A 53,187-nucleotide genomic window follows, 5' to 3' on the forward strand; every position below is an offset into this window, starting at 1 on the left:
CCCTGATCTTTTTCTTACACCCACTTGATCTTTTTCTTACAGCGTTTTAAAAATCAGGTGCGTTAGCCCTGGATATTCGTTCAGGACAAAAGCATTCTACGGACCAATTCAAATTATCCACTTTTCGCACTTTAGCGCGGAATCCAAATTATTTTGATTCGAATTAATGCTGTATATTAGGCTCAGCACGAGGTCTAAAGATTATTTATCAGGCCATATAGGCTAATTGTTGTGTCAGTAACAGTATAAGGATGACGATAATGAGTTCCCCCTGCCCCTTTGGTCCCAAACTTCAACTCTACTGGGACAGGCGATATGATTTTTTTCATCGCTTCGATGAGGGTATTCAGCTTGATGCCGAAGGCTTGCATACAGTCATGCCCGAAGAGGCCGCTCTCGCCCAGGCGCGCATCATTCACGCAGCAGATTGTGTCCTCGATGGATTTTGTGGTGTGGGTGGGGCGGCGATTGCATTAGCACGCCTGGGCAAGAAAGTCATCGCCATTGAATTGAATGCCCAGCGACTCGCTATGGCGAGGCATAATGCTCGTATTTATGGGGTTGAGGAAGCCATTACTTTTGTACACGGTGATTTTTTTAAAGTGGCCCCCGCATACAGCGCGGATGCTCTGTTGGTTGATCCACCCTGGGGGTGGCCGCGATACCGGTCCCTGGATCGTTTTTTGTTAGAGCATTTTGAGCCGCATGGCAAAAAAATACTCGATTTTGCCTTGTCCTATTCGAATCAGGTTATTTTGCGGGTGCCCACTCATTTTGATACGTCCGAATTAGAGCCCTTTGGCGTTAATTACCAGTCGTACGATAACAAATTACACGACCGCATCATTTCAAAATCCATCCTGCTTTACCAAAAGCCATTGAAAAGATGAACGAGTCAGAATGGCCTCGCCGAAAGGAAGGCCCTGTTAATCTGCGTTGCTGCGGTTGAACAGGGGGCACTGCTGGGTCCGTTCAGCCCAGGCCTTGATAGCGCTGGGGCTTAAAAACATGAGATCGCCATCGATGTCCTGTTGGTTTTCAAAAAGCAATTGATCAAAAATGGTTTCCTGAAGCGGCATGAATCCCAGCTTGAAATAAAATCGTCCCGACTTGCGCGCCGAATAAAGACAAATGCGCCCTTCGCAGCCTAATGCCTGGCTTTGCTCAAAAATGGCCTGAATCAGGATAGTGCCAAGCGAATAATGCCCTTGCATCCGGGATTCAATGACATTTAAGGCAATGACAGGCGCGTCTCCATAAGCAGACACCAGACAGTCTGCCTGATCAAGAACGGTAAAATGCGCGTATGCGGCCACGGTTTGTTCGGGAGTGATAAGGAAATAGTAATGCATGTCAGAAAATTGCTGGCAACGGACATGATACAGGTTGAGATCAAGGAGGCTCGCCGTTGAATGGTTTTTAGGGCGGATAGTGAGACGGCTGATGGGGGCATAATAAAAAGAGTTCCGGTTAGCCGGAAGGTTATCATGATGTTTGAGCGGGTGCAGAATGACTTCATGGATGTTTTCTGCGAGGGGTTCGCACCCATCCAGTAATCTTGGCGTGTCAGACGCAGGCATATAGGTTTGAATGTTTTGGGGTAATTGTTTGACCTGACAAGCCAAGTGCCGTTCTTTCACATGCAAAAAATTCATCCTGGTCAACGCATGACGCACTTTTTTTCCCTAACTACCCAGGCCGGACATTTTAAGTATAGCATTTGCCACGTCAGGGCTTTACAAGAAAGCCTGTGCTTTGCTAGCCTGTTTTTTCATTCGCTATGGCTGCTATCCTGTCTATGAAAATAACCGTGCCGCTCCATGCTGCTCTCCTGCTGCTTTGTACCCAGGCATTTGCCTTTTCCTGTCATGAACTTAAGCCCATTATTCAAAAGCCCATCCAGTTTGATAACGAGCGCAAGGCGTTGACGCGCGATTATCAACGAAGCCATTACGGCATTGATTCCGATTCCATCCTGATTGAGCCTAAAATGATCGTACTGCATTGGACGATGCTGCCGACCATGGACATTGTTTTTCGCCTGTTTAACCCGTCTGCCTTACCCAAAAACTCACCCCGGCGGGAGGAGTTACCCGGTGATTTAAACGTGTCCAGTCATTTTTTGGTGGACAAAGACGGCCGTATTTATCAATTGATGCCTGAAAACTGGATGGCCCGACACACGATTGGTTTAAACCATTATGCCATCGGCATTGAAAATGTCGGCGGAGTCGACGGGAAAGACGATTTAACCGAAGAGCAGGTTCGTGCCAATGCCTTTCTTGTTTGTTACCTGAAAGACAAATACCCTGAAATCAAGCATGTGATTGGCCACAATGAGTATTTGAATTATAAAAATACTGCCTTGTGGCTGGAAAAAGATCCCAACTATCAAACCGATAAAACTGATCCCGGCCCAAGCTTTGTCAGCCGGGTGAAACAACGGATTGCCGCGTCTTAAAAATAGCGATAATGCAACAGGTATTGTGGTTGCCATTGCAGCCCGTTATCGTGGGCGTTGACCCTGAGCGATTTAACCCGCTTTGACGACAAAGCGGTGCCCTCACCAAAGAGCAAAGCAAATTCCTTGCTGTTTTCAATAAGGGGAGACAGCAGAAATCCGGATTTTGCCATGCCAGCAATCAGGCGATAATGTTTTCTTTGCCCATCCGTTAACGTCACTTCAATGCCTAGCGCGGATGGTTTGTACAGCCAAGTAAGTAAATGCCCGAGCCAATTGGTTTTGATTTCCATAGCCACAAATACACGGGATTTACTCGGCGGCAGGGTGATGGTTTCTCCCAGCGTATGAGTTTCCGTGACTGTGAACGGTTGTGGTTTTGCAGGCTGTCGCTGTTTTTTTAAAATTAAAAAATCCTTCACCAAATCAACAGGATAATAGGCCGTGAGCAAGGCAGGCCAGGAGGCACCGTCTTCTAGGGAAGGCAGCCGTTCATCAATGGGTTCTATTTTAAACACAATCATGTCCGGTGCTTTTTCTGCCAGATGAATGGCATTTCGAATGGCCATGGCGTTAGAAAAAACCGAATAACTTTGAAAAACTGGCCGCGGTGCCCAATGGGCTTTGGAAGCAATCAAGAGGTTCTGTTCGAACGAATAAATATCACTTCGTCCCGGCAGGGGTGGAAATTTGACAAGATTAGCCAGGTAATCCTTTAACAAATAAAAATCTGTCTCTCGCCAGTGCCGGTCGTTCATGTCCATTTTTAGGGCTGTGAGGACATTGCTGCCAGTGACCTTTAAATAGGTCAGGGGAGAGTACGGAATAAAACCGGTCAAAATATAGTACCAGACTAATATGGCCAACAGCATCATGGGGAAGAGGCGTGAGGATTTTATCACGGTAGGCAGAAAAAAAGCCGCCATCAGGATAGCTGTGGCGGCGATGATGGAATGGCCGAAATGCCGGACGAAGCCAGCCTTAAATGCGCAAAATAAAAACAAGGCCAATACCGTGGTTAAAAAAAACTTGTCGATACCTTGCAAGTCAGAGTGTTTGACCATGAGGATCAATAACAGCATGGAGCTGACTAAAAAGGCCAGGACTTCCCAACCATTTCCACTGGACGCCATGGCCTCGCTGTAGTTCAGGGCCATATCGATGGAACTCCCTAGATAAGGCGGTAAGACGGTCAGTGACTGATTGGCCAGGAGCCAACACAGGCATAAGGCCAGAAGAAAGGCAAGCCAAAGGATTAGAAGGGATTGTTTTTGTTTTTTTAAAAACAAATACAGACTGGCGGTGAACAGGATAAGCAGGGTTAACAGCAACAGGGTGCCCTTGACAAGAACCAGTAAACCCAAGGGGGCGGTTGTCAGCACCAGCAGCGTGCGCGAAGGATGAGGCAGATGACACTTGAATAGAGATAAACCCAGAAGCAGGGGGTAAGACAGCAGTAAGGCATCACGGGAATAAATCATGACCAGAAACAACACAATCAATGCCCACCGCCATCGCCAGGCGGTATCCTTCATTAACCCGATCAGTAACAGGCCGTAACTTAACGCCAGGCAAAGGCACCCGCCATACATGAGATAAGCCGTATCGGGATGATAGGCTTTGGTATAAATGGCTGAATAAGGGCCTAAGGTAAATACAATGTCTCGGCCAAAAGCTAAACCCTGCGACACCGCCTGATTAAGCGCCAAGGCCCAGGACGCATCGATGGTTAATCCCGGCATGATGGGTGTGAACGGGATAAAAAGCGGTAAAAGAACAGCCAGCATCAGGGCGTTAAATCCCCAAACAAGTCCTGATTTTTGCAACGCGGTTAAATCCATGTCCTGTCCTGAAATAGCCTCGCAGGCGTCATTATGCCAGAGATTGGCAGAATTCTGCTGTTGTTTTAACGTGTTTACAAATTGAATATAAATTACTGCTCAGGCTAAACTAATGCTCCTGTAAACGGCTAGGGATTGTTATCATGCCAACATTTACTGCCGCCCTGTTGGCGGCAACCTATAAGAATGGAAAGCCCAGCGGCGCCCTGACAGAGGTGCATGCCCGGGCGGAGCATCACCGCTTTAAAAAGGACTATCTTTTTAAAGACAAAGCGATACCCAAAGCGGTCTATGCTTCTCGCTTGATTCAACATTATCTGATTATTGACGCGTTGGAAAAGCAATTAGCAACGCTGCCCGAGGAAAAGGCGCAATCAATCAGTGCGTTTTTTTCTTTATCCTACCTCGGGGAGCTTTGGCGTACCTCGGGCATAGAAAAAGATTTGCGGCAATTAGGTATCAATCCAGAAGAAATCATGGCGAGTGAAGTCGCCCCTGCAACGGTGAAGTATCTTGGAAAAATTGAAAACGCGTCGCCACTGGCATTGCTAACCCATTTCATGGTCCATGTCGCGGGTTTTATGCATGGTGGGAATATCATTCTTAGCAAATACATTAAGCCTAGTAATGAATTGACCACCTATCAGATTTCAACGCACCAATATGATTTCTCAGCCGCATTTCCCTTATTGCCGGAAAAGAAAGGTTCCTTGATGGGGCTGTACGAGGATATGGTAGTGCATCTGGATGCCAATCTGTTGCTTTCACCCGTTGACTATGACGAGGTTTTAAACGAGGCACGGGATGTGTATGAGGCCATGACGACTATTTATGATGATTTATGTACCATGCAAATCCGTAAACCTCTTGTATCGCCCGCTTCCATCGTCACGATAGGAGTAAGCCTTATCGCCGTGGCCTGGATTTTAAAATGGCTGTTTGATTGGATGAACCCTGTCGTCAATTCCCTGCCAGCGGCTAATCCTTAAGCCTTGTTTTTCTGGTGCGGCGGTGTTTGGAACTGCCGCGCTGATTTGCCCTGTTACAACTTGTCTTTTTAAAAGGGTAATTGTTACTCGTTTACTAAATGTCGAATGTCTCCCATCATATCGCCACCTGAGAGTAATCAAGGCAGGCAGGGCTCATGAGGAGCGTTGCAGACTAACACTTAATCTCGGGTATCAACTGCCTGGCAGCAATGGAATAGTGCCAGGCTTCTTCAACAATTAGGAGTAATTTTATGGAAAAAAACAACGAGCGAGTCCTGGCTTATTCAATGGCAAAGCCATTATCAGAAAAAGAAATGATGGAAGTGGCTGGAGGTGGGGCTAACTACACCACAAGACACACAATTCGTGTGACCGGGGGGACAGGGCCGTCAGCCGATGTGGCTTATGACGTAAGCGTTGATTGGTAATCTAACAGGACTGGGGTTTTGTAAGAGACCCCAGTGCGAAAGCGACAGGGATTTTACATGAAGTGTTTAATTGTGACGGAGCCTGACGACAGTCATGCGCTGTGTGTTAGATTGGCATTGGAAAAAACGGGGCATGAAGTCCGCTTGCTCTTTACGGCGGATTTACCGACCAAACAGAAAAACTCGGTTTACATTGATAATGTCAGTTACGAGTGGAAAAGTACGGATGCCGAACAATGCCTGCGCGACAATTATTATGATGTGGTCTGGTGGCGTCGCGCCCGCAAGCCGTTTGTACCTAGGGAGGCTGTCCATCCTGACGATTATCCGTTTGTTTTGCGTGAGAATATTCTTTTCCATGAATCCATCACCAACAACCTGGCACCCAAAGCCTGGTGGATTAACAGCAAAGAGTCGGCTCTGAGAGCCAATTCTAAACTGTTACAATTGAAATTGGCTGTGCAGTGTGGTCTGACTATCCCGTCCACGCTTTGCTCAAACGATCCGAAAGATATCAGGTATTTCCTGTTAAAACATGAAGATCAGGGGGTAGTCTACAAGCCGCTCTGTTCCAATGTCTGGTTTGAGGAACGGGCGCTTAAAATTGCGTACACCACCAAAGTGGCTTTCCTGGATTTACCCACGAATAAATTGCTGCAGTTGGCACCGGGGCTTTTCCAGAAAGAAATCAAAAAGAAATACGAGTTGCGTGTTACTTGTTTTGGAGATTACCTGGTTGCGGCCAGATTAAACTCTCAGCAACATGAGGACGGACGTATCGACTGGCGTGCCATACCTGATGGTCAATTGACGGTTGAGCCTTATGCATTGCCGGCTGAAATGGAAAACAAGCTCAGGCATTTTATGAAAAAAATGGGGCTGGTATTTGGCTGCATTGATTTAATTGTTTCGACGGATGATCAGTATGTTTTTCTCGAAGTGAATGAGCAGGGGCAATTTTTATGGATTGAAGATTTAAACCCCGCATTCCCCATGCTGGATCGATTTGTTCAGTTCCTCACGAATCGATCCCCTCATTTTCATCCGCTTGGTCAGGAGCCCAGGCATTGGGTTAGCGACTATGAAGCTGAGGCCAACGAATGGATGGGGAGAAACATGAAGCAGCATGTCGAGCTCAACACGTTTAAAACTAACCAAGGACAAAGACAACATGCGTAAATTATTTTGTGTTTTTTGTGTTATTTTTCCCATGGTTCTATCAGCTAAAACGACAATCGATCTGTTTGGCGATGAAGGGCGACGCGCGGATCATGTTCTTAAAAAATACAGTGGGCCGATACTGGCCCTGGAGGCATCATTACATCAGTTTTTATTAAATGATGAATTACAAGACCACCCTGAAAAACTCAAAGAAGCGGGTGAGCGGAAAAGGGCGCTGATTAATAAAATAAAAAAAGACTACGGTTATGCCTATGTCGATTTATCGACCGTCAACTATTCGAGCGACTCAGTCTATATCACAATTGAAGTGATTCGTAACGATGAGACTTATCGCCTTAAATTTATTGATGATCATAAGCCTGTAGTGCACAGTAATAAAAATGATCTCATCCATGAGATGGAGCGGTATAACCGACTCGGCATTCAATTATTTTTGAATGATCAACTGGATCCTGAAAAACTGAATTGCCCCTTATATCACTGTACCTGGGGTTTTGAACATCCAAAATTAAAACCGTTTTATAAGCAATTTAAAGAGGGCGTTGCTGCCCAGAAACCCTTGATTATCGATACCCTGAATACCGATCCGGATCCGGAAAGACGAGCCGCGGCTGTGTTTTTAGTCGGGCATTTTGATAATCCGCAGGAAATAATTGATGTATTGGTTCCGCATGTGTTGGATAACGACAGTGAAATGCGAAATAATGCCGTGCGTGTCATCGGGACAACGCTGATGAAATACAAGCCCGCTCATTTCAACATCAACCCCTTCCTTCACTTGCTGTCATCGCCTTATGACACGGATAGAAACAAATCCTTGTTGGTTCTGCTGCAGGTTTGTGATGGTAATCAACAAGAGATAATTAAAAAGGGGAAAGAATCCTTGTTGGCGCTTTTAGCATTAAAACAACCCAATAATCATGAGCCAGCCTATCAGATTTTGAAAAAAGTCAGCGGTAAAACCTACAGCGATACCGATCTTGAAGCATGGCGAGCATGGGCTGACTCCGTTTAGGCCATGATAAGAACGTCGATTTGGATATGCCCATGAGTCAATTATTCAGGCAGGAAGTCCTCGATTTCAGAAAAACTAAAAATCTTGGTCCGGTGTCTATTAATATCCCCTTTCATTATTATGCTCAGTCCTTTGGCCTGGTAATTATTTCTAGCCTGATTATCCTGTTCATGACTTTCGCAGAATACTCAGAGAAATACCGGGTTAATGGGTATTTGGATTACTCCAGGGGTATTATTCAGATTCACCCTGATAAAAGCGGGCTGATTGTGGAAAGTCGGGTAAGAAATCATCACCACGTCAGACAAGGGGATGTGTTATTTAAGATAGACACCTCCCAGTCTAACGCATCCCGCCAACATCAAATTTTTAGTCGCTTAAACCATCAAAAACACCGGCTTAATCAAGACATCGATCGTCTAAAAAATGAGTTATCTGTTCTTAAGCCATTGCTTGCCGATAAATTTATCTCAGCCGAAGTGTACAACAATAAAAAAGACCACCTCCATGAATTAATGAATAAACGAAACCAACTGGAAATTGAACGAATTCAGCATCAAAAAATGAATGCCTACACCATTCGGGCGCCGATTAATGGCATGCTGACGTCTATTCATTACCAGGTCGGTCAGCAGGTGGACCCTTCTGCCGAGCTGGTAAAAATTATCCCGGATGATGCGGATTTAATTGCTGAAATTCAGGTCCCTGTTAAGGACGCAGGGTTTATGACCAGGAATGAGCCGATTAGGCTTCATTACGATGCATACCCGTATGAGCGGTTTGGCACTTATTCGGCCGTCATCAAAGACATCGAGCCAGTGATTAGCTTTGCCCACGCCGATACCAACCCATGGACAACACGTAAACCGTATTACAGGGTTAGGGCTAAATTGGCGAGCCAGGTTGTGATGATTTATGGTCGGCAAAAGGCCTTACAGCAGGGGATGACTTTTTCGGCCGTGATGACAGGGACCCGCAGGAAAGTCTGGCAATGGATTTGGGAACCGATTGACCGTTTTATGGAAAGTTAAATTCATGAGTGCAACGCAAATCAATTTTAAATGGCGGGGACGCCAAAGTCTTCCGGTTATTCTCCAGAATGAAACCGCTGAATGCGGTCATGCCTGTGTGGCGATGGTCAGTAATTATCACGGCCATGACTTGAATCTGCCTGCATTAAGGGCGCTATCCAACCCCTCCAGTCGGGGGATAACCTTATTGGATATGAATCGATTACTGACAGATCTTGGGTTTAGAGCCCGAGCGTTGCGCGTGTCGCTTCAGGAACTCCATTTGGTTCAGTGTCCTGCTATTTTGCATTGGGACTTAAACCATTTCGTCGTATTAAAACAGGTTAAAAAAGGGGATGTGCTTATCCATGACCCGGCGAGTGGTATGAGGAAGTGCACAATGGAAGAGGTGTCGAGATACTTTACCGGGATCGCGTTGGAAATTGAAAAAGCAGATGATTTTAAGGCAATCAGAAATAATCAATCGCTGACGCTGACCCACCTTGCCTCGTCAGTCCGCGGCGTAAAAAAATTCATTACCTTACTCATTCTGTTTTCAGCGCTCATCGAACTATTCAGTCTGATTAATCCCTTGTTTATGCAATGTGTGACGGACCATATTATCAGTACCCATAATGCTTATAATTTATACTTTATTGCGCTTGGGTTTGCTCTTTTGGTTCTTATCCAGACGTTTATCGAATACATCCGCGGCCATGTGGTGATTTATGTCAGTAATCACCTGACCGAACAGTTCTCGTCGAATATTGTACAGCATATTCTCAAATTGCCGTTGGAATTTTTTGAGAAAAGGCATAAGGGCGATGTTCAATCAAGGTTTCAATCCATTGATGAAATCCAAAAAAAGATCAGTACCGATTTTATCAGTACTCTTTTTGACGGTCTGATGATTGCCGTTAATCTGACGGTCATGGCGCTTTACAGTATTCAGTTAACCTGCATTGTGCTGATGGCTTTATCGCTGTACGTGCTCATTCGCCAGGCCAGTTATCATTTTTTAAAAAAGCAAACCGATACATCCATTGCCCAGCACGCAAAAGCGTCATCGGCTTTTCTTGAAACCCTGCATGGCATTTTACCGATTAAAGCGTTTTTAAAAGAACAAACCCAATTTAATACCTGGAGAAACGCATTCATTGCTTCGCTGAACGCGGATATTCGCATTGCACGCATGAATGTCATGTACCGTGTTGTCAATCAATTCCTCTTCCATATTGAACAGATCATTGTCGTATGCGTGGGTGCATCGCTGGTGTTGGCTAACCAGTTTTCACTGGGGATGCTCATAGCCTTTCTGGCTTACCGCTTGTCGTTGGTCAATAAAGCGTCCAGCTTTATTCAGAGCTTATTTGATTACAGACTCATCACCATCCAACTCCATCGCTTGAGCGATATTGTGTTTCAGGAACCAGAAGAACTAAACCTTGGCAGTGGAGAACATAAACAACCCATTCAGGGGGCATTGCGTATGCAAGCGGTTAGTTTTCGGTATAACCCGCAAGGGGAGGATGTGATAAGCCGGCTTAGCTTTGACATTAAAGCGGGAGAAAAGGTAGTCATTACCGGTGCATCCGGATGCGGCAAATCGACACTGCTGAAGGTGGCCATGGGGCTTTTAAACAAAACGGAAGGCGAAATCTTCATTGACGGGAAACCCTTGCAGGCGTTTGGTATCCACAACTTAAGGCGAATCTCTGCATCCGTCATGCAGGATGATGTATTACTCAGTGGATCCATTCTCAATAATATTGCTTTTTTCGATGAGGAAATTGATTTGGCGCGCGTACATGAATCGGCCAAACTGGCCTGTATCCATGACGAAATTGAGCAATTTCCCATGGGTTATGAGACCTTGGTCGGCGATATGGGGTCTACGCTTTCCGGTGGGCAAAAGCAACGCATTCTTCTGGCCAGAGCCTTGTACAAACAACCCAAAATTCTATTTCTCGATGAAGCAACCAGTCATCTGGACATTGAAAACGAACAAAAGATAAACCAGTCGCTTAAACACCTGGCGATGACCCAGGTGGTGATCGCTCACCGGCCGGAAACCATAAAAATGGCTGACAGGGTCATTCATTTGGAGGGCAGGAAACCCTCATAGCCACTTTTTCCGTTTGAAATAAAAGAAGGGCAGCCAGGCTGAAAAGACCATCAACAGAATGGCTAACGGATAACCGATATACCAGTCCAGTTCTGGAATATGTCTGAAGTTCATGCCGTAAATGCTCGCGATAAGTGTTGGGGGAAGAAAAAGGACAGCCGCCACAGTAAAACTCTTAATGATGTTATTTTGTTCAAGCGTAATCATGCCCAGGGTGGCATCGTGCAGGAAATTAAATTTGGTTGAGAGAAAGGCGGAATAATCGCTTAACGAGTTCACGTCTTTTCCGATAGTCGCCAGGATCGATTTCATGTCGCCTGATAGTTTGATGTTTTCGGCCTGACTTAAAAAAGAAATCAGTCGGGTAAACGACATCAGACTTTCCCGGACTTTGGTGCCTAAATCCCCATGGGCGCCAATCATGGCGATGATCTGTTTATACGTGATTTCTTCGCCGCTGCCTATCCGCTCGGTTTGACGGAAAATCAGGGCGGATGTTTTATCAAACGCATGGCTGATTTTTTCAAGAATATCAGCGAGGCGGTCAACAGCTGCTTCAAAAAGGCCAATCAGTAAAACGGGGGCTGTGGGTTTGTTGTATTGCGGCAACCGTGATTTGAATAAACTGAATGCATACAATTCGCCATAGCGCAGGGTCATCAGAATCCGCTCGTTTAAAATAAACGTCACCACATCGGTTTGCACTTCCGGTGATTCAGATTTGGCAACCATCGTGGCTGTCATAAACAAGGTACCGTTTTCTGCATAAAGGCGACTCGATAACTCTATTTCTTCGACTTCGGTTTTGGTAGGGATATTAATTTGGAAAAAATCTTCGAGAAGCCGCTCTTCTTCGACGGTTAAATTCATTAAATCAAGCCATACTGCTTGCTGAAGGAGATGATGATTACTTGACGTTAATGGTTCAGTTTGTAGTCCTGATTCGTTATTAAAATGGATAATGACCATATCTGCTCTTTTTAAGGAGAATGGAATTAGCATACGTTTATCAGGGACTGGACACAAATTTTTTGAATAGACTCGCGTGGTTAATGACCGTATACCATTCTGTTAGCCGGGAGCTGGGGCATTGGCATTGTTTTTTAAGTGGTTGTCCATGGCGCTCTTCTTCGTATGCAAGTAGGGTGGACTGTCCATAAAGACTTCAATCGCAACGTATTTAAGATGAGGGTTACCCATTACGGCATCCATAATGGCTTCTGTGCCGGCCAGTGTTAAACGACAGCCTAATAAACTCAAGCTCTCAAGATGGGTATTATGCTTAATAACCTTAATCAACCGTGCCTCATCCGCAGCCGTAAACGGAAATAAGTCGAAAATAGCGTCGGTCACGCGAGGATTGTTTTTTTCTAATTCCAAAAGGATTCTGTCTTTCCCAGCATGTGGATTATTTACATTAAACATGGGTTCTCCTAGGAATTACTCATTGAGTTACGTTGAATATATTGGGCTTCATCGATTAAGCCTTCAATGTTATGAAGACAACGACCCAAGCCGCTTTTGGTAAAGCAGCCATACGTTTTACCCCGGCGCTTCTCGGCCATCTGATTTTCATTGAAGGCCTTTGAAATTTTCTCCTGAAGGTCAGGATACGATGTTACATGATTTAAATCGTTAAGTAATGTAGTCGCAATTTTTACTTTTTCATTCGTCAGGGCTTGGTCTCGGAAATTCCTGCTAATGAAATTCAATTCATACCCCTCTTTTTTCTTATTGGCGCGTGAATCGATATAGTTTTTAAGCAAGCCTTGAGTGGAGGCAATTAATTCGGATGAGACCGGATTAGATTTATTCTGGCCTGACAAAAGCGGTGTTTTTTCATCCGGTTCAATCTCCTCGAGTGTTGGTTTAATTTCCTCGGGTTTCGGTTTAACCTGGTGGGATGTTGCTTTAATCTCCTGGAGTACCGTCTTGTCCGCGGTTACCTCCATTTTGCCGTTATCCGATTGATCTTTCACACCCTGCTTCGGCCATTGTACAGGCTTATAATCGGGCAGATGTTTTGGAGCATAGGTGGTATTAAAGTAACGAAGGTATTGTTCCCATGCTTGATCATGAAGGGCATTAAAATCAGGGTCAATGCTGGCCTGTTGATCAAAAAATTGTTGAAAATTAGGCGCTTTACTGATTTTATGCGGTTCAGGAGGGCAAACCTGATAACCTGGAACCAGTTCCAGGGCGTATTGAGCGGGACCGATCACTTCATGCAGGCTGTGGAATCCGCCGCCGACAATATAGGCTACCACTGCAGCCAGATAATTCTTTTTAAGATCAACATCATTCAGATTTGCCAGAAATTCCATTTGCCCGAGAAGCAAACTGGTCATTCCAGAGGGACCAGCCACATAAATGGCATCGTTTTCAATGAGATCAAGGACATATGGGGAATGAAGGTCTGGCCGCTGTTCTTTGCAATCCGGAATCCAGCTACCCTGTTCGGTTGGGAATCCTGAAGCATGTTCCTCTTGGCCATTTAGCATCAGGCCCAATTGGTTGTGGGTTCTTGTATTGATTGGTCCTGAGCGGCCACGATTCCCTTTAGCCGTATAAAGAGGACTTCCATAAAACAAATCATCGGCAATATAACCACGATACCGTCTTCCTTCCCAGGTCCCCCGGATCCCTTCCGTAAAAAATTTAATCAATCGTGCGTCCTCGGCGCTCCTGCTTTCTTGATCTAGCGGTTTTTCGTAGAGATCGCTGACAATGTTTCTTAATTTACCTACAGGTACCCGAGCAGGGGCCGTGGTAATGGAAACGCCGCGGGTAATGCACTGAGCATATTTAAAATGAATAAACATAATGCGGAGAAAATCTTCTGGTTTATTATCAGCCAGTATTTTTATAATCTTTTCAGGCGTGAGTTCTTCATTATTGGGGAAGGCGCCAAGCGCAATAGCAATATTGTTACCCTGACGTAATACATCGAGATCGTCGAGCTCCTTTTCACGCTCCTTAATCAGTTTTATCAGCTCGGCTGATACGCGACCCACGGCGTTCCTAATCGCAGGGGTTGGGCTTTTCAGGAGGAGCACGGGTACTTCGGACTCCAGGCGACGCCCAAGGGGATTTTCAAATTTTTCTTGCGGGCTTTGCTGAAAAGTGGCCGCCTTAATATCTATAATTAACGCCGCAATGTTCGGGACGTCTGCGAATTTCTCTAAGATTGCTATGACTTGTTGAGGATTTTGTTCATGATTTGCAATGGCGCTTTTAATTTGAGCAATGGCACGATCAATACGATCAGTTAACTTTTTATTATCCGCGATTCCATTTTTTAAACGCATCAATTCCATGATGGCAACGGTGTAGGCTTCGGTTTTGGATTTAAATAGCATAATTAACGATTAATATGATGAATTCATATGGCAATTATAGGGGAGAAATATTATGCCAAGCTTAGCAGACTTCCCCTTTTTATGTAAAAAAAATATAATTGTTGCTTTTAATGCGCCCAATTTATCATGACTTTCTTCGACGACCTGAAAAAACTTCCGTATCCTGACCGTAGCAACGTCTATGCTTTGTTAGTGAGTAAATTAGCCGGCTATGCTGCTAATTCCATTCCGATTAATGATAAGATTGCTTGCAATGGTCTAATCAAAGAGGTTAGGGAATTATTCTTCAATCATGAACAGGAATTTGCTGTTTTAAAATTTATTCTGCAACAGTATTTAGCCTCGTACGCAGAAAAGCTTTCAGTGACGTTATTTAGCTTTCTTAATGAGGTACTGGGGCATCTGGATTCAAAGGAATTTCAGAATTATTTCAGTAACAGGGAAATCAGTGAAAAGGCTCTGGATTGTCGTTTACAACGCCTTTTTGAGTCCCATCTGGCAGTCAATCTGCTGGAAAAGCCTAATCAGAAAGTTTGGGCCAGTGTGAATAAAGTTAGCCAATTCATCGTGTCTCTCCTCAGCAAATATGGAAAAGATGAAGATTACACCCAATTTTTAACTGATTTGGGTCCTGATCCAGAGGATAGCGACATCCCTAATCTGGCATTAGCCTTCGCACGTTTTAAGACGCGTCCCTCGCTTGAACAAGTCATCAAAGTCTTATTAAGGCAAGACGACCTGGCGCAGGTTTTATTAATACAGTTTATGTTTATGCGTGATGCGTTTGTGCAATTTAAAATGAAAACTTACCCGGGGAGCTACCTGACTTATGGGGGGGATTTCAAAAATTATTTGAATGATGCCTCTGAAGCAGTGGACCCACGTCTATTTTTCTGGAATTACACCCAAAATGCTCCCCATTTATACACTGATCGAGGCCGTGGAGAGTTTCATCCGATTAACTCAACCAGGATGGGAATATGTATAGACACGGACGATAGAAAAATATTTCCCGTGCGGGATGCGTCATGGATGCCTGATTGTATTTGTCAGGACGCTGATTTGGATTCCAAATATGTTCAATCGTTAATAGAACAGGGTATTCCTTATGTGGCAGGGCCTTCCGGGATGACGTCGTTGCTCTGCGGCGCGATGATTTTTCTGGGCAATTTAACGGATGAGTCGCAGCGTCATTATTATTTGCTCGCCATTGCGGCTTTTATTACCGGCGGTGGATTGCATAGTATTCATGAAGTTTTAACGATACCCCATGTGCGTCTTGGATTATTACCTCAATACAAAGCCTTTGGTAGCAAGGCTGGCAATTACAGCAGTTTTTTTAAGCTTTTTGCTGATGATGCTCTTGTTCAGGAATGTATTAATAATGCCTGGGATTCAACGATGAATTGGCTGAAAAATAAGTACCCGGGTATTGCTTTGATATCGAACCCAAAACAGGAAATCGATGATCTTGCAATGGTTAAAGTTGACCCATGTCGCTTTCTTTAGGGAAAGAATGGGTTGTTAATGGCTCTGTTTTTTTCTAAAAAACAGTTTAAACTCTGAATTTTGCAAGGATCGCCGATGATGTATGCAAGGATTCTGGGCTTATGGCTGTTCATGCATATGGCTCTGGCTGGCCCCTGGATGACAGGCCCGCTTTTGGCGCCTTCAGGGAAAACCATTCCCCCAGGCCATTTTAATATTGAACCCTACGGTTTTTACACGGTTTATCCTCAGGACTTCAAAAACATTGAAGCCATGCCCATTATCAGTGCCGGGATTAACGAGTTTATGGATTTGCAGACATCCTTGCCGATTGACTACAGTTGGGCGCGTGGACAACACGGCAGCGGGATCGGGGATTATAGCCTCGGTTTAGGCATTCAATTATTGAGGCAGCAGGACAATTCATGGCGGCCCGATGCGCGTCTAATCATCCAGGAAGTGTTTCCCACTGGCCGCTTTGAGAATCTTCATCCTGAAAAACGCGGCACGGATCAAACCGGCTCAGGCTCCTATCAAACCTCGCTTGCCTTAACCCTGCAACGCTTATCCCGTTTACCCAACGAGCATTATCTGCGTACGCGCCTTAACTTGACAGTGACCATGCCAAGCGATGTCACTGTGGAGGGCCTCAATGTCTTTGGCGGCAGTGTTGGCACGTCGGGTTCGGTGAAGCCAGGAGATAATTATGCCGCTGATCTTGCCTTTGAATACACACTGACCCAACATTGGGTGGCGGTGTTTGAAACCCTGTATAACAATAGCTCTTCGTCCAGTTTCAATGGCAACCCGGGCTTCACCCCGGGTGCGTCAGTCGGTGGGCCAGGCGGTAATAACGCCTCTTTGGCTCCGGCGCTCGAGTACAATTTTAACGCGAATGTTGGCATTATTGGCGGCGTTTGGTTTTCAGTAACGGGTCCGCATGCGGCTAAATTTACTGCCTACACGGTAGCCGTTAACTGGTTCATTTAATGAAGATGGAGGTTGGTATGATAAAATTAACGGGTTTTCTTTTTTTACTGATCACTGCAGCTGCATTCGCGGCTCCCTGCGAAACCCGGCGTGAAATGTTGCTTGAAAACGGTGAAACCAAAGTATGGCGGTCAACCATTTGTCCCAATCAACGATTGCCTTTTCATACGCATGAGCATGCAAGAGTTGCAATCCCCGCAGAAAATGGTGTGCTTAAAGTGATTTATCAATCCGGCAAAACCGAGATCATTGAGTTTAAGAAGAACCAACCGGTTTTTCTCAATAAAGCCCAGGGAAAGGCGCCGCACCAGGATGTGAATACGTCTAAAAACAGGCTGCACATAACAGTGATTGAATTCAGCAACGATTAGCCCCTCGTCATCCGCATCAGGTAAGCCTGATGCGGGTTGTGATATAGATAGACACCGGTTACCCTTGCGGTATTTGCAGAGCATTCGGACGATGAGCTATAATTCAAATGTGTTTATATTTTAGTCAATTGTGAGGCTAAAATGGACATCTATCAAAAGACAGCCCTGGTGAGCCGCTATTTTCAATTGCAGCAGAAATTTCACAGTTATTTTATTCTCGAAAATACCCATCCGGGGGATGAAGAAAACATTGAAGTCAGTTTAAAAGAAACAATTGATGATATTAAACAGTACATTAAGCCGCAGGAAATTCATTCGTTGATTAATTTAACCTTTGACAAACTGTTTTTAGCCAATCCCATCGAGAAATCGCGCTTTCTGGAATTTGAAGCCAACGCGGAGCAATTGATTACCCTGCTGGCAAACCAGGAAAAAGAAAAAACCCGCTCAAAAGCCTTCTGGGCTACTTTGTTTTGCTGTCTGCCCATCGTGACTTTACTGTTTATGCGTTCAATTCACACTGCCTGGTTTAAGCATTTTTCTCAAAAACAGGTTTTGCAGCCCGGGAGTTTAGCCCGCAAACCCCCCACGCCGTTTAAACCCAAGAGTCAGACTGCTGCCAAAGCTAATGAAAAAAAGACAGCGGCAGCCTCATCCGATGCAGAATGGCAAACCCTGCAGCAAGTGCAGCAATTGCATTTAAAAGTCATGATTCACAACATGATGAAGGCCCGGAATATTTTCCTGCATCAGGATCCTTTCCAACTCGATGATGAGGAACTGGATTTCACCTATAAATCCCACGAAGAGGCCTGCAAAGTGTTGAGCAAAACACCCCCAAACCGGTACACGTTTGAAAGTTTACCGGGCGGCAGTTTGATTGACGATTTTGAAAAAGCCATTGATAAATTAAACAAGGATAATTTGACATCCCTTTCGAAGAACGTGATGCCCATTTCTTCCCATGTGAAACATTAACATCTGCGTGGTAACGTATTATAGTGGATGTTTTTTCAGAGAGGATCAGGTTTGAAATTGGGCAAATTACTGCATCATGCTGTCAGAATAATCAGTGGCCTGGCTCTGGGTTTGCTGGCCGGGCAGGTACCGGCGGCTCTCCCCACTCAGGACATGCAGGTGTGGACTAATGTAACCCTTAATGGCCCGCTCAGTTCAAAAACGCCAAAAATAAAATACTGGCTTGAAGCGCAACCGCGTTTTGGCGAGGATGTGTCACGGCTATCGCAAGTCTTGCTGCGGCCTGGTCTAGGCTATGCATTAACGCCAACCACCAGTATCTGGGGAGGCTATGCCTGGATTTACACCACGCTGCCATTCGCTAGCCCCTCATTTGATGAAAACCGTATCTGGCAGCAATTATTATGGAGCCGAAAATTCAATACAGTGCGTTTAGTCAGCCGTACACGGCTGGAGCAACGATTCATCCAGCAGAATATTCATGTCGCCTGGCGCCTCAGGCAGTTTTTTAAAGCGGAAATCCCGTTGCCGATTCAGCCCGCATTCAGTGCAATTGTCAGCAATGAAGTGTTCGTTCACTTAAATGATTTTAATCGAAACAACAACCAGGGGTTTGATCAAAACCGATTTTTTATAGGGATAGGTAAAGAACTGGCTCCACACATTAAAGCGGAGGCAGGTTACCTCAATCAGACGATACGGCGCATCAATGCCGCCGATTACAGCGCTAATTACCTGTCGTTGAATGTATTATGTAATTTCTAGATGGGGCCGTAAGTCCAGGCAGCAGGGTGTATTGTATGAGCAACAACTATTTTGAAAGCCCATTTAAGGGCATTCCTTTAAGTGAACAGGTTACCAATCCCAATATCCTGGTCGGTCAGCACAGTTATTATTCAGGCTATTATCATGGACATTCGTTTGATGACTGTGCCCGTTATTTAATGCCGGATGAGCCCCATGTCGACAAGCTCATCATCGGCAGTTTTTGCTCTATCGGCACGGGTGTCTCGTTTATGATGGCAGGTAATCAGGGTCATCGCATGGACTGGATCAGCACATTTCCTTTTTTCTATACGGGTGAGGCTATGTTTGCCGACGCTCTCGATGGCTATCTTCCTGCCGGCGATACGGTAGTTGGCCATGATGTGTGGATCGGCGCGGAAGCCATGATTATGCCCGGAATTCACATTGGTCATGGCGCTATAATAGGCAGCCGTGCTGTCGTTACCCGTTCTGTTGAACCGTACAGCATCGTTGCTGGTAATCCAGCGCGTCTTATCCGCAAGCGCTTTAATGAGCACGACATTCATCGCTTGCTGGAAATGGCCTGGTGGGATTGGCCACCACCGCGGTTGTCAGAAGCAATGAAATGGTTATGTGCCAGCGATATTGAGGCGCTTTATACTTACTGGCAAACGTGGCGGACTTGAAAAGGAAAGGGAATAGTGTTAAAAAACTGACCGTGACATTTGATGCGTTTTTGGTGAATTTTTTATCAAAATGCGGTAGAATGGCATCCCTTTCCACTGGATGTCCAGGACAATGACTTTAAACGGTTTAGTGTTTCTCTTTATGGTTATTAATGGCTTAATACATACCGAAGTGCACACGGTTAAACTCGGGGATACGCCGGTTAAAATCGTAAAACAGCAAGGTAAAGGAAAAACCTTTGTTCATTTGCACGAAAATGAAACCACCGCGCTCATGGCCGCTCAGTATTATGTTAATAAAGAAGGCGGGACCCTCATCACCTTAAAGCATTCTGGCCAGCGCAATATTGTTTTTCATCTGCACAAGGTTAAATATGAATTTGACCCGAATCGGATTTTTACTGAACAGGGCATTAAAAAAACCTTGCAGCAATACGGGCATTACTCACTGGCTGCTCATCAGGAAGTCAGCCGTTTTGCTTCAACGATTAAACACCTTATTCCGTCGGGGAAAGTGATTGCCGTCCATAACAACAGGGACTATTCGATTCGGGAATATTTTCCAAGGCATCCTCTGGCCGGGGATGCCAAAGCCATTAATTATCATCCGAACAGCAATTACCGCAATTTTTATTTTGTGACGCAGCCTAAAGAATTTGAGCGTCTTAAACATCTTAAATTCAATGTGGCTCTGCAGTCACCAAAAGCCCAGGACGATGGCTCGTTGTCTTATTACCTGGGTGCTAAAAATTACATTAATATTGAATCCGGTTATGGTCAGTTAAGCGCACAGCTTAAAATGCTTTATCATGCCTGACGGCTTGGCATAACCTGCTTTTCAAGATAGGATTAAGCTTTTGCACAGGGTAGGACGAATGGAGCAGCTTGACGAGAAAGTGACATCATCACAGACAACAATCCAACAGCAAATAGTGCAGCTCAGTTCGCATTTAAATGAGCGCATTCTCGGGCAGAAGGCACTGGTCTCACGGTTGCTGATTGCGCTGCTGGCCGATGGTCATCTGTTGGTTGAAGGGGCTCCCGGACTGGCCAAAACCCGGGCCGTCAAAGAGCTATCTGCCTTGATTGAAGGCAGTTTCCATCGTATCCAGTTTACACCCGATTTATTGCCAGGCGATTTAACCGGTACGGATGTCTTCCATCCGGAAGACGGTTCGTTTGTGTTTCAGCCCGGCCCTATTTTCCATCATTTAATTCTCGCGGATGAGATTAACCGGGCTCCGGCAAAAGTGCAGTCGGCCCTGCTGGAAGCGATGGCGGAGCGCCAGGCCACCATTGGCGGTAAGACTTATCCCTTACCGGAATTGTTTTTGGTGATGGCAACTCAGAACCCCATTGAGCAGGAAGGGACTTATCCGTTACCGGAAGCGCAGTTAGACCGGTTTTTGATGTACGTCAAAATCGGCTATCCAGACGCAGCAGTTGAACATGATATTTTGTCGTTAGCCAGAAAAGAAGCCTTGGGTGTGGAAGGCAGCCAATTTAAATCGATAGAGCCTTTAACCCAGCGCGCCTTATTCGAAGCCCGCAAACAAGTGTTAAAAGTGCATACCAGCAGTGCCCTTGAGCATTATCTGGTGCAATTGGTGGTCGCTACCCGCAATCCCGCCGCTTACAGTGACGAGTTGACCCGTTGGCTGCGCTTTGGTGCGAGTCCCAGGGCGACGATTGCACTTGATCGCTGCGCCAAGGCCCATGCATGGCTTGCCGGCCGCGATTACGTCACACCGGAGGATATCCATGTAATCGCGCATGACGTGTTACGTCATCGTATTCTCCTTAGTTTTGAGGCGGAAGCGGAAGGGGTAAACAGTGATGATTTCATCGATGTTTTATTACGCTTGGTAGCAGTCCCCTAGGAGGTTGAATGACCGACGGCGTTATCGCTCCCCTTAATGAATTGATTGATTTGAGGCGGTATGCACGTAAAATCCATTATAAACCCGGCAACAGCTCGGTGAGTGCGGGCAACCATTTGTCTAAACTGCGCGGGCGGGGTATGGATTTTTCCGAGGTAAGAAATTACCAGGCGGGGGATGAAATTCGTCATATGGAATGGCGGGTTACTGCCCGCACCGGCCGCCCTCATATTAAAATTTACCAGGAAGAACGTGAGCGTCCGGTGGTTATCCTGTCAGACTTCAATCCCTCTATGTATTTTGGTACCCGGGTGGCATTTAAATCGGTACTGGCTGCTCGACTGGCGGCTTTGATTGCCTGGACTGCGGTCAGGCAGGGTGATCGCGTCGGAGGGCTGGTTTATTCGGCAAGCCGACATGATGAATTCATGCCCCGAAGCCGCGAGGCCGGTATTTTACCCTGGCTTGCCTCCTTGAGCGACTACACCAATCAAGGGATTAATCCTGCGCAAGCGGAGCCGCGCCTGTTGAGTGATGCCTTGTTGCGCTTGCGCCGTGTGACCCGACCTGGCAGTATTTTAGTATTAATCAGTGATTTTTATCAGCTGGATGCCGACAGTGAAAAGCATTTAAGCCGTCTGCGTGCCCACAATGACATTCTGGTTTATCACATTTGCGATGCCCTGGAGTTAAATCCCCCACGACCTGATGTGTATGCCATCACCAATGGCGGCGAGGAAATTCTCGTTGATACCCGCATCCATCGCGTCAGCGATGATTACCGTCATTATTGCCAGCAGCGGTTATTGAACCTGCAATCCCTGTGTAAACGCTTGCAGATTCAGTATGTGACGGTGACGGCTGAGCAGGATCTGGTGCAATTGGTGAGACAGACTTTCCCACGGAGGTCACGTGACTGATCTGCAACCACTTGCACAATTACGCGACATCCATCTGCCCGCGCCTGTCGGCTGGTGGCCTTTAGCGCCTGGCTGGTATCTGTTGGCAGCGATTGCCCTGCTCGGGTTTTTGCTGTTGACCGGGGTGGTTTACCGATACTATACCAACGGCCGGGCGAAGCGACAGGCTTTAAAATTGCTCGCGGTTTACCAACAGGATTATCTGCGCGAAGGCGACAGTCAGGCGGCCAGCGCCAAGGTGTCGGAATTATTACGCCGCGTGGCGCTGGTTTATTTTCCGCGCGAGAAGGTAGCCAGTCTGCAAGGGGAAGAATGGCTGGCTTTCTTGAATCAAACCGGGAAAAACATCAATTTCAATGCCGTGCGTGAATGTTTGTTGGAATTACCCTATCAACGCGAAGCGGAGGTGAATGTGAAGCCCTTGCTTGCGCGTGCAAAAGCCTGGATTCAGCAAAGGGGAGTGCCATGTTCCAATTAGCCCAACCCTGGATTCTGCTGTTTCTGCCGGTGCCGGTTCTGATTTGGTTTCTCGTGCCGCGGGCTGTTTTAGCGCTGCCTGCGGCCCTCTGCGTGCCGTTTTATGATGCGATGTATGCCATTATGCAGCAGGAAAAACGCATGTTAGCCAGCCAGGTGCGTTCCGGACTGTTTTTAGCCATTTGGATCCTGCTGGTTGTTGCGGCCGCGGGGCCGCGATGGGTCGGAAACCCTCTCCCTCTGGAAAGGGAGGGGCGTGACATCATGTTGGTCCTTGATATTTCCGGTAGTATGGAATTAATGGATATGATGCTGGATGGCCGACCGGTGAATCGCTTAACCGTGGTGAAACGCAGCGCCGAGCAATTCATCAGTGAACGGGCTGGCGACAAAATCGGCCTGATTCTGTTTGGTACCAGGGCTTACCTGCAGACGCCGCTAACCTATGATCGTCACAGTGTACTGATGCGCATTGAAGATGCCACCATCGGCCTGGCAGGAAAAACCACTTCCATAGGCGATGCGTTGGGGTTAGCGGTAAAACGACTACAAAATGTGCCGCCAGAGGGCCGGGTGATTATCCTGTTAACTGATGGCGCCAATACTTCTGGCATGCTTCAGCCTTTAAAAGCCGCCGAATTAGCCGCTACCGATCACATCAAGGTCTACACGATTGGTCTTGGTTCCGAGAGCAATGTCCAGTCATTGAATGATGTGTTTTTAGGCATGGGAACCGGATCGGATTTAGACGAGGAGACCCTTAAAAAAATTGCCGAGGTTACCGGGGGACATTATTTCCGTGCCACGGATCCTCAATCACTGGCGGCTATTTATGAAAAAATAAACCAGTTGGAAACCGTTTCACGGGATGAGGTGAGCATAACGCCTGAGCAGGATTATTATCCCTGGTTGCTCGCTATCGCCCTGGCGTTGTTTTTATACTGGTTTGCTGAGCGGGCGGGATGGTTAAGGACCTTCAGCAACCTGCGCTTTAAGGAGACGCGCCATGCTGGCTAATCTGCATTTTTTGCGGCCCTGGTGGTTGCTCGCTCTCCTGCCGCTGGCTATATTGACCGTTCAATTGTGGCGCAGTAATGCCCGACTCGATGCCTGGGCTTTTGTGTGTGATCGCCATTTATTATCTCATTTAGTCTTGTCGACAGGTGAAAATAAACGCCATGTTGCCCTCCTGTCTCTTGTCGTAAGTGCCCTGTGCCTTGTCATCAGCCTGGCTGGTCCTGCTTTCCAAAAACTGCCTGTGCCTTCCTATCATCGCATCCAGCCTCGTATTCTGGTTCTTGATATGTCTGATTCCATGCTGGAGCGGGATTTGGTCCCGGACCGGTTAACGCGGGCTAAATTCAAATTGCATGATTTGTTTTCACGCACGGATATCGGCCAAACCGGCTTGGTGGTGTATACTGGTGAGCCGTTTATTGTTTCCCCCCTGACTGAAGATGCTCAAACCATCGATGCGCTCCTGTCTTCATTAACGCCGGACATTATGCCAGTGGGTGGTCAAAAACTGGATACTGCCTTAAAGCAGGCTGGGCAGTTAATTACCCAGGCAGGATTTAACCAGGGGCAGATTCTGGTGCTCACGGCGGAATCGCCAAGCAGCGAAGCCATTAAAGAAGCAGCTATCCTGGCCAAGCAGTCTATTCTCACTTCCGTCATGCCGGTTGTTGGCGGCAATACATCGATTAATCCCCTTTTTCAGGAGCTGGCAAAAGCTGGCGATGGGCTGGTTATTCCATTCAGAGACAATGCCAGTGATTTGGAACAATGGCTAAATGCGTCGGCAGCGAGCCGGCAATACAATCTCGATGAACAGAATTTAATCCCGGTTTGGCGTGATGAAGGGCGCTGGTTTTTAATTCCGGCTTTGATTTTTTTATTGCCGGTATTTCGCCGGGGATGGTTACAAAGGATAGAAACATGAGATTTGTCCTATTTTTCATCCTGTGGCTAAGCAGCGCCATGGCCCATGCGTTTGGTTGGCAGGATTTGTGGGCAACGGATGATCAACAGGCCCAGGCGCTGATGAATAAAGGCCAATACAAAAAGGCTCAGGAACGTTTTCAGCAACCAGACTGGCAGGCTGCTGCGGCTTATCGGGCTGGCGATTATGAGCAGGCAGCTAACCATTTCGGCGCCCTGGAAACACAACAGGGCTATTACAATCAAGGCAATGCTCTGGCGCACATGGGGCGATACGAAGACGCGATCAAGGCTTACGATGAAGCGCTTAGAATCAACCCCAATGACAAGGATGCTCTGCATAATCGTCAGTTAGTCGAAAACTTGCTGAAAAAAGATGAGAATAAACAGCAAAACCAGGATCAAAACAACCAAAATCAGCAACAGAATCAAGGGCAACAGGGTAATAATCAACAGGATCAGCAGCAGAATCAGGGGCAACAGGGCAACAATCAACAGGATCAGCAACATAATCAGGGGCAACAGGGCAACAATCAACAGGATCAGCAGCAGAATCAGGGGCAACAGGGCAACAATCAACAGGATCAGCAGCAGAATCAGGGGCAACAGGGCAATAATCAGCAGGATCAGCAGCAGAATAACAATCAACAGGGTGATAATCAACAGACCAGGCAGGGTAAGGCCTCAAAGCAGAACTCAGCCACGCAAGCACAACAGAATAAAAATAAGCGAATGGATGAGTCACCTGGACAATCAGAGGTACAAAATCAACAGTCAGCAGAAAACCGTGAGAAACAGCAGGCGAAAGAGCAAATGTTAAATTTGATTCCTGATGATCCGGGCGGGTTAATGCGAGAAAAATTCCTGCGCGATCATCTAAAGCGCAAACGAGGGTGGTATCAATGAAACGATGTTTGATTCTTATCGGTTTAACCTTATGGCTGGGGCTTGCACAGGCTGCAGTAACCCTGCAGGTGGACTCTCAAAAAGTGCAGATGGGGCAGCCCTTTCGGTTAACCTTAACCCTGGATGATGAAGCCGGGTTGCCTGATCTGACGCCCTTACGGAAGGATTTTACGGTGGTCGGTACCGAGCGCAGCATTAACTACACTGTGATCAATGGTCAGGCGCGCTCAGTGAACCAATGGATAATTATGCTGATGCCGAAGCGCACGGGCATGCTGACTATCCCTGCAATCCGCATTGGGCAAGAGCAGACAGCAGCAACAACCGTGGAGGTGATGGAGGACCAACCCGACGAGACGCAATCCATGGATGAGCCTAAGGACATCATGTTGCTGACGGAAGTAAGCGATGAACACCCTTACGTTAATCAGCAGGTGATTTATACTGTCAAATTGTATTATAACCGCCGGTTACTGGATGCGGATTACCAAACCCCGGAAATCAATGACGGGTTATTGGTCCCATTAGGTGAGGGCAGACGCTATCAAAAGTCCATTAATGGCATCGCCTATGCTGTGGAAGAGCAGCAGTATGCACTCTTCCCGCAAAAAAGTGGCCCCTTGAAAATCAAGTCGCCGGTCTATAATGCCCTGGTGGCTGATGTCATACCGAGACGTGCCAGCGTTAAAGCGAAAACAACGACGTTAATGGTAAAACCGGCTCCGGCCAACGCCGGAACCAACTGGTTTCCGGCCAAGCAGGTTCAATTGACGGAATCCTATGATGAACCCTCCCTTCGTTTAAAGCAGGGCGATACGTTGACCCGCACCATCACGGTGCAGGCTACAGGTGCCGCTGCGCAACTGATGCCACGTCTTAACCTGCAAAAGAGTGATGAATACAGTATTTATCCTGAAAAACCGGTTGAAAAAACCACATTGCAAGCCGACAATCTGGTCGGAACGACCACGCTTAAGGTGACTTACCTGCTCAATAAATCAGGAAAAATCGTTATCCCCGAATTAAAGCTTCCCTGGTTTAACACCGTGACACACCGTGCCGTTGTCGCCACGTTGCCGGCACGTACCCTCAACGTTGCATCCTTGGGTGACAGTACCCAGTCTGCACCGACGGCATCAGGTCCGTTGCTAAAATCATCGCAGTCCCCGGCTACTGGTCAGTCGGCTCAGGTTGCAAGCTCAGCTGAGCCCGAAAAAAATAACCTGCTGGCCTGGATCCTTGCCGCCCTGTTTGCGTTAGCCTGGATGATCACGCTGCTCCTTTGGTGGTTAAAGCAAAAACGGCCTTCCCCACATCGTCACTTTGCGGCCAGTCGAAAAAAGCTACGGGAGGCATGCCTCGCTAATGATCCTTCAGCGGCGAAAGATGCCTTGCTTGCATGGGCGAATTTACAATGGCCTGAGGCTGGCATCCTCCAGATCAACGACATAACACGTGTGGTACGTGATGCCGGGCTTAAAAGGCAATTGGCGCTGTTATCGGAGGCGGTGTATCAATCCGGCCAGCACACCTGGTCAGGAGAGCCCCTCTGGCGGTGTGTTGTTACGTTGAAAAACAGTCAAGGCACACCAATGAAGGCTGACCCCTTACCGCCTATTAACCCATTGTGACCCAATCATGGACGTGAAGGACTACTGCCGGCTGGATGCTCACGGCCTGGCCGCAAAAATAAAGGCAAGTGAAACCACGCCCAATGAAGCAATGGATTGTGCGCTGACCCGCCTTAAGCAAGTCAATCCGTTCCTGAACGCCATTGTGCACGATTGCAGCGGCTGGGCCTTTGACCGGCTAAAAGCCATGAGTGGCAACGAGCCATTTTATGGTGTGCCCGTGGTGGTGAAAGATTTGGGTTTTACTCTGGACGGGGTGCCTTTTACGGCAGGTTCGCGCTTTTTTGCAGGGACTGTGGCCAATGCCAATAGTGATTACATTAATAATTTACTGTCACTTGGCATGCTGCCATTTGCAACCACCAATACCCCGGAGCTGGGCTTGTCTTTTGTGACTGAGGCCGCTTTACATGGCCCGGCGAAAAATCCCTATGATCTATCCTTAACGCCCGGCGGCTCTTCAGGCGGTTCCGCGGCTGCTGTGGCGGCGGGTATTGCCCCGGTCGCCACCGCCAGTGATGGCGGGGGATCCATCCGCATTCCGGCCGCTTGTTGCGGCTTGTTTGGGTTTAAGCCTACGCAAGGGTTAATTTCTCTGGGGCCATGGGTGGATGAGTCCTGGTCGGGTTTAAGCGGGCAGCATGTGATTACCCGCACAGTACGCGATTCGGCCAGTGTGTTTGCCCATCAGATACAGCATCAACGCCCCCTAACGCCTGTAACACCTTCAAGGTCTAAAACGGTGGCTTTAGTGCCCAAGGCGTTTACGCCGGTTGCGGTCGATAAACCCTGTCTTTTGGCGGTAGACATCATGCGTCAGCATCTGGAAGCGCTGGGTTATCATGTCATTGAACAGGATTTGTCGCTCGATCTGGAGTTGATTAATCATTGCGCTCGGATGTTAATTACAGCCAATACAGCGGCCGTTATTGAGAGCCAGCAGCAGGTGCTGGGAAGAAAAGCGAGAAAGCACGAACTGGAGCCGGCAACCTGGGAATTTTATCGTGAAGGGAAGGCAATGACCGCGAGTCAGCTTATCCGGGCACGCACACAGCTTTACCGTTGCCTTCGCCCTCTGCACGCGTTGCTGAATGACACGGCGTTTCTGTTGACCCCGGCATTAGCGCAATTGCCGCTTAAAATCGGCAGCCTCGTCTTTAATCACGATCTTGAAGCCTACCTTGAGGAAGGCCGCGCATTCTCACCCTTCACCCCCTTATTTAATCAGGCGAACTTACCTGCAATGACCATGCCTGTTATGCAGCATGGAGGTTTGCCTGTCTCGGTCCAGATTGCTTCGGGAAGATGGCGTGATTGGTCATTACTCGCTTTGGCTGAACAATTGGAGCCAACCTTGCCAACATTCTGGCCGCCGTTGCCCTGATGGCTGGGTTATCAGGAAAGCTAATTCAGCAATGCGCCTATTAACTGGCAGCATTGAAGAAATATTTTCTAGGCGGCTCGCTATTTATTTCCTGCTGGAGTATAATAACAAGACTTGGTTGTTTTCTATATCTCAGCGGAAAATGTTACTCTCGTGAAAATCCCTCTTTGAATATCAAGTGACGAATTATCGCGTAAAGTCCCATTCTGATGGCTCTGATTAGATAACTCCAAGTGTGTGTTTAATTTTATTTGGAAAATATAAATGTCCGCTATAGTAGAAACTGGCCACGTCAAGTGGTTTAATGATGATAAAGGTTATGGCTTCATTAGCCGCGATAATGGTCAAGACGATGTTTTCGTCCACTTCCGCTCCATCAAAAGCGAAAGTTCCGGGCGCAGAACATTAGTTGAAGGTCAACGTGTACAGTTCACCGTCAGTAAAGGCCCTAAAGGATTGCAAGCAGAAGAAGTATCTGCCATCTAATCCTGTTGTTTCTACCCATTTTTTCTCTTTACCAGCAGCATCGCTGCTGGTAAAAGAGAATAGTCGCTATGAAAAATCCAGATGTTATAATCATTGGCGCTGGCGCTGCCGGTTTGATGTGTGCTATCGAAGCGGGTTTTCGTGGCCGTCAGGTATTGGTTATTGACCACGCTAACAAAGCGGGCAAAAAGATACTGATGTCCGGGGGTGGGCGTTGTAATTTTACCAATTATCACATCGAAGCTCATCATTATCGCTCTGCCAATCCTCATTTTTGTAAATCCGCATTAAAACGCTACACAGCGTATGATTTTATTGATCTGGTCAGAAAATTCCGTATTCCTTTTCATGAAAAATCGCACGGACAGCTGTTTTGTGACAATAAATCATCCGATATTGTCAACATGCTGCTTGCCTGTTGCGAAGATGCTGGCGTAACTATCGCATTAAATACCTCGATTCAAGCGGTTAAGCGTGAGGAAACCGGTTATCTTTTGCATTTGGCTTGTGGCACACGCCTTAAAAGTAAATCATTGGTTATAGCAACCGGCGGCTTATCCATCCCAACCATGGGGGCATCGCCTTTCGGTTATCAATTGGCAACGCAATTCGGCTTGCATGTGCTCCCTACGCGGGCAGGATTGGTTCCTTTTACCCTGCAGCCGCATGATAAGGAACGGTATGGCGCTTTATCCGGTATTTCCGTCCCTTGCCGTGTGGTCTGCAATAACCAGGACTTCACTCTGGACATGTTGTTTACCCATCGGGGATTAAGCGGCCCGGCCATGTTGCAGATTTCTTCCTTCTGGCAACCGGGCGATGAGTTAGTCATCGATCTGGCGCCAGGTGAAGATCTGGTTGCTGAAATCCTGGCTGCGAAACGCAACAACCCAAAAATGCGGCTGAAAACCTGGCTTGAACAGAAATGGCCAAAACGGGTTGTGGCGACCTGGCAGGAGGATGCTGTGCTTGAGAAAGAGCTGACCACCTTTTCCGATCAACGCTTGCAGGACGTGGCCTTCAGTTTTAGTCAATGGCACATCAAACCCAATGGCACAGAGGGCTATCGCACAGCTGAAGTCACTCTGGGCGGTGTGGATACCGAGGCTATTTCTTCGCAAACGATGGAAGTTAAGGCAATTCCTGGTCTGTATTTTATCGGCGAGGTCCTGGATGTGACCGGCTGGCTGGGCGGGTATAATTTTCAATGGGCCTGGTCTTCTGGTTGGGCGGCAGGACAAGTGGTTTAACTCGGCAAAATCCCTCGTAAGTTAACGAAAGTTCTGTATAATCAGTGTGCCTTGGATTGACAGGATGCTCACGTGATCAGAATAATTGTATCGTTATTGTCCATATATGCGGTATTAGCCCAGGCTTCGGTGCCAGTGGAAGGTACGTTTATTGCCGGTAAATCGTGTCCAGCCTATCTTTCCAAAAATAAAAAGACGAATCCCGCCAATGTTTCTGTTGAGGCGGGACGGCGTTATCCTTTAATCGAGATCAACAAACCTTACAAACCGGTTTGGCTGCGCATTGCCATAGCCGATGGACGCTGGGTGGCCAGCGAATGCGGCGAAGCCGATTACCAGGCCAAACCAGCTCAGTGCGATCAAAGTCCCGGTATGGCTGATTCATACGTGCTGGCGCTAAGCTGGCAGCCGGCTTTTTGCCAGACTTATGGTTATGAAGCAGGTAAACCCGAGTGCATGAAATTGAAACCGGCCTCTTATGCAGCCTCTCATTTGGCCTTGCACGGCATGTGGCCAAACCAGAATCAATGCGGGCAGAATTACGGTTTTTGCGGCGTCGAACCGCAAGCCAATCATTGCGATTACCCGATCGTGAATTTAAGTGATGACGTAGCAGATTCGTTACGCGTATTAATGCCCAGTTATGCCTTTGGCAGTTGCCTTGAGCGGCATGAGTGGTACAAGCATGGCAGTTGCCAGATTTTAAGTGCGGATGCCTATTTTTCGTTGGCCATGCGCTTGACCAGGGAAGCGGATCGCTCGCCATTAGGGAATTATTTGCATGAGCATCTCGGTAAAACAGTGACCCGGAATGAATTGGAAGATCAGGTACGTCTTGCTTTTGGCAGCGAGGCCGCGAAAAAGGTCTATCTGGGTTGCAAAAACGGTTTATTAGTCGATATCTATATTCAGTTGCCGGCCTTGATACCCTATTCGGAATCCCTTAAATCCTTAGTCCAGCAAGCGCCGGAATTAAAACGCCACTCGGGTTGCCCGGCCTCGGTAGGCATTTCTGATTTCACCAAAGACGCCTGGTTTTAGGCAGTTAAAGGCCATAAGTCAAGCCTGGACTAGTCTTCAACAGGATGAGCTTGCGCATTGCTTTAACTTCCTCTAATGTAGGGAGTAAACGTTTATTTGGAAACGAAGCTTATGTTGACCCGCTTTTTGGCATTGATTTTTATAGCGTTTCTGCTTGCTGGTTGCCACCGTCAGGCGATAGCAACCAGAGAGCAGCCCGTGGCGGTGGCCAAAGTTCGGACCACACAGGTACGTACGGTGCCCCGTTTCAATCAGGTCATTGCCAGAGGGCGTCTCAATGTCGATTTGCACACGGGTTACTCCAAACCACAGGTCATTCTGCGTGGCGCAGCCAGCGATCTGCAGCAAGTGGTAACCAAAGTCCAGAATGGTCAGTTACTTATTCAGATTGGTGAAGGTTATCCTCGCTGTGGGTCGGTTTCAGTGGAGGTGCGCGGGCATTATTTAAATTCATTCACCTATCAGGGAGGCGGCGTCATTACCGGGTCGCGTCTTCATTCCGGGTTACTGGATTTAAGTATTGATAATCCAGGTAATACAACCTTGGGCGGTGATATTTTTCTGCGTAAGCTAGACGTTCGGGGCAGCGGTAATGTTCAGATTAACGGCGTTCACGCGCATTATTTACAATTGTCCATGCACGGCAAACCGCATGTGCAATTGACGGGCATGGCCAATTTGTCGATGGTCGAACTGGCGGGTGAAGGCTGGTTCAGTATGTATTGGATAAAGAGTGATAAATTAAAAATTCGTGCTAAAAACAAAGCCTTTATGCAGTTAGCTGGTATTGCCAATGTCATTGATGTGGAATTATGGGGAAATGCCCAATTTAAAGGACGTTACTTACGGGCCAACCGCGCTTTTGTTAAGACCCATGATCACGCCGTGGCTGAGCTATCAGCGGTAAAGCGGCAGCATACGCTGGCGACGGATGCCAGTGACATCTATTTTTACAACATCCCGGAGATGCGAACCGACTTCATGGCCTATAATGGCGCGGTGCTTGACATGCGTGACTGGGGTTTTTATTCCCTGCAGGAATACACCCGGTATAATAAGAGTTTAAATAATTAACAGCCCCTACGGGCTGTTGTTATTTTCCAAAGCTGAAGGATGTCGCTGAAAAGTCCAGGTCATCATCAAAGAAATCGAAATCAAGCCCATGGATCATCAGGGCTGGATCGATCTCGGCTGTATTTGGCTCATCCCCCATGTCCTGCTGCAATCCCTCGTTCACAAGATAAGCCACGGAAAAAACAGCGGCCATCCAGGCACCTACATTGCCCAGCGTTTTAATCACTTCTTTTTCTCTTTTAGAAAACATGACGACTCCCTTTATTTGCTGAATAAAGGGATTGAGTGTACATGATTAAATCAGACTTAACCAGTCGTCAGATTCTGATTAATGCACTGAATGATTTCGTCAATATCACCATCCAGCGGCAATACATGGGCGGATTTGGCAAGCCAGTGAATGGTGGTATGGTCGCAGTTGGCAAAGCGGGCGGCAACCTGGCGCGAAGCCACCACTTCATCATAACAGCCAAGAAACACATCAGTCGGGCAGGTGGGCGGGGTAAATTCAAACTGCTTGACCAGAGTCAGAATTTCAATAATAGTCGTCAGGGGAAGTTGGCGGTATGCAATTTCACAATGATTCGCGGTGAATAGATTACCGGCTGCACTCCGCAGTTGACGAAATCCCAGTTGGTAGAGGATTCTCGCGAGTTTAAGGGAACCCGGTAAAGCCAATTGCAAATCAAGAGCCGGTGCCAGTAAATACAGGTGGTGCAGAGGAAAGCGGCTGCTTAAGTGACAAGCTAAAAGCCCGCCCAATGACAAACCCATGACATCAACGTATTGAAATTCCGCCACCAGCGCTGCACAAACATCTTCGACATAGGCAAGCCAATCCGAAGCTTTAACTTCGGCAAAGGCATTCAGATTTTCACTATGGCCAGGCAGCACCGGGGCAACCACGGCATCGTAACCTGTCAAGGCGCCTAGCAGGTTGCGAAAAACGGCGGGTGAAGAAGAAAAGCCATGCAATAACAGTAAAACACGGTTTTTTTCCTGACCTTCACGCTTAAAAGGCCGTAGCAAATCAGCATCTTTTCTTCGCAACGTGGAAACTTGTACCCCCCGTCTCATACAGCGAAAATCATTTAAATTCATTCAATTCCCTTCTGGATAAGCATGTCGTTGGCCATAATAACAAACCCACGCGCAGGTGAAAATGCCATTCATTATTGCCCCTTAGTGTGTCCAGGTGAAAAAAAACTGTAAATACAGGCTGTCTGTGGCGAAAATCAGCGGTATTCATCATATTATATGCTAAATACCCGTGAAGCCTATTGTCGTGTAATGGGTATGCTATTCTTTAAAGAGTAAATGAAATTTTTGACAGGTGATTTATATGTCTGGAACGGAATTATCAGGGTCCATACCTAACCCCACGTCGACAACGCCCACTCCTGGTGCTGGCAGTAGCAGTAAAGATGACAATGATTTACTCAATCAGAATCAGACCAGCAACAATGCCAATCAGGACAAGGATGAATTAGATTCCCGAATGAAGCAGCTTGAGGAATTAATGAAATTTGTCGATGAGATAAATGATCAACTCACAGGTGCGATTAATCAAGCCATATCGCCAATGATGGGGGCGGCCGGTAATGCCATTAGTCAAGGGTTTAATTCGGTCCAGGGGATGTTTTCCAGCGGCAGTAGCAACGGGAGTAGTAATGATGCCCCAGAGATGGATAACGATCAGGATGATTCCATGGGCATGGGAGCTGGCATGGAAATGTCCATGATGAGTTCTGACACCATGACGAACCCCATGGATGAAATTGAGAACATGCCGGAGCTGGATCAGTTTCAAAGCATCGTCAGCGGTCCAAGTCAGGGTCAAAGTCAGGACATGGGTATAGAGGAAGAAGTGACTCAGGGCGTTTCAATGGTGATGTGATCGAATGCGTAAGCGGCAGACACGTCCTCAAAAGGTTTTTTACCTCCGTGCTGTGCTGCATAGCACCCATTTAATCCTGACTTGCGAAGAAACCAGGTTCCGCGATAAGCACGGAACTTGGTTATTTAACTCAGTACAGGCTGTTTAGTCCCACATGAGCGGCATCTAAACGAGCGTTATGATTCCATTAATTTATGCGGCAAACTTTCAAGACGACCAGCTTGAGTAATCACCACATAATTTAATTTGCGTTGCAGTTCGGAAATAGTGTCTGAGCCTGCATAGGTTAGGCCCGAACGCAATCCACCAACGATGTCAGCAATAATGGCATCCTGATTGGTTTTGTAGGGAACCTCAGTCGCTACGCCCTCGGCTGTTTTCCATTCATGCATTTGCCCGAGAAAATCTTCCTGCGCTTCACGCGACGCCATGCCGCGGTAGCGTTTAACCAGGCGGCCATCGTCTTTTTTAATGGCCTCACCTGGTGTGGGCTCCGTGCCCGCTAACATGCCGCCGATCATGACGAAGTCAGCACCAAACGCCAGGGCTTTAACAATGTCACCGGAAGTACGGATGCCGCCGTCAGCTACGATGGACCGATCGGTGCGGGCGCAATCGTGAATGCAGGTGAGCATGGGAATGCCAAAACCGGTTTTGATGCGGGTACTGCAGACCGAACCGCCGCCGATACCGGCCTTGATAATGTCTGCGCCGCAGGAGGCTAAGTAATCAGCGCCGGCATAAGTCGCGACGTTACCGGCCATGATGCAGCGGCTGCCCAAAAGTTTACGCAGGCTTTTTAAGGTTTTGCCGACGTATTTGGCATGCGCATGGGCCACATCCACGCAGAAAAAATCAGCACCGGCATCGCGCAGGGCTTCCGCACGCTGCAGTTCTGTTTCGGTGCAACCGACGGATACGAAGACTTGTCCCTGGCATTGCTTGAATTCACGAATATTGTCTTCGATGCTTAAAAAGCGGTGCATCACGCCGATGCCACCTTTGCTGTGCATGAAGTTAGCCATTTTACTTTCGGTAATGGTATCCATGTTCGAGCTCATCACAGGCAATTTAAGGCTTAATTTGCCGAGCCGATCCGTCATGCCGAGATTCACAACCCGGCGAGACTCATGATGATTGTAGGCAGGAACCAACAATACATCATCGAAAGTAATGGCTTGCATACTCATGCTTATTCTCTCCTAAAACGCGTACTATAAATGTTCCGCTGCATAATAAGCAAGCCTTGAGCGTTCGCCGCGTGTCAGGGTCATGTGGGCGCTATGCTGCCAATGTTTGAAACGATCCACGGCAAAGGTAAGGCCCGAGGTTGTTTCGGTGAGATAGGGCGTATCAATCTGTTTGATATCGCCGAGGCAGATGATTTTACTGCCAGGGCCTGCCCGGGTAACCAGGGTTTTAATTTGCTTGGAGGTGAGGTTCTGCGCTTCGTCAATGATGATAAACCGATTTAAAAACGTGCGGCCGCGCATAAAATTCAGTGAACGGATTTTAATTTTGTTCTGCAATAAATCCTGCGTGGCATTGCGGCCAAAGGTGCCGCCTTCCTGAGAACTGTGCAGTACCTCGAGGTTATCCATCAAAGCACCCATCCACGGCGTCATTTTTTCTTCTTCAGTACCGGGTAAAAAACCAATGTCCTCACCCACGGGGATGGTGACGCGCGTCATTAAAATTTCATTGTAGCGGTTCTGATCAAGCACCTGGGTCAAACCAGCGGCAATAGTCAGCAAGGTCTTGCCTGTGCCCGCTGAGCCTTGCAGGGTGACAAAATCAATGTCTGGGTCAAGAAGCATATTTAAAGCAAAATTCTGTTCGCGATTACGCGCATTGATGCCCCAGACGGAATGCTTGGGTTGGGTAAAATCACGGGCGACCTGTACCACAACGCCGTTGGATTCAATGGTTTTAACCATGGCCTGGAACTGGTTGTCTTCCGTACTTAAACAATCGTTGTAATTCCATTGATTGGTTAATGGGCCAGTAATGCGGTAAAACGTGCGGCCGTTTTCCTGCCAGGCCTCCATGTTTTTGGAGTGGCTATCCCAGAAATTGTTTTCAAGGATGTGCAAGCCGCTGTGCAGGAGGTTGACGTCATCCAGCACCTGATCATTGTAATAATCTTCGGCAGGAATACCGAGAATACCGGCTTTAATCCTGAGATTAATGTCTTTGGAAATAATGACCACCGCCCGATCGGGGTGTTTTTTCTGTAGACCCAGGGCCGTGGCGAGCAGGGTATTGTCTGCTTTATGACCCGGTAAAGACGTGGGTCGCAATTGTTCAAATTCATCGGTCTGGAAAAATAGCCGCCCGCTGCTTTTGACATGTTCAGAAGTCAGGAAACTCGGAATGGGCAGGCCGGCTACGATTTGAGTGTGGCTGGCATTGCTCATCAGCTCCACTAACATGCGGTTGGTTTGCCGGACGTTGCGTGCGACTTCTGAGAGACCGGTTTTGTGGCTGTCGAGTTCCTCGAGCACCACCATCGGTAAATAAATATCATGCTCCTCAAACCGGTATATGGCGGTGGGATCATGCATGAGGATGTTGGTATCCAATACGAACAATTTTCGGCTTTCAGATTTGTTTTCCATGAGAATCCCTGTCTACTAAGTCAATTTATTGTGATAAGGGTGAGGGGTACAGTCAAGTGAATTCATGAAGGTGGCGAAGATTAGGTTGCTTGAGGTTTGAATTCATGAGGTACTTGGTGAGCTCGCGTAACCCATCGTTTGCTGTGGCTTTTGAGCCAGGAACCCACGGTATAAATAGACTCGTGACTTAGAAGGATCGCAGATTTCCAAAACCGGCCATTTTTTGAGACAGCAATACCCATTGCAAAATCTGCGATGGGTTGCGTTTTTTATAATAACTTACAATGACTCGCTCCCTTACTCTGTTATTGCTGGAGTGATTTAAGCACGGCCAGCACCTCATCAACATGCCCGGGTACGCTGACCTTGCGCCATTGCTGCCGCAGAACGCCCTGCGGGTCGATAAGGAAAGTGCTGCGCTCGATGCCGCGTACTTCTTTGCCATACAGTGATTTCATTTTAATGACATCAAAAAGCCGACAGATGGCTTCGTCGTTGTCGCTGATTAAGTCGAAGGGAAATTGCTGATTGCATTTAAAGTTGTCATGGGATTTCAGTGAATCACGGGAAATACCAAAGATTTCAGCATTTAATGCCTGGAAATCAGGATAAGCGTCGCGAAAATTTTGTCCTTCCACCGTACAGCCCGGCGTAGAATCCTTGGGGTAAAAATAAAGCACAACCCATTTCCCCTGATAGTCATTTAAGTTCGCTGCAAGACCATTGGTTGCAGTAAACGAAAAAGCAGGGATTTTTTCACCAATATTCATTGTATATCTTATCCTTACGTAGCGTGGTATTTATTCTAAAATACACGAGAACAGCCAAGCCTGCAAAGCCGCTCAAGTTATGCACGTCATGCGGACAGAATTGCTTTCTGGTGTATAATCTCCCTCTTTGTTAAATAATGATAAGCAGATTATGACTACTCACAAGGCGTCGGACGGCTCCATTGCCGTCAATAAAAAGGCGCGGTTTGATTATTTTATCGAGGATGAATTCGAGGCGGGCATGGTGCTTGAAGGGTGGGAGGTCAAAAGCCTTCGCGCCGGGAAGATTAACCTGTCCGATGCCCACGTGATTATTAAATACGGCGAAGCGTTTTTACTCGGCGCCCAAATTCAGCCCTTACCGACAGCCTCTGCCCACACACTGCCCGACGCAACCCGCACGCGTAAGCTATTATTAAATAGGCGTGAATTGAATAGGCTGATTGGCAGTGTTGAGCGGCAAGGTTACACCATTGTTCCGTTGTCGCTTTACTGGAACAGCAAAAACCGCGTCAAAATCAAAATCGCGCTGGCGAAGGGTAAAAAAACCCATGACAAGCGGGATACGATTAAAGATCGCGATTGGCAACGTGACCGCGCCCGATTGCTCAAAAAGAAATAACTGACCCCATGCGTTGACAAGCGTATACTGTCAGGGATAATGGGGGTAAGTTGCTAGAAATTTGCTGCAAGTTTTTTTCACGCGTGAACCTGACTGAGTAATTTCTATCGCATTGCAGGGATTCAATGGATTAATGATTCTAAGGAGAGATCATGTCTAATTTTGCCAGACTCTGTAAATGGTTATGCCTTGCGCTCGTCTGTGTGCCTCTTTCGCTTCACGCTGGTAAAACCATCCAGGCCATGGTGGTTTTTGGCGACAGCCTGTCTGATACGGGCAATACCACCCATCTGCTTAAAAGTTTAAGGCAGGAAGAAAGCCCTGCCTATCTGGTACGCCCCTTAAAAGTCTTTGTCATCAATAAAATGACCGAATTTGCCTATGATTATTATGTTCCGCAAATGGTTCTTGATGCCGGCATTGAGATAGTCAATAACTATTTCGATACGGAATTCGGGCCATTTTTAGCGTCAGTAATCAGTAAAGTGAGGAAGGTCCCAGTTCTACCCGGTGACCCCTATTGGCAAAATCATTTCTCCAATGGCCGCGTCTGGAATGAATACTTGGCCCCCATGCTGGCCCTTGACCGTGAAGATCAGGATGATTTCAGCAATCAGGCGTTCGGCGGCAGCTGGGCTGTGACGTATGATTATCAACTGACCGTATGGAACCTTATCCGCCATCCGTTAAATACATTAAAGACATTGATTGTCGGTAAATTGATTCCACCCAGTCTGGGCTTAACCGTACAGGCTTATCTGTTAATGAATGAAGTCCTGGATGATCGCACAGCCTATTTCGTCTTCACTGGCGCCAATGATTACCTGAATGTGCTGGTGTTTGAAGACAATTATAACCCAGCGGTGATGAGCGCCTACATTGATAATGTCCTTGACGGCATTATGTCTGGCGTGCATAAATTGACCAAAGCCGGGGCGCGGCATGTCATCATCATGGGTTTGCCAGACGTTGGCCTGACGCCGAAATTTGTTCACACCACGGACAGACCGGTCTTGAGCGCGGCCATTAAGCTGCATAATGAGCGCTTGGCGGCCCGTGTCGAAACCCTGCGTCAGGCCCAACCCGAGGTTAATTTTCTCTACATCGACATTAACCCGTTTTTACAAAAAGCGTTGGATCATCCAGAGGATTATGGATTGACTAATATCACGGATGCCTGTATTGATGTCAAATTGCCTATGTTTGGTGCATTTGCCGCATCGCCTTATGCACGCAACTACGTGCTGCTGTATGCTCAGGTTCTGCAATACCGTGATGCAAGCTTTAAGCGCGGTGAACGTAATTATCATGTTTGTGATACGCCGGATAACTACCTGTTCTGGGATGAAATTCACCCGACAACACGCGCTCATCGTTACCTGGCTTATGAAATTTGCGAGGTGATGAAAGCCAATGGTTATAAAACTAATTGCCAATAACCGTCTACTATTTAGTATATCCTCGGTATTGTGGCATACTTGGCCATTTTTTAAATGATTGAGGCACCGGCATGCAAGGGCATGCCGGTGAACTGCCAAAAAGAATTTGGGTAAGGAGTGAATTATGTGCGGGATCATGGGGGCAACCTCTCAACGTGATATCAGCAAAGTATTACTGGAAGGCTTAAGGCGTCTGGAATACCGCGGTTATGATTCTGCCGGCATTGCAGTCATTGATAAGTCAGGCCGATTGAAGCGCGTTCGAATCCAGGGCAAAGTCCAGGCATTGGCTGACGCCATGCAGGAAGTATCCGTTCATGGCACAACCGGTATCGCGCATACCCGCTGGGCAACCCATGGCAAACCCTGCGAAGAAAATGCCCATCCTCACCTGTCCCATGATGAGATTGCCGTAGTGCACAATGGCATCATTGAAAACTATGAATCCCTGCGTAAAAAATTGCAAAACGCCGGCTATCAGTTTAATTCCGAAACCGATTCGGAAGTGGCTGCTCATTTGATCCATTTCCATTATCAACAGCATGAAAACCTGTTGACTGCGGTCCAGGATGCCGCGGCGGAGATGCATGGCGCCTTTGCTTTGGGTGTTATCCACCAGAAGCGGCCGCAGGAGCTGGTTGCGGTACGCAAAGGCAGTCCGCTGGTTGTCGGAATGGGCATCGGCGAACAATTTATTGCCTCGGATCCGCTGGCGCTGCGATCGTTTGCGCAATCGGTCATTTTTCTTGATGAAGGCGATAGTGCCTTGCTAACCGCTAATGAAATCCATGTCTTTGACATCAATAAAAAATCAGTGCAACGGCAGCAGCATCCGCTTGATGATGATAATCAAACGGCCACCAAGGGCAATTATCGCCACTTTATGCTCAAAGAAATTCACGAGCAGAGCAAAGTGCTTGCCGATACGCTGGAAGGACGGATTGTCAGTCTGGATGTACTGAAGGCCAGTTTTGGTGAACATGCCGCCGCGATTTTTCCGCACGTCAGGCAGATTCACATTGTCGCCTGCGGTACCAGTTATCATGCCGGTCTGACGGCGCGCTATTGGCTGGAATCCTTAACGGGCCTGCCCACCCAGGTTGAAATTGCCAGCGAATACCGCTACCGGGATGTGGTCGTTGGTGATAAAACGCTGTTTATTGCCATTTCACAATCCGGTGAAACAGCCGATACGCTCGCCGCGCTGTATAAAGCAAAATCTTTAAATTATTTATCCACTTTAGCCATTTGTAATGTGGCCACCAGCACGCTGGTGCGGGAAGCCGAATGCGTTTTCCTGACGCGCGCCGGCATCGAAATCGGGGTGGCCTCTACCAAAGCCTTTACGACCCAATTGGCGGCTTTGCTGATGCTGTCAGCCGCGTTATGCCGCGATGAACGGGCAAAGACGGTATTGGCGCAGTTGCAGGAACTGCCCGCCTGTTGCGAACGGGCATTGAAAATGAACAAAACCATTGAGTCTCTGTCTGCTCTCTTTGTCAATAAATCGCACACCTTGTTTTTGGGACGAGGCGTACAGTATCCTGTCGCGCTGGAAGGGGCCTTGAAGCTCAAGGAAATTTCCTATATCCACGCGGAAGCGTATCCAGCCGGTGAGTTGAAGCACGGTCCATTAGCATTGGTAGATAATGAAATGCCGGTTATTGCGGTGGCACCCAATGATGAATTGTTGGATAAACTGAAATCCAATCTTCATGAAGTGAGCGCCCGCGGCGGCCAATTGGTGGTTTTTGTGGATGATTCCCAGGTTTGGGAGCCCAACGGCGCCCGCCTGATTCCCGTGCCTTCCTGCGGCCAGTGGGTGGCACCCATTGTGTATACCATTCCGCTGCAGTTATTAGCCTATCATGTGGCAGTGGCGAAAGGGACTGATGTGGATCAGCCGCGTAATCTCGCCAAATCGGTGACGGTGGAGTGAATAAGGGAAAACAATTCTGGCATGAGCTGTGGGAAAGCGGCAATCTGCCGTTCCACCGCCTCGCAGTCAATGAGGACTTAATTGAATTCTGGTCGTTCCTGCAGACCGCCGCTAAACCCACGATTCTGGTTCCCTTATGCGGCAAGAGCCTGGATTTGCTGTGGTTGGTTGAGCAGGGGGCTGCGGTGACCGGCATTGAATTAAGCGAGCTGGCCGTTCAGCAACTGGCCGCTGAAAGCCGGATCCCGCTAAAGCCGCAAAGGATTGAGCATGGTTTGTGTTATTCATCGCCTGCGCTATCCATATGGGTCCATGACATTTTTACACTGCCCAAGCACTGCATAGAACCGGTTGACGGCGTTTATGATCGCGGCGCGCTTGTTGCTTTGCCCGCGTCTTTGCGTCCTGCTTATGCTCAACGCTGCCTTAACTGGCTAAAGGCAGGCGGTCGTATTCTGCTTAAAACCTTAACCTATGATGAGGCGCTGATGGCCGGGCCGCCTTACCATGTCGGCGCCGATGAATTGATGGACCTGTACCCCGGCTGCACGCTTAAGTTACTGAAGAAAAGCCAACGCCGCATGGAAGACTCGGACTCCCTGTTTCTACGAGGCTTAAGGGATGTTGTCGATTATGTCTGGTTAATAGAACAGGGCAAACGCCGCTAGCGTGTGTCACCTAATCAAATGGCCTGCTTTGCGCACGTTATGTGCGCACCATTCACCTGATAGCGATTCAGGATCGCGCGGATTCTGTGCATAAGGTACAGCAGACAGGCAAAAAAGACCTTTTTAGTGTTCAAAATCCAGGCGCTATTACCCGGGTTAATTGAAAGGATTTAACCAAAGGCGGCAAAGTAGTATATAATGCCTTCGTTTTTTTTATCATCATGTTTTCGGGGAACTGAATGAGTCAAGAGATGTTGTCTACGGCAGCGACAATTGCCCAGGAACTTAAAGTAAAGGTGTCGCAGGTAGAAACTGCCATTCGCCTGTTGGATGAAGGCGCAACCGTACCTTTTATTGCCCGCTATCGTAAAGAAGCGACCGAAGGTCTCGATGACACCCAATTAAGACAACTGGCTGAGCGCCTGCTTTATCTGCGTGAACTGGATGAGCGCCGTGCTGTTATTCTGCAGTCCATCCGCGACCAGGAGAAATTGACGCCGGAACTTGAGCAGGCCATTCTGGCAGCGGATACCAAAACCCGGCTTGAAGATCTTTACCTCCCGCATCGCCCCAAACGACGCACCAAGGCGCAACTGGCTCGAGAAGCCGGCCTTGAGCCGCTGGCGATGACTCTCTGGCAGGAGCCCAGCCATGATCCCGAAACGCATGCGCAGCAATTTCTAAATGCCGAGGCTGGCATTGCCGACACAAAAGCCGCTCTGGAAGGCGCAAGACAGATTTTAATGGAGCAGTTTGCCGAAGATCCGGAATTACTCAACGAACTAAGAGAATACCTGTGGCAACACGCTGTGCTTAAATCCACTGGAGAAGCCAAGGATAAAAAAGACGCGGCCAATAAATTTTCCGACTATTTTGATTACGCCGAACCAATTAAAAAAATCCCCTCGCACCGCGCGCTGGCATTATTCCGCGGCCGTCGCGAAAGCGTTTTGCAAATCAGCCTGCACCTGGTGGACGATCCGGAGTACGGCGAGAAAAAGGTGGCTGGTTATTTCAATATCACGCAGCAGGGGCGCGCAGCAGACAGCTGGTTGCTTGATACGGTGCGTATGACCTGGAAAATTAAATTATTCACCAAACTGGAGCTGGAGTTACTCGCTCGTTTACGTGAGTCAGCCGATGAAGAGGCGATTCAGGTGTTCGCCCGTAATCTCCGCGGACTGCTACTGGCCGCCCCAGCGGGTCCCCGCATCACCATTGGCCTTGATCCCGGTATACGCACGGGCGTGAAGGTGGTGGTCGTGGATATGACCGGCAAGGTGCTGGACTATACTACGGTTTTCCCTTTTGCTCCGCAAAATGAATGGCATCAAGCCATTGCTGAACTGGCTAAACTGGCTGCCAAATATAATGTAAACCTAATCAGTATTGGCAATGGCACCGGTTCTCGTGAAACCGAACGGCTGGTTGCGGATATGATTAAAATGTATCCCGATTTGAAATTAACCAAGGTACTGGTCAGCGAAGCCGGTGCGTCAGTTTATTCCGCCTCCGAACTGGCGGCGAATGAATTTCCTGATTTGGATGTCAGTTTGCGAGGTGCTGTGTCCATTGCCAGGCGGTTGCAGGATCCCTTAGCCGAATTGGTAAAAATTGAACCAAAGGCCATTGGCGTTGGCCAATACCAGCATGACGTCAATCAGACCCGTTTAGCCCGTAGCCTGGATGGGGTGGTCGAGGATTGCGTGAATGCGGTTGGGGTCGACGTAAATACCGCGTCGGTCGCCTTGCTGACCCGTGTTTCTGGCTTAAACGAAACTCTGGCAAAAAATTTGGTCGAATACCGCGATCAGCATGGCGTCTTTGTTGACCGTAACCAGTTGAAGCAGGTGCCGCGTATGGGCGAAAAGACCTTCCAGCAGGCAGCAGGCTTTCTACGCATCATGAATGGCAGCAACCCGCTGGATGCTTCCGCTGTTCACCCGGAGGCCTATGCTTTGGTTGAGCGAATTCTTGCGGATAAAAACATGACGATCGCGCGCGTGATTGGCAATCATGATCTGCTAACCAGCGTCAATGCGGCTGACTACGTCGATGAGCAATTTGGATTACCAACTGTGCGTGACGTGCTGCGCGAATTGGAAAAACCCGGTCGCGATCCACGCCCTGAATTCAAGACTGTTAACTTTAAAGAAGGCGTTGAAGACATCAGCCACCTGGAAGAAGGCATGATTCTGGAAGGGGTGATCAGTAACGTCACCAATTTCGGTGCATTTGTGGATATCGGCGTTCATCAGGATGGGTTAGTGCATATTTCCGCCATGACCAATCGGTTCATTACCGATCCACACACGGTGGTCAAAGCCGGTGATATCGTGACAGTCAAAGTGGTTGAAGTGGATAAGGAGCGTCGTCGTATTGGTTTGAGCATGAAACTGGATGAGGCGAGACCCGCTGTTGTGCAGAAGAAAACCAGCAAGCCGCAGGCTAAAAAAGCGCCGGTGGTAAAAAAAGACCATGCGCGCAAAAAAGAAGACAAGCGGCAGGTGCAACCCGCCAAAAAGGGTGTTTTTAACACCGCGATGGCGGATGCCCTGGCTAAACTGAAACAAGGATCATAACATGGCACCTCGCGGCGAAATCACCATTCAAACGCTCGCCATGCCGGCAGATACCAATGCGAATGGCGATATTTTTGGCGGATGGATTGTTTCGCAAATGGATTTGGCCGCCGGTGTTTTGGCTAAAAAATTGGCCCGTGGACGGGTGGCGACAGTGGCCATTCATTCCATGACCTTCCTAAAGCCGGTGCACGTGGGCGATGTGGTCAGTTGCCATGTGGAATTGATTAAGCGGGGCACTACCTCGATGACTATCGCTGTTGAAGTCTGGGCAGAACCTGCCGCTGGCCTGGGACGCTACCAGGTCACCGAAGGAACCTTTGTTTTTGTAGCCATTGACGAGGAAGGGAAATCAAGAAAGGTGCCTGATCCGGAATGACTATTGAACTGGAACATTTAAAAAAATGGATTGCCAGCATGGCAGCCCTGATTGAGAAAGATGGCGATCCGGAACCCCAGCATTACACCCCCTTTTTGCAGGAACCTGAATTAGCGTTGCGTCTTGTCGATTTAATTGAGGAATTGGAAGAATCGTCCTACGAGGAAGAGCGCCCTTATTATTCCGCCTGCGTGTTTGCCTTGGATATTTGTGTTGCCCAATTACAGGCGGCCTATGAAAACGGCAACAAGGCCGGTGCTAAAATCCTTCATCAATTGATGGATTACATGGCTGCGACCATCAATAAAACAAAACATACCTTAAGCTTTTGGCTGCCTATCCTGAATGCCTTTTACGAAGTGCACGTCGAATTGTCAGTACCTTTGAAAGAGGCCTATTTAAATCTTGCCGGCGAAGAAGAGGAGTTAACACCCGAGGAGGAAGCGAATCATTTAAGCGCCATTAAGGACATGATTCAGGAGCTTTCCGATTTGTCTGTGTTTGATATCGCCGAGAATTTTTTTGCGCAAAGCTATGCCATGCCGGATGACTTTTTCTCCGATCTGGTTATCGATCTTTACAGCATTGAGGAAGGCCAGGATATTGCCTTGCTCCTGCTGTTGCATCCCAAGGCCCATGTACGCCAGGTGGTGGTGGATACCATAGCCCAGATTATTGATACCATTGTACTCTCTTCCATCTCCTTGTCGCGTCTGCAGGTTATCAAGAGCTGGTACCCTGCCTCCTACCATGATCAGTTTAATTCCTGGATAAAGATCCAGCGGAAAAAGGGCGTTATCTTCCATCCACCAGGCACTCCGCCGGTATTTCGTGTAAAAGCCAGCGAAGTCGATGGCAGCGGTGCACAGGGAGTATTTGTGCATTTAAAAAAATACCGTGGCAATCGTCTGGCCGGGTTATTGCTGAAACAGGAAATCGGCGTTAAGGATGCCTGGGTGACGCCAATCATTGCAGCGAAGGAAGTGACCAACTATTACGATGAAGCATTCGATGAAACAGTGACCTTACGGGAAGTCGACAGCGATTATTTTGTCTTAATTACCAATCATTTTCTGGCGCTTACGATCGCGCACGGTGCAATGCCGGATTTGCATTTATTTGAAATCCAGGAACTGTTAGGTTTGCATTTTGTACCGGAATTCCTTGATATCGCCGCGCTAATGGAAGAAATCAGTATTCAGATTGCCCCCTTTACCCCGACGGCCATGGACGAATCATTCAAACGGTCGCGCGGTTGGCTGACCCGCAAGAAATTCACCGAATCCTGGTATATCGAAAATGCCACTATTGATAAGCTGGTGAATCGCTCAAGCAGTTTTGTAGAAGGGGTAAGGGTTTGTGATATCGAGACAGCCATGCAAGCTGTTTTTGAGCATGAAATGGAAAAGAACCGCGATAAATGGTTGTTTCATTTCTTATGGATAACCCTCTGGATGAAAGCGAAAGCCCGTAAAACGGAAAAATTGTGGCAGGACAGTTTTTTTATTGCCTACGCTATCCAGCAAGGAACGCCGCTGCATACCATTCCGGTGATGCAGGAGATTTGCCGTCAAACCGTGATCAACAGCGCGGAGACGATGAATGAGCGGCGGACTCATCTGAATAAAGAATAACCCCCGCCTGTTTTATGCCTTATAGTAGTAATTGAGATCAAAGCCATGACGTTATCGGTGGACGAAATCAAAAAGCGAATGGACGCCATGATGTTTACCCTTGGCTACGGAGAAACCGTTACCCTTTCGTTTTCTTTCGCTACCCAATTGCGTTTTGACGTCCATTTCTTGCAACGGGTTAAAACAACCAGAGGCTACGGTACGGTTATCGGCGAGCTGATTGAGGATGACCTTAAGCCCCTGCTTTTTGTGTGGTGGGATGAATCGGCTTATCCAAGCCCGTTACCGGCCAACACACCGCTCAAGAAGATAGCCGTCAACTCACTTTATAGCTTCCATCCCGCCAGTGTCTTTAACTATATGGGTAACCATTTCAGCAAGACTGCCATCAAAACACTGATTGCGGCGGGCAATTATCCTTTAGGGAAGAAGGATATCCCGTGTCTGTTTAACGTCGAAGCACTACAGGTGCTTGATCGGGCCGAAGAAAATTGGTCGGAATGGTTACTCATGGCCTCTTACCATGTTCAGGAGGTCGCAACAGCTCTTGAGAGCTACCTTCACGCGTATTTTCAGCTACCGCTTCATGCGATGGAAGCCGTGGGGAACTATTCCATGGCATCAGGGGTTAATTGGCACGACTTCCCCATATTGGAATCAAGTCAGGGTATCGAAGGTGAAATCGATGGTGTTAATCAACAGCTCGATTATCTGCAGGCAAAAGCATCCATGCCAGTGGGTTTACCCGCCCAAAAGGAATACGTTAAAAAACTCGTGGTCGTGTTGACTGCACCTTTAAATAAAAGACTTTCTCTGCTTAAAAAGGTCCAGCAGGCGCCTGTGAACGAAGCCTTATTATGGCAAGCGGAGGCATTGCGGGCGAAACAGGCATTCGAGTGGCTTTTTTCCAATCTCCACTATCAGCATTTTGATGCCCACAACCGGATCATGCAGTTCATTTTTAATACCTGGATTGAAATACAGGGGCAATTAAAAGCCCATCAGCAGGCACAAAACCAGACCGTTTTACTTAGGCTTAGTGAATACGCTTATCACGAGGCATTAAAAGAAGAAACGCCGCCGGCAGGACGTGATGCCGTGCAAGAACAGACCGCATGGCCACCTTATTATTTGTGGGCCTTTGTTTTTGCTCTGAGTCAGAGCGACCCATTTATTAGAAAGGCTTGCACGCACCTGCTCATCAAAACCTGGTATCCCCAACAGGTGGATAGCCTGGCTTTAATGGATTTTGAACAGTGGTGCGTACAAAACCAGGCGGGCGTCAGTTTACTTTATGATCGATTGATGAACAATGAGCATTTTAAAAATTTAAAAGGAGCATTATTCACTCATGGGCAGCAATCCTTTCAGTTCGAAATGGTCAAGTTGGCGTTTCATGCGCTGAAGGCCATGGTTTCGCTAAAACAGGCCCCGTTTAAAGCTTGTGCAGCGCGTTTCGCGAGCGAGGTTTTGCCTGTCCTGTCCGAACTCATACTGATGGGTTATGAACCAGCGATTGATTTTGTAACCACCCGTTTAAAAGAAGCATCGTCGGGCGCTGTATTTCTGGGTTCAGATTATAACCTGGTCATGATGTTAATGACCTACCATGAGCGTCGTGATGACTTTCCTAACGCCTGGTCTTTTTTACAACGACTGGAGACGTATGTACAGGCTAAGGTAATAAAACCCGACGTCATCCCAAAGGAAACACGGGCATTGCTCCAAATCCTGTTTGATGAAAAAGCCCGTGAGACCGCGCTTGATTTTTTAATTGGACAGGCAAAAAATGGTGACTCCGAAACCCTGAGAAGCAAGGCTCTGGATGCCCTGCAGCGAGCAGGCCATTTTACCCCTGTCGCGGCCTTGGCCTGCGTCAAATATTCCATTGATACCGAGACGACTCAGGATAATAAAATTTTAAAATTCATGCGCTTGGCAGCCGAGGCGGATCCGGCTGAAGCGTCTTATCTGAATTACCTGTTTTTGCGGCAGAGGAAAATGATTGCGCTGGAATCATTAATCAAAGCTGCTTCGTTCGGACATGGCTTGGCCAGTAGCGAATTGCAGGATTGCATGAATCGGTATGTAGAAGAAAAGAATGCTCAACTGGTTAAGGATTTTTTTATACCTGCCCTGCTGCAAGGGAAAATTCAAAAATACCTGTCCCCTGACACTGTCGTCAACACCTTGATTTTTATGATCGATACGCAGATGGAGGAAAATCAAGCGGCTTATGCAGATAAGATCGTCTCGATGTTTATTGACGTGTTGAAAAGCGAAAACCCACCCAGCCGTAACACCTTGATTGCCATGCTTCTTGCGAAAGCACCCGGTCGATTTTCTGTCGGTATTTGCGATAAGCTGTCTCAGGCTGTGGACGATAGTCATTTGCAAAAAAATGAGATGACAAACCCCGCTACACAGGCAGGCGTCAGGCCTTCTTTCGCCAGACAAAAAGGCTTCTTTGCCAGGAATGAATCGACCAAAGAGGATGATGCGGCAGAGAATACCTCTGCAGCCTACCCTGGCACTAACTCCCTGTAGGCTTTTCATGTTCTTATATAAAAAGCACCTTGAGCGGTTAAGAAAAAAAATGCGATCCTTCAGTATCCCTCTAAGTCCAACGCATGCCTTGCATTTACAGTTTACGGCCGAAACACGCCGGCAGTTTGGTTTTTCCTTTTTACAGCGCGTGAGTTGGCATCAACAAAAAGGGACGGTGCTCGGGCAATTTTCTCATGATTTGCTGATTTGGTCAGATGCCGACAAGCCAGTGCTTATCCCGAAGAAGAATTTACCCGAACTTACTCTTTTGCATGAGCATACCTACTCGCCCAAGTTAACGGAAGTAATCAAAAACCTATTCAATGAGGACATTGTTATCCTGGCTAAGAACATGGCGGATTTGGAGCGGTTTGAAGAAAAAATTCCCTTGCTTTATCAAGAGGGCAATCTCGAATTGACTGCTTTGGCCGAAGCCTCATGGGGCCAATGGCTGAGTGTGGCCCCCCTGGTGCTTGAATTGCTGGCAACTATGTTTAGGGAGTATGTGGACTGTCAGGAACAATCCTTTCTCGAGGTACCTAAGGCTAAACAAGGGGCAGATTGCCATACGGCCATCATGCAATTTACCTTCAATACCCTGCTTGATATAAAACCGGATTATGCTGATAAAACGGTGATGGCCCCCTACTTCAGTATGGCCAATCAGCTGGCTCATTATTTTTATACCCAAGCGTTGATGAATCCTGTAAAAAAGAATGAAGTGGACAATGCTTTAGATGCACAAATAGACCTGGTGCCTGATGCTGTTGCGGCGCTGGTCTGTGCCATGATGGGGGCTGGCAAGGATACCTTTATCCATCATGCCTGTTATCTTTTGTGGATAAAAGAGCTTTTTCCTGATGGGATACCAGGATTAATGCCGCATCAATTCAATCTGGATGAATGGTACAGGGATAATCCTGACAAAGTCATTGTTCTTTACCGTCAGCTTATGGCCGATCCCCATTTTATTGCCTGCAACGATCGGTTACAAAAAAACAGGCAGCCTGCTGTGCAATTTGAAATCGCAAAATTGCGTTATTTTTATGTGCATGCGCTCTTTAAAACATCCTCTCCCAGAATACCCCCTCGCCAGGATGCCTTACACCCCCTGCTCCAGCTGGTGCGCAACAATTGGCCAGATGCGGTACAATTTCTAATTCAGGAACTGAATGGACCAGCGTTTAACGATAGAGTCCCCTGTTTTTATCTGGATAGGGATGTTGCCTTGGCACTTAGCCATTATTACGGACGCAGTTTTAATTACAGTGATAATGAGTTGGCATGGTCTTTTTGGCAAAAGGGGAAAACCATGCCCTCGCCACATGCCCGTCTTTTTGATCAGTCTCACATTAAAACCAAACTGGAAGTATTGTTTGAGCGCGGGGATACCCAGCATGTTGCCATTCAACGATTAAAAGACGACGCACAGGCCGGGCATCCTGTGGCCTTGCAGTATTTAAGAGAAACCAGTCACCATGTACCGAGAGCGGCTCTCGCCTGCCTTGAGTTTTTTGCCGGCAAACAGACACTCACCTCCTTTCAATACGATGAAGCGAAAATATTTTACTCATTGGCAAGTCAGCAAAACAGAGCGCTTGCTGCACGCTGGTATAGTGACATTTTAAAGCATCATAAAAAGTTAACATTAAAGACACTGCTGGTCTGGGTTGAGGAAGGCCATGAATTCGCCATTGAGGCGCTTGAGTTAAAAATTAAAGAGTATTTAAAGAAAGGGGAGGTGGATGCAATCGAAAAGAAAATTCTGCCCCTTTTAGAACGCGAAGCGATTCTTAAAAACCTGTTGCCGGAAATAGTGATTTTGCTGATTCAGTATATGGATAAGGTGTGGCGGGATGATTTTGCAGACGACGAGCGGGATGTAGACGAGCAGTCGCCGGTGTTTTGTAACGAGTGGTTGCTGACCTTTTTACATCGCTTAAAACGGATGCCATTAAGCAACAAAAAGCAGTTAATCCCTTTTCTTTTGAAGCATACGGCCGCGTTGCTGACGGATGAGGGGCATTTGTTATTGCTGCAACTGGTCGCTCAGGAATACTCCTTCTCGGAATTGGCTGTTGCAACCTGGCTGAAGTCGATAGCGGCTCTGTTGATAAACCATACTCAGGGCAAGAGTAATCTTTTTAAACTTAAGATAGACGAATTCCTGTTAAACAATCCCCATGTCGTTAAAGCGCTGGCTGTGTGTCAGGATTCGCGCATGCGATTAACCGGCAACCCGTTCTTTGCGAAGGCCGTCAAGGCGCTCGAAGGGTCGTCCGACGTGCCAGACTATCATGAAGAAGATACCGTTAGATCGTCTATACCTTAAATTTACCCTTGACAGTGACACGATTTCGATTTCTGTGGATAACTTTGTTCATAAATTTGTTTCTCATCCATAAAAAAATACAATATTAAGACTATCTTTTTGATTTAAATATAATTTTTAATTTTTATGGCGACAACATAACTGAAAGAGGGGTGTGGGTAACTTTGTGGATGGATGCTTGAATAATAGAAAAAACAAGGGGTAAGTAAACCCGTGCGTGTCGACGCACGGGTAAGATCTTATCTGACGCGATGAGTATTGCTGGTAAAAAGTGGGGCTGCTTGCGTCGCCAATTCCAGAAGAATCATTTGTGCAATTACCTGATCAATCATGCGTTCCATACTGGGAGCATGGTATGTTTTAATGGCGATAAACTCAGGCGTGGAAGAATTTCCGCGATGATAGCGATAGGATTGAGCTTTTTCTTCCGGGCGCAGATGCGCATCAAAATCGGTAAACAAATTAAAGAGCGTGCTCAGTGGAGTAGGGGTCGTGTAAATAAAAAACTGGGCTTGCTCTGGTTTCGGAGTGAAGGTTCTGGCCGCTGAGGGGGAGTTGTAAAACCGATAATAGGTCGGGGTTGGCCGTGGATAAAAGCGGTATGAATCGTAATCCTGATGGGGTGCCGCATTTCTTGCTGGCTGAGGTTTGGGGGTAGCTTCTTGCCGGGCTTGTGGCTGCGGTCTGCGCGGCATAGGCTGTGCCTGAACTGGATTACCTGCTTCATCAATCACACCGGCATCGTATTGGGCGCGTTTGTCGTTATTACCTAAAATGCTATAGGCGGCGCCAACTTCCTTGAATTTTTCTTCTGCGGATTTATTATTCTGGTTTTTATCGGGATGGTATTGCAAGGCCTTTTTGCGATAGGCTTTACGTATCTCATCCTCAGAGGATTTTTCATTGTCGAGTCCTAAGACTTCGTATAATTTTTTAGGCATTATGACTCCCGCAATTAAAAATATACCTGAAGTATATCGCATGAAGCTTAAGCAAATATTATGTCATGGATAATGGCCTTTAGCCGACCACGGCCTACGCACTTCAATTTTCAATCAAACTGAGCAAATTTTCTAAAAAGGAATTGTCCCATCCACCGA

At 47.5% G+C, this 53,187-nt stretch carries 48 protein-coding genes; 37 read left to right on the forward strand and 11 right to left on the reverse strand.

Translation table 11 applies throughout. From position 1 onward, the window contains the following. Window positions 1-260 precede the first annotated feature (260 nt). On the forward strand, window positions 261-890 hold the full coding sequence (locus Lery_RS00845) for a methyltransferase domain-containing protein (protein WP_058525357.1): 630 nt from the start codon (window positions 261-263) through the stop codon (window positions 888-890). 36 nt (window positions 891-926) lie between these two features. On the opposite strand, the gene Lery_RS00850 is transcribed toward Lery_RS00845, so the two are convergent. Beyond that, a complete protein-coding gene (locus tag Lery_RS00850; protein WP_156412464.1) occupies window positions 927-1,676 on the reverse strand; it encodes a GNAT family N-acetyltransferase in 750 nt (249 codons plus the stop codon). A 122-nt stretch (window positions 1,677-1,798) separates the two neighbouring features. On the opposite strand from Lery_RS00850, the gene Lery_RS00855 reads away from it, so the two are divergent. Next, complete coding sequence (locus Lery_RS00855; protein WP_058525359.1) at window positions 1,799-2,461, forward strand: N-acetylmuramoyl-L-alanine amidase; 663 nt, start codon at window positions 1,799-1,801, stop codon at window positions 2,459-2,461. Here Lery_RS00855 and Lery_RS00860 read toward each other — a convergent pair. Then, window positions 2,458-4,302 (reverse strand): hypothetical protein, encoded by a 1,845-nt coding sequence (locus Lery_RS00860; protein ID WP_058525360.1) that lies wholly within the window; start codon window positions 4,300-4,302, stop codon window positions 2,458-2,460. The genes Lery_RS00855 and Lery_RS00860 overlap by 4 nt on opposite strands. Before the next feature lie 143 nt (window positions 4,303-4,445). Here Lery_RS00860 and Lery_RS00865 point away from each other — a divergent pair, with 143 nt between their 5' ends. The 6 genes from Lery_RS00865 (at window position 4,446) to Lery_RS00885 (ending at window position 11,051) form a co-directional block, all read left to right on the forward strand. Continuing rightward, a complete protein-coding gene (locus Lery_RS00865; RefSeq protein ID WP_058525361.1) occupies window positions 4,446-5,291 on the forward strand; it encodes a biliverdin-producing heme oxygenase in 846 nt (281 codons plus the stop codon). A 251-nt stretch (window positions 5,292-5,542) separates the two neighbouring features. Beyond that, window positions 5,543-5,719, forward strand: coding sequence for a hypothetical protein (locus Lery_RS15180; RefSeq protein WP_156412465.1), 177 nt, complete (start codon window positions 5,543-5,545; stop codon window positions 5,717-5,719). A gap of 57 nt (window positions 5,720-5,776) precedes the next feature. Next, window positions 5,777-6,898, forward strand: coding sequence for an MvdC/MvdD family ATP grasp protein (locus tag Lery_RS00870; RefSeq protein WP_058525362.1), 1,122 nt, complete (start codon window positions 5,777-5,779; stop codon window positions 6,896-6,898). Continuing rightward, complete coding sequence (locus tag Lery_RS00875) at window positions 6,891-7,916, forward strand: HEAT repeat domain-containing protein (protein ID WP_058525363.1); 1,026 nt, start codon at window positions 6,891-6,893, stop codon at window positions 7,914-7,916. The genes Lery_RS00870 and Lery_RS00875 overlap by 8 nt, the downstream gene beginning before the upstream one ends. Before the next feature lie 32 nt (window positions 7,917-7,948). Continuing rightward, window positions 7,949-8,947 carry an HlyD family secretion protein gene (locus Lery_RS00880; protein ID WP_058525364.1) on the forward strand — a complete coding sequence of 333 codons (999 nt, stop codon included), beginning with the start codon at window positions 7,949-7,951 and terminating at the stop codon, window positions 8,945-8,947. Between the two features lie 4 nt (window positions 8,948-8,951). After that, on the forward strand, window positions 8,952-11,051 hold the full coding sequence (locus tag Lery_RS00885; protein ID WP_058525365.1) for a peptidase domain-containing ABC transporter: 2,100 nt from the start codon (window positions 8,952-8,954) through the stop codon (window positions 11,049-11,051). On the opposite strand, the gene Lery_RS00890 is transcribed toward Lery_RS00885, so the two are convergent. The 3 genes from Lery_RS00890 to Lery_RS00900 all read right to left on the reverse strand — a co-directional run bounded on the left by Lery_RS00890 (window position 11,046) and on the right by Lery_RS00900 (window position 14,410). After that, window positions 11,046-12,020 (reverse strand): magnesium transporter CorA family protein, encoded by a 975-nt coding sequence (locus Lery_RS00890; protein WP_058525366.1) that lies wholly within the window; start codon window positions 12,018-12,020, stop codon window positions 11,046-11,048. The two genes, Lery_RS00885 and Lery_RS00890, sit on opposite strands and share 6 nt — an antisense overlap. A 102-nt stretch (window positions 12,021-12,122) precedes the next feature. Then, complete coding sequence (locus Lery_RS00895) at window positions 12,123-12,476, reverse strand: hypothetical protein (protein WP_058525367.1); 354 nt, start codon at window positions 12,474-12,476, stop codon at window positions 12,123-12,125. 8 nt (window positions 12,477-12,484) lie between these two features. Further along, entirely contained in the window at window positions 12,485-14,410 is a 1,926-nt protein-coding gene (locus tag Lery_RS00900; protein ID WP_058525368.1) for a hypothetical protein, read from the reverse strand. 192 nt (window positions 14,411-14,602) lie between these two features. Between Lery_RS00900 and Lery_RS00905 the strand changes: the two genes are divergently transcribed. From Lery_RS00905 to Lery_RS00990, 19 genes are all read left to right on the forward strand, one after another. Continuing rightward, window positions 14,603-15,919 (forward strand): hypothetical protein, encoded by a 1,317-nt coding sequence (locus Lery_RS00905; protein WP_131751090.1) that lies wholly within the window; start codon window positions 14,603-14,605, stop codon window positions 15,917-15,919. Window positions 15,920-15,994: 75 nt separating this feature from the next. Then, the gene (locus Lery_RS00910) at window positions 15,995-16,888 is read left to right on the forward strand and encodes a transporter (RefSeq protein WP_058525370.1); all 894 of its coding nucleotides are present in this window, start codon (window positions 15,995-15,997) and stop codon (window positions 16,886-16,888) included. 17 nt (window positions 16,889-16,905) lie between these two features. Beyond that, the gene (locus tag Lery_RS00915; protein ID WP_058525371.1) at window positions 16,906-17,259 is read left to right on the forward strand and encodes a cupin domain-containing protein; all 354 of its coding nucleotides are present in this window, start codon (window positions 16,906-16,908) and stop codon (window positions 17,257-17,259) included. Between the two features lie 141 nt (window positions 17,260-17,400). Next, a complete protein-coding gene (locus Lery_RS00920; protein ID WP_058525372.1) occupies window positions 17,401-18,237 on the forward strand; it encodes a hypothetical protein in 837 nt (278 codons plus the stop codon). Window positions 18,238-18,288: 51 nt separating this feature from the next. Then, complete coding sequence (locus Lery_RS00925) at window positions 18,289-19,002, forward strand: DUF2490 domain-containing protein (RefSeq protein ID WP_237759118.1); 714 nt, start codon at window positions 18,289-18,291, stop codon at window positions 19,000-19,002. Between the two features lie 35 nt (window positions 19,003-19,037). Beyond that, complete coding sequence (gene catB, locus Lery_RS00930; protein WP_058525373.1) at window positions 19,038-19,670, forward strand: type B chloramphenicol O-acetyltransferase; 633 nt, start codon at window positions 19,038-19,040, stop codon at window positions 19,668-19,670. Window positions 19,671-19,812: 142 nt separating this feature from the next. Next, window positions 19,813-20,487, forward strand: a complete 675-nt coding sequence (locus tag Lery_RS00935) for a hypothetical protein (RefSeq protein WP_058525401.1) — start codon at window positions 19,813-19,815, stop codon at window positions 20,485-20,487. Window positions 20,488-20,545: 58 nt separating this feature from the next. After that, window positions 20,546-21,550 carry an AAA family ATPase gene (locus tag Lery_RS00940; RefSeq protein ID WP_058525374.1) on the forward strand — a complete coding sequence of 335 codons (1,005 nt, stop codon included), beginning with the start codon at window positions 20,546-20,548 and terminating at the stop codon, window positions 21,548-21,550. 8 nt (window positions 21,551-21,558) lie between these two features. Then, window positions 21,559-22,470 (forward strand): DUF58 domain-containing protein, encoded by a 912-nt coding sequence (locus tag Lery_RS00945; RefSeq protein WP_058525375.1) that lies wholly within the window; start codon window positions 21,559-21,561, stop codon window positions 22,468-22,470. Next, on the forward strand, window positions 22,463-22,948 hold the full coding sequence (locus tag Lery_RS00950; protein WP_058525376.1) for a DUF4381 domain-containing protein: 486 nt from the start codon (window positions 22,463-22,465) through the stop codon (window positions 22,946-22,948). The genes Lery_RS00945 and Lery_RS00950 overlap by 8 nt, the downstream gene beginning before the upstream one ends. Beyond that, entirely contained in the window at window positions 22,936-23,964 is a 1,029-nt protein-coding gene (locus Lery_RS00955) for a vWA domain-containing protein (RefSeq protein WP_058525377.1), read from the forward strand. The genes Lery_RS00950 and Lery_RS00955 overlap by 13 nt, the downstream gene beginning before the upstream one ends. Then, window positions 23,954-24,889: a vWA domain-containing protein gene (locus tag Lery_RS00960; protein ID WP_058525378.1), complete on the forward strand. Its 936-nt coding sequence runs from the start codon at window positions 23,954-23,956 to the stop codon at window positions 24,887-24,889. Before Lery_RS00955 ends, Lery_RS00960 begins: the two co-directional genes overlap by 11 nt. Then, complete coding sequence (locus Lery_RS00965) at window positions 24,886-25,794, forward strand: tetratricopeptide repeat protein (RefSeq protein WP_058525379.1); 909 nt, start codon at window positions 24,886-24,888, stop codon at window positions 25,792-25,794. Before Lery_RS00960 ends, Lery_RS00965 begins: the two co-directional genes overlap by 4 nt. Continuing rightward, window positions 25,791-27,425 carry a BatD family protein gene (locus Lery_RS00970; protein ID WP_058525380.1) on the forward strand — a complete coding sequence of 545 codons (1,635 nt, stop codon included), beginning with the start codon at window positions 25,791-25,793 and terminating at the stop codon, window positions 27,423-27,425. The genes Lery_RS00965 and Lery_RS00970 overlap by 4 nt, the downstream gene beginning before the upstream one ends. Before the next feature lie 7 nt (window positions 27,426-27,432). Further along, window positions 27,433-28,809 carry an amidase gene (locus tag Lery_RS00975; protein ID WP_058525381.1) on the forward strand — a complete coding sequence of 459 codons (1,377 nt, stop codon included), beginning with the start codon at window positions 27,433-27,435 and terminating at the stop codon, window positions 28,807-28,809. Between the two features lie 264 nt (window positions 28,810-29,073). Then, window positions 29,074-29,295, forward strand: coding sequence for a cold-shock protein (locus Lery_RS14910; RefSeq protein WP_082657084.1), 222 nt, complete (start codon window positions 29,074-29,076; stop codon window positions 29,293-29,295). Window positions 29,296-29,363: 68 nt separating this feature from the next. Next, window positions 29,364-30,545 carry a BaiN/RdsA family NAD(P)/FAD-dependent oxidoreductase gene (locus tag Lery_RS00980; protein WP_058525382.1) on the forward strand — a complete coding sequence of 394 codons (1,182 nt, stop codon included), beginning with the start codon at window positions 29,364-29,366 and terminating at the stop codon, window positions 30,543-30,545. A 72-nt stretch (window positions 30,546-30,617) separates the two neighbouring features. Further along, window positions 30,618-31,586, forward strand: coding sequence for a ribonuclease T2 family protein (locus tag Lery_RS00985; RefSeq protein ID WP_193392292.1), 969 nt, complete (start codon window positions 30,618-30,620; stop codon window positions 31,584-31,586). Between the two features lie 96 nt (window positions 31,587-31,682). Beyond that, entirely contained in the window at window positions 31,683-32,660 is a 978-nt protein-coding gene (locus tag Lery_RS00990; protein ID WP_237759119.1) for a GIN domain-containing protein, read from the forward strand. A gap of 19 nt (window positions 32,661-32,679) precedes the next feature. Here the strand turns inward: Lery_RS00990 and Lery_RS00995 are convergent, their stop codons facing one another. Both Lery_RS00995 and Lery_RS01000 read right to left on the reverse strand, forming a co-directional pair. Further along, a complete protein-coding gene (locus tag Lery_RS00995; protein ID WP_058525384.1) occupies window positions 32,680-32,910 on the reverse strand; it encodes a hypothetical protein in 231 nt (76 codons plus the stop codon). 56 nt (window positions 32,911-32,966) lie between these two features. After that, window positions 32,967-33,761, reverse strand: coding sequence for an alpha/beta hydrolase (locus tag Lery_RS01000; protein ID WP_058525385.1), 795 nt, complete (start codon window positions 33,759-33,761; stop codon window positions 32,967-32,969). A gap of 241 nt (window positions 33,762-34,002) precedes the next feature. Between Lery_RS01000 and Lery_RS01005 the strand changes: the two genes are divergently transcribed. Continuing rightward, window positions 34,003-34,557, forward strand: a complete 555-nt coding sequence (locus tag Lery_RS01005) for a hypothetical protein (RefSeq protein WP_058525386.1) — start codon at window positions 34,003-34,005, stop codon at window positions 34,555-34,557. Window positions 34,558-34,733: 176 nt separating this feature from the next. On the opposite strand, the gene Lery_RS01010 is transcribed toward Lery_RS01005, so the two are convergent. The 3 genes from Lery_RS01010 to Lery_RS01020 all read right to left on the reverse strand — a co-directional run bounded on the left by Lery_RS01010 (window position 34,734) and on the right by Lery_RS01020 (window position 37,945). Next, window positions 34,734-35,747 carry a guanosine monophosphate reductase gene (locus Lery_RS01010; protein WP_058525387.1) on the reverse strand — a complete coding sequence of 338 codons (1,014 nt, stop codon included), beginning with the start codon at window positions 35,745-35,747 and terminating at the stop codon, window positions 34,734-34,736. Between the two features lie 24 nt (window positions 35,748-35,771). Then, window positions 35,772-37,175 (reverse strand): PhoH family protein, encoded by a 1,404-nt coding sequence (locus Lery_RS01015; protein ID WP_058525388.1) that lies wholly within the window; start codon window positions 37,173-37,175, stop codon window positions 35,772-35,774. A 305-nt stretch (window positions 37,176-37,480) separates the two neighbouring features. Continuing rightward, window positions 37,481-37,945, reverse strand: a complete 465-nt coding sequence (locus Lery_RS01020) for a peroxiredoxin (protein WP_058525389.1) — start codon at window positions 37,943-37,945, stop codon at window positions 37,481-37,483. A 151-nt stretch (window positions 37,946-38,096) separates the two neighbouring features. On the opposite strand from Lery_RS01020, the gene smpB reads away from it, so the two are divergent. The 9 genes from smpB (at window position 38,097) to Lery_RS01065 (ending at window position 52,087) form a co-directional block, all read left to right on the forward strand. After that, a complete protein-coding gene (gene smpB, locus Lery_RS01025) occupies window positions 38,097-38,567 on the forward strand; it encodes an SsrA-binding protein SmpB (protein ID WP_058525390.1) in 471 nt (156 codons plus the stop codon). Window positions 38,568-38,719: 152 nt separating this feature from the next. Continuing rightward, window positions 38,720-40,006: a lysophospholipase/glycerophospholipid:cholesterol acyltransferase PlaC gene (plaC, locus tag Lery_RS01030; protein ID WP_058525391.1), complete on the forward strand. Its 1,287-nt coding sequence runs from the start codon at window positions 38,720-38,722 to the stop codon at window positions 40,004-40,006. A gap of 124 nt (window positions 40,007-40,130) precedes the next feature. Beyond that, the gene (gene glmS / locus Lery_RS01035; RefSeq protein ID WP_058525392.1) at window positions 40,131-41,945 is read left to right on the forward strand and encodes a glutamine--fructose-6-phosphate transaminase (isomerizing); all 1,815 of its coding nucleotides are present in this window, start codon (window positions 40,131-40,133) and stop codon (window positions 41,943-41,945) included. Next, window positions 41,942-42,613, forward strand: a complete 672-nt coding sequence (locus tag Lery_RS01040) for a thiopurine S-methyltransferase (RefSeq protein WP_058525393.1) — start codon at window positions 41,942-41,944, stop codon at window positions 42,611-42,613. The genes glmS and Lery_RS01040 overlap by 4 nt, the downstream gene beginning before the upstream one ends. 239 nt (window positions 42,614-42,852) lie before the next feature. After that, entirely contained in the window at window positions 42,853-45,195 is a 2,343-nt protein-coding gene (locus tag Lery_RS01045; protein ID WP_058525394.1) for a Tex family protein, read from the forward strand. 1 nt (window position 45,196) lies between these two features. Continuing rightward, entirely contained in the window at window positions 45,197-45,574 is a 378-nt protein-coding gene (gene yciA / locus Lery_RS01050) for an acyl-CoA thioester hydrolase YciA (protein ID WP_058525395.1), read from the forward strand. Then, on the forward strand, window positions 45,571-47,208 hold the full coding sequence (locus Lery_RS01055; protein ID WP_058525396.1) for a hypothetical protein: 1,638 nt from the start codon (window positions 45,571-45,573) through the stop codon (window positions 47,206-47,208). The genes yciA and Lery_RS01055 overlap by 4 nt, the downstream gene beginning before the upstream one ends. A 45-nt stretch (window positions 47,209-47,253) precedes the next feature. Next, on the forward strand, window positions 47,254-49,755 hold the full coding sequence (locus Lery_RS01060) for a hypothetical protein (protein ID WP_058525397.1): 2,502 nt from the start codon (window positions 47,254-47,256) through the stop codon (window positions 49,753-49,755). A 7-nt stretch (window positions 49,756-49,762) separates the two neighbouring features. Further along, window positions 49,763-52,087 (forward strand): hypothetical protein, encoded by a 2,325-nt coding sequence (locus tag Lery_RS01065; RefSeq protein ID WP_058525398.1) that lies wholly within the window; start codon window positions 49,763-49,765, stop codon window positions 52,085-52,087. A 239-nt stretch (window positions 52,088-52,326) separates the two neighbouring features. Here Lery_RS01065 and Lery_RS01070 read toward each other — a convergent pair whose 3' ends face one another. Continuing rightward, window positions 52,327-53,028, reverse strand: a complete 702-nt coding sequence (locus tag Lery_RS01070) for a DnaJ domain-containing protein (RefSeq protein WP_058525399.1) — start codon at window positions 53,026-53,028, stop codon at window positions 52,327-52,329. Between the last annotated feature and the right edge of the window lie 159 nt (window positions 53,029-53,187).

The sequence above is a fragment of the Legionella erythra genome, assembly GCF_001467615.1.
Taxonomy (GTDB): domain Bacteria; phylum Pseudomonadota; class Gammaproteobacteria; order Legionellales; family Legionellaceae; genus Legionella_C; species Legionella_C erythra.

Excerpts from the sequence above, each read along its gene's own strand:
- Lery_RS00845 (WP_058525357.1), top strand. The coding sequence starts at position 261 with ATGAGTTCCCCCTGCCCCTTTGGTCCCAAACTTCAACTCTACTGGGAC.
- Lery_RS00855 (WP_058525359.1), top strand. The coding sequence starts at position 1,799 with ATGAAAATAACCGTGCCGCTCCATGCTGCTCTCCTGCTGCTTTGTACC.
- Lery_RS00860 (WP_058525360.1), bottom strand. The coding sequence starts at position 4,302 with ATGGATTTAACCGCGTTGCAAAAATCAGGACTTGTTTGGGGATTTAAC.
- Lery_RS00865 (WP_058525361.1), top strand. The coding sequence starts at position 4,446 with ATGCCAACATTTACTGCCGCCCTGTTGGCGGCAACCTATAAGAATGGA.
- Lery_RS15180 (WP_156412465.1), top strand. The coding sequence starts at position 5,543 with ATGGAAAAAAACAACGAGCGAGTCCTGGCTTATTCAATGGCAAAGCCA.
- Lery_RS00870 (WP_058525362.1), top strand. The coding sequence starts at position 5,777 with ATGAAGTGTTTAATTGTGACGGAGCCTGACGACAGTCATGCGCTGTGT.
- Lery_RS00875 (WP_058525363.1), top strand. The coding sequence starts at position 6,891 with ATGCGTAAATTATTTTGTGTTTTTTGTGTTATTTTTCCCATGGTTCTA.
- Lery_RS00880 (WP_058525364.1), top strand. The coding sequence starts at position 7,949 with ATGAGTCAATTATTCAGGCAGGAAGTCCTCGATTTCAGAAAAACTAAA.
- Lery_RS00885 (WP_058525365.1), top strand. The coding sequence starts at position 8,952 with ATGAGTGCAACGCAAATCAATTTTAAATGGCGGGGACGCCAAAGTCTT.
- Lery_RS00890 (WP_058525366.1), bottom strand. The coding sequence starts at position 12,020 with ATGGTCATTATCCATTTTAATAACGAATCAGGACTACAAACTGAACCA.
- Lery_RS00895 (WP_058525367.1), bottom strand. The coding sequence starts at position 12,476 with ATGTTTAATGTAAATAATCCACATGCTGGGAAAGACAGAATCCTTTTG.
- Lery_RS00900 (WP_058525368.1), bottom strand. The coding sequence starts at position 14,410 with ATGCTATTTAAATCCAAAACCGAAGCCTACACCGTTGCCATCATGGAA.
- Lery_RS00910 (WP_058525370.1), top strand. The coding sequence starts at position 15,995 with ATGATGTATGCAAGGATTCTGGGCTTATGGCTGTTCATGCATATGGCT.
- Lery_RS00915 (WP_058525371.1), top strand. The coding sequence starts at position 16,906 with ATGATAAAATTAACGGGTTTTCTTTTTTTACTGATCACTGCAGCTGCA.
- Lery_RS00920 (WP_058525372.1), top strand. The coding sequence starts at position 17,401 with ATGGACATCTATCAAAAGACAGCCCTGGTGAGCCGCTATTTTCAATTG.
- catB (WP_058525373.1), top strand. The coding sequence starts at position 19,038 with ATGAGCAACAACTATTTTGAAAGCCCATTTAAGGGCATTCCTTTAAGT.
- Lery_RS00935 (WP_058525401.1), top strand. The coding sequence starts at position 19,813 with ATGGTTATTAATGGCTTAATACATACCGAAGTGCACACGGTTAAACTC.
- Lery_RS00940 (WP_058525374.1), top strand. The coding sequence starts at position 20,546 with ATGGAGCAGCTTGACGAGAAAGTGACATCATCACAGACAACAATCCAA.
- Lery_RS00945 (WP_058525375.1), top strand. The coding sequence starts at position 21,559 with ATGACCGACGGCGTTATCGCTCCCCTTAATGAATTGATTGATTTGAGG.
- Lery_RS00955 (WP_058525377.1), top strand. The coding sequence starts at position 22,936 with ATGTTCCAATTAGCCCAACCCTGGATTCTGCTGTTTCTGCCGGTGCCG.
- Lery_RS00960 (WP_058525378.1), top strand. The coding sequence starts at position 23,954 with ATGCTGGCTAATCTGCATTTTTTGCGGCCCTGGTGGTTGCTCGCTCTC.
- Lery_RS00965 (WP_058525379.1), top strand. The coding sequence starts at position 24,886 with ATGAGATTTGTCCTATTTTTCATCCTGTGGCTAAGCAGCGCCATGGCC.
- Lery_RS00970 (WP_058525380.1), top strand. The coding sequence starts at position 25,791 with ATGAAACGATGTTTGATTCTTATCGGTTTAACCTTATGGCTGGGGCTT.
- Lery_RS00975 (WP_058525381.1), top strand. The coding sequence starts at position 27,433 with ATGGACGTGAAGGACTACTGCCGGCTGGATGCTCACGGCCTGGCCGCA.
- Lery_RS14910 (WP_082657084.1), top strand. The coding sequence starts at position 29,074 with ATGTCCGCTATAGTAGAAACTGGCCACGTCAAGTGGTTTAATGATGAT.
- Lery_RS00980 (WP_058525382.1), top strand. The coding sequence starts at position 29,364 with ATGAAAAATCCAGATGTTATAATCATTGGCGCTGGCGCTGCCGGTTTG.
- Lery_RS00995 (WP_058525384.1), bottom strand. The coding sequence starts at position 32,910 with ATGTTTTCTAAAAGAGAAAAAGAAGTGATTAAAACGCTGGGCAATGTA.
- Lery_RS01000 (WP_058525385.1), bottom strand. The coding sequence starts at position 33,761 with ATGAATTTAAATGATTTTCGCTGTATGAGACGGGGGGTACAAGTTTCC.
- Lery_RS01005 (WP_058525386.1), top strand. The coding sequence starts at position 34,003 with ATGTCTGGAACGGAATTATCAGGGTCCATACCTAACCCCACGTCGACA.
- Lery_RS01010 (WP_058525387.1), bottom strand. The coding sequence starts at position 35,747 with ATGAGTATGCAAGCCATTACTTTCGATGATGTATTGTTGGTTCCTGCC.
- Lery_RS01015 (WP_058525388.1), bottom strand. The coding sequence starts at position 37,175 with ATGGAAAACAAATCTGAAAGCCGAAAATTGTTCGTATTGGATACCAAC.
- Lery_RS01020 (WP_058525389.1), bottom strand. The coding sequence starts at position 37,945 with ATGAATATTGGTGAAAAAATCCCTGCTTTTTCGTTTACTGCAACCAAT.
- smpB (WP_058525390.1), top strand. The coding sequence starts at position 38,097 with ATGACTACTCACAAGGCGTCGGACGGCTCCATTGCCGTCAATAAAAAG.
- plaC (WP_058525391.1), top strand. The coding sequence starts at position 38,720 with ATGTCTAATTTTGCCAGACTCTGTAAATGGTTATGCCTTGCGCTCGTC.
- glmS (WP_058525392.1), top strand. The coding sequence starts at position 40,131 with ATGTGCGGGATCATGGGGGCAACCTCTCAACGTGATATCAGCAAAGTA.
- Lery_RS01045 (WP_058525394.1), top strand. The coding sequence starts at position 42,853 with ATGAGTCAAGAGATGTTGTCTACGGCAGCGACAATTGCCCAGGAACTT.
- yciA (WP_058525395.1), top strand. The coding sequence starts at position 45,197 with ATGGCACCTCGCGGCGAAATCACCATTCAAACGCTCGCCATGCCGGCA.
- Lery_RS01055 (WP_058525396.1), top strand. The coding sequence starts at position 45,571 with ATGACTATTGAACTGGAACATTTAAAAAAATGGATTGCCAGCATGGCA.
- Lery_RS01060 (WP_058525397.1), top strand. The coding sequence starts at position 47,254 with ATGACGTTATCGGTGGACGAAATCAAAAAGCGAATGGACGCCATGATG.
- Lery_RS01065 (WP_058525398.1), top strand. The coding sequence starts at position 49,763 with ATGTTCTTATATAAAAAGCACCTTGAGCGGTTAAGAAAAAAAATGCGA.
- Lery_RS01070 (WP_058525399.1), bottom strand. The coding sequence starts at position 53,028 with ATGCCTAAAAAATTATACGAAGTCTTAGGACTCGACAATGAAAAATCC.